Here is a 40,863-nt window from a genome sequence, read left to right as displayed (position 1 = left end):
ATGGTGTGTCAGTCAACCCAATGTGGCTGACACTCCATCGCGAGCAGGCTCGCTCCTACAGGGATTCGGGTGATTTCCGGTTCGCGGAAGGCTCAGCGACTCAAGCGATCGGGATCAGCGGATCTGCTGCGGCCCATGCGGTTGCACGATCAGCTGCCGGCGGGTAGATCCACACGGTGTTGATCTGCGTCTTCAGGTTCTTGCCTTCCTGTTTCACCAGTTTGACCTGACGGTCCCAGCCCTCGGTGTACACCGCACCCCAGGCACCCAGGTCCAGGCAGGTGACGTATTTGGGTTGGCTGTACGGCGTCGGGTCCACGCCCAGGATCTGCGCGGCAACGTTATTGCCGGCGTGACGCCCCAATACGATGGCGTGTTGGCAGGTCATCAAGGCGTAGTTGCCGATGTCGTCGGACGCGGCATAAGCCACATCGCCGGTGGCAAAGATATCGTCCTGACCGATGACTTTCAGGTGGCTGTCCACGTGCAGGCGGCCCAGGTGATCGCGTTCGGCAGGGATCTGCTCGGTCAGCGAACTGGCGCGCACGCCGGTGGTCCAGACCACGGTTTTGGCCTCGATACGCTGGCCGTCGCTCAAAGTGACACCGTTGGCATCGACGGAAAGTACCGAAGCCTTCAAGTGCCATTTCACGCCGGTTTCAATACTGGCCTCTTCGATCGACCTGGCGATTTCAGCCCCCATCGACCCGCCAATTTTCTCGCCACGATCGACAATGATCACCTCGACGTCGGCCTGATCGCCCAAAATGGCACGCAGACGTGCGGTCATTTCGGTCGCCGTTTCAATCCCGGTGAAGCCGCCGCCGGCCACCACCACGGTGTTGCGGGCTTTGCTTTCCGGCAGGCTGGCCAGGGATTTCAGATGGTTTTCCAGGCGCACGGCTTGTTCGATCTGGTCGACATCGAACGCATGTTCAGCCACGCCGGCGGTCGCCGGAATCGCCAGACGGCTGCCGGTGGCCAGAACGAGTTTGTCGTAGCTGCACACCTGTTTCGCACCTGAGGCGTCGACATAACCCACGCGTTTTTGCCCGACGTCGATGGTTTCTGCAGCGCCTTTGATGAACTTCACGCCCACCGCATCGAACAGCTCGCCAATCGGCGCGGCCAGTTGGTGCGCGTTCGGTTCATAGAAACGCGGACGCACGCGCAGCTCGGCCTGCGGGGCCAGGACGGTGACTTCTACGTCGTTGTGACCATGAATGTCGAACAGACGTGTGGCGCTCAAAGCCGTCCACATGCCACCGAAACCTGCGCCGATTACCAGAATGTGCTGTTTCATCTTTAACTCCGTGAGAAGGCCGATCAATGAATTCGTAGAGGTCGTGCGCTTGCCAGTGCCGACCGAACAACTACGACTGTATTGATCCTAGTTAATTAACGCAATCGGTTTTTTCTGATGGTTGCCATCGAAAGGTTCGATGGCTCGACCGAGAGAGCCTTTACCCACGCACAAGGGGTAATGCACAGAGAGATGCGCCGACGGGATTCGTTGCCTGCCTAACCTTCAGCTGCTAACATTTGCGACAAGATTAGTCGGAGATCCAAATGTCTCTTTACAGCGCTGGCGTTGAGTACGGCATTCATTGCCTGATTTTCCTGGTGGGCAATTGCGGCGACACCCGTGAGGCGAGCGTGCGTGACCTCGCAGAACTGCAAGGCGTGCCACTGGACTATCTGGCGAAAATTTTCACCAAACTGGCCAAGGCAAAACTGGTGGTCGCCACTGAAGGCGTGCGCGGCGGATTCAAGCTGGCCCGGCCCTCCGACGAAATCAGCGTGCTCGATATCGTCAATGCCATCGACGGCCAAAAGCTGATTTTCGATTGCCGGGAAATTCGCGGGCGTTGCGCCCTGTTCGAAGGTTCCGCCCCGGATTGGGCGGTGTCAGGCCATTGCTCGGTCCATGCGGTCATGATGACGGCGCAGAAACGCATGGAAGATGCCCTCGCCCAGCAGACCATCCTGGATCTCGCCAGGAAAGTCGGGCGAAAGGCGCCCTCGGAATTCAGTGCTCAGGTTGATAACTGGATGAGTGATCGCCGGGACAAGAAAAGCGCTGCCCCGGCCGCTGACGAGCAGACCATTGTGGTTACCAACATTTGAAATGTGTTTGGCGACTGACGCCATCGCCAGCAAGCCGGCTCCTACAGGAAATTGCGGTGTCCTTGTAGGAGCCGGCTTGCTGGCGATGGCGATCCATCAAACGCCGCTATAAACAGTCCCGAACTGCCTGACGCAGTGCGCCTGACTTGGCCCATGGCGGCCCTTGATACAGCGAAACCCGGCTGCCGTCTTTCGATTTCACGATATCCAGAATTTCGTCGGCCGTGATGATGCTCGGCGCCTTGATCCGGTAGCCATTGGAAATCGGCGTTTGAGTCGTATTGGAAATCTCTTTCTGCCACGCCGGCAATACGCAGGCGGCATACTCTTTCGGCGCCTTCTCACTGTATTTACTGAAATTCGGCTCACCCGGCACCAGCGACGCAGGCAAGGAGCACCCCGCCAGTAACGCCACCACGACTCCCGCAATCAACGTCCGCATGACGCCCCCCTATTCAAAAAAATGGAAATGTAGCGCGTCGTCTTGCAGACATCCATTCATTGGGCCTTGCTCAGCGTTTTTCGGTGTTCTGGCCGGGATGCGCAGCGGGCCGCTCGTTCAGGAAAGTCATCCATCGTTCATACGCTTCGTGCTGCCATTGAGTGACCCGCTCCCATTCCGGGCCGCTGAGTTGATGAGCGGAAATCAGCTTCATCATCTCCGTGGTCGCCGCGTCCAGATCGACCATCAGCTCATGCGCGTGAACCCTGAAGTCATCGGTCGTCGTCATTTGAAATTGCCTCGCCCCGGCGGAAATTCGCCACTTCAATACGACAGCAAATCTTTTCGCTCGCGTGCATCTTCCCGACCAAAGGCAGCATTGGCAGTTCGGACGAACAAAACGCCCTGTCCAGGGAAATGGGACTAAAATTTCGTAGCAGAGGTTTTCTGGAGATCGTCATGTGGCTCAACGAATCTGAAAACGAACTTCGACGTGACCTGCAAAGCGTTGCATCGGACCTGAGGTGGTCGGCGGTCGAGCTTCTACGCCTGGCAGATCAGTTAAAGCTGTCTGGCAATGATGTCGATGCGCAGGCGGTGCTGAGGCTGTGCGACCTGTTTCAGGGCGACGAACAGCGATTGGCAGGCTATGCCGAAGAAGTGAAAGCCAAGGCCATCAGTCGCAACAAAGCTCACTGAACAGGAGCGCGGCCATGAACAAGCCTTTATTCGCGCTGGTTGTCGTACTGGCAGCGCTGGCGGGCTGCAGCACTGAATCACGCCTCTATGGCGACCTCCCGTTGGTCGCCAAAGTCGAGACCGGAATGAGCAAGGATCAGGTCGAGCAGATCGGCGGGCCGCCTCACACCATCACCGAACGCACGGCGGTGCCTGGCACTTGCTATGACTACAAGCTGACGAAAGCCGGCCATCAACAAGCGTACAACGTCAGTTTCGATAACCGGGGCAAGGTCGACCACACGAGCTTCATCACCTGTGCGGAATGGAGCCGCCTGCAAACAAAAGCCAGGGAATCTTCCCATAGCACCGGCGGCGGTGGCGGCGGTTACTGAGCCGAAATGAAAAGCCCCGGAAAAAACCGGGGCTCGAAGCGTTTTACTTAACCGTCGTCTGGTTGCTTGCCGGCCTTTTGGCCCGGGATTTGTAACCGGGAAGTGCCGCGGCAAAGGCCAGTGCCTCTTCCCGGCTGGCAAAAGCGCCCAGTTGGTCACCTTGGGTGCACACCCGCCATGGGCCATTGCTCACGCTAAGTACGTCATAACCGTTCATGTGCATCTTATTCAGCATCGGAACGCTCATAAGTCACCTCCATTTTCGGTACTGATGTCCAGGATTGACCTGCCTACCTTACACCCGCCCTTTGCCGAGGTGCCGACCAGACGTCGCGACAGGATTCCGCCATTCGGTTGCACTTTCAGCCCCTGTGAGACCTCTAACCAGCCAAGAGGCCCGTGCAGCCTTGGGCGGCCTGAATATTGCATTTTTATTACTGATTTATGACAGCAAGCACTCAGGTAACACATGAAAGTACGCGCAACCGTCATTTGTGAGCAGGACCGGCACGTTCTCCTGGTGCGCAAGCCAAGGTGTCGCTGGACGTTGCCCGGCGGAAAGGTCGAGCCCGGAGAAACCGCGGCAGGCGCCGCCATGCGTGAACTTCAGGAAGAGACCGGGCTTGGGGTCGACGACATGCTGTACCTGATGCAACTGGAAACGGGTGGCACCCGACACCACGTTTACGAGGCGTCGGTGCTCAATTCGTCTGAAGCCCGGCCGCAAAACGAAATTTTCGATTGCCTGTGGTATCCGCTGGACGCCGTGCAGAACCTGAACACCAGCGACGCCACGCTGCGAATCGTCAGAGCCTTTCAGCGTCGCCTGTAAGGTGGATCAGGCCTTGGCCACTGCCGTTGCCGCCTTGTCGATAAACGCCGCCACTTCGACCGGCATCGAGGCAAGGGACGCGTGACTGGCGTGTAACGTCAGGATCTCTTTGGCGTTCAACCGCCCCGCCATCCACTGCTGGTTTTGCGGCGCGATCATCCGGTCGTCGGTCGACACCTGATACCACGACGGTTTGCTCTTCCACGCCACCGTAGTGATCGCATCGCCAAACGTGCCGGCCAAGGGGGCTTTTTGGGTGATGCCCATGACCAATCCTTCGGCTGCGGGCAGGTCCTGACAGAAGCTTTCGTGGTAAAGCTCCGGTCTGACCCACAAATAACCATCACTGTCGGGGGCCAGGTTCGCTGCGGCAGCGGGCGGATGCCGTTGAGTGATGGCGCCGGGACTTTCACCTGCATCCGGCGCGAACGCGGCGATGTACACCAGACCCACGACATTCGCTTGATCGCCGGCCTCAGTGATGACCGCACCGCCATAGGAATGCCCCACCAACAGCACCGGCCCCGCCTCTTGCGCGACCATTTTGCGCGTGCGCTCGGCATCATCGGCCAACGACGTGAGCGGCATCTCGACCGCGCGGATGCGGGTGTAGCCCTTTTTCAGCAGTTCGGCGATAACCTTGTTCCAGTGGGCGGCACCGCCCCAAAAACCATGGACCAGCACGATCGTGGGTTTTTCACTCATCACGTTGACTCCGTTTGATGGGGTTGTTGGCGAACGCTGTCAGCCCTGGTCGCCACCACCCACCGGCATGATCATGCCGGTGATATAGGACGCTTCGTCGCTGGCCAGAAACAGAATAGCGCCTGCCTGCTCATCCAGCGTGCCATAGCGCTTCATCAAACTGCTGTCGAGCGTCTGGTCGACGATCTGCTGGTACCACACTTTTTCTTCGGCGCTCTGTTCGGCGCTGTTGCGCGGAATCACCCGCGGCGGCGCTTCAGTGCCACCGGGCGCCGTGGCATTGACCCGCACGCCACGACCGGCGGTTTCGAACGCCAGGCATGCGGTCAGCGCATTCACCCCGCCCTTCGCCGCACCGTACGGCACACGGTTGACGCTGCGCGTGGCGATGGACGAGACGTTGACGATGGCGCCGCTGCCCTGCTCCAGCATGAACGGCAGCGCCGCATGGCAGCACCATAACGTCGGGAACAGCGAGCGGCGGACTTCGGCCTCGATCTGCTCGGCTTCGTAGTGTTCGAACGGTTTGGCCCAGATCGTCCCGCCGACATTGTTGATGAGGATGTCGAGACGACCGAAGCGCTCGACGGCGGTTTGCATCACACGGTTGCATTCGCCGTATTGCTCAAGATCGGCAGTCAGCGCGAGCACCTGGCTGTCCTTCCCCAATTGCTGCTGCACTTCGAACACCAGCTCGGAGCGGTCAACCAGAATCAAGCGCGCCCCTTCCGCCGCCATGCGTTCGGCGACACGCCGACCGATGCCTTGGGCGGCACCGGTGATCAACGCGACTTTTTCGTGAAATCTGTTCATACCTGCCTCGAATCTAAAATAGCTCTCGACCTGTAGGAGCTGGCTTGCCAGCGATGGACGCACAGGCACCGCATTAATCCTGTAAAAACGCGTTATCGTTAACGTCCATCGCTGGCAAGCCAGCTCCTACAGGGGGACGTGGTCACACAGGGTTATGCCGCGCTGGCAGCGAATTTTTCGTAGTAGAAATTCACCGGCGCAATGCCTTGCTCGCGAATGTACTGGCTGACCGCCTCGACCATCGGCGGCGGGCCGCACAGGTACACATCGACGTCGCCCTCGTTCAAGTGTTTGGGCTCGATGTGCTGTGTCACGTAGCCCTTGAGCGGGTGCTGGCTATCGGGGCTGGCCACGCAGGCGCTGAAGCTGAAATTCGGGATTCGCGCGGCGAAGGCTTCCAGCCGATCCATTTCCACCAGGTCGAAATCGTTGGTCACGCCGTAGATCAAATGCAGCGGATGTTCACTGCCCTGCTCGGCGATTTTTTCCAGCATCGCGGTGAATGGCGCAAGCCCCGTACCACCGGCCAGCAGCAACAACGGCCGACGGATGTCGCGCAGATAAAAACTGCCCAGCGGCCCGGCCAGGCTCATGCTGTCGCCGGCCTTGGCCATGCCGGTGAGGAAGCTGCTCATCAAACCGCCAGGCACATTGCGGATCAGGAAACTGACCTCGCCGTCGCGCTGCAACGAGCTGAACGAATAAGCGCGGGTCTGCTCGCTGCCGGGAACCCCGAGGTTCACGTACTGCCCTGGCAGGAACGCCAGTTTGCTCAGCGCATCGCCCTTGATCGACAGTGCGATGGTGCTGTCGGACAACTGGCGCACGGCGCTGATAGTCGCTTCAAAACTGGCCTGCTGGGTGCGGCAGACTTCCGAGGAGGCCGGCACCCGCACCACGCAATCGCTCTGGGCGCGCATCTGACAGGTCAGGACAAAACCCTGTTCGGCTTCCTCCGCCGTGAGCGCGTCCTCGATGTATTCCTCGCCCAGGTCGTAACTGCCAACCTCGGCGAAACACTTGCACGTGCCACAGGCGCCGTCGCGGCAATCCAGCGGAATGTTGATGCCTTGGCGGTACGCGGCGTCGGCCACGGTTTCGCCGGCATTGGCGTCGATGAAACGGGTGACGCCGTCTTCGAAATTAAATGCGATGGAATGAGTCATGACGGCCGCCTCACAGGTGGTAAACATCGATGACCTGGCGAACGTAGTCGTTCTTCAGGATCACTTTCTTGGCCTTGATCAGCGGGTTTTCGCCGCGCATATCGAGGGTGTAGAAACTGCTGCCGAAATAGCTGTCGACGGTCTTGTAGCGAAAACTCAAGGTGTGCCAGTTGAAGCGCACCTTGCACAGGCCGTCCGCCTGTTCCAGCAGCTCGATGTTGCTGATGTTGTGCGAGGTGCGGGTGTCCGGCACGGTGGCGCTGGAACGCTCGGTCTTGATACGGAAGATGCGGTCTTCCAGACCCGTGCGGTTGCCGTACCAGATCAGCGAGATTTCCCGTTGCGGGTCTTCGGTCAGTTCGTCGTTGTCGTCCCAGGACGGCATCCAGAACGTCGCATCCGTGGCGTACAACTCCAGCCATTCGTCCCATTGCCGATCATCGAGGTAGCGCGCTTCGCGGTAGAGGAAGTCGCGCACGGTTTCATAGGTGATGGTCATTACACGGTCTCCACGGCAATCAGCTTCGATTGCTCGGCAGCCAGGGCCTTGAGCATGGTTTGCTGCCAATACTTGTGCTGCAACACGAACAGGCCTTCGTCCTCGGTGCGCACACCGCTGAGCAACGGATGCAGGTCAATTTCCTTCGCCGCGTCATCGGCGCCTTCGACCCAGTGCTCGGCGCCACGGGACATGTCGTTCCAGGCGGTCACGCTGCCCTGGTAACCGGTCTGGCAGGAGCGAAACTCTTCCAGATCGTCCGGGGTGGCCATGCCGCTGACGTTGAAGAAGTCCTCGTACTGACGAATCCGGCTCGAACGGGCGTGATCGCTTTCGCCTTTGGGGGCGATGCAGTAAATGGTGATTTCCGTACGGTTGACCGAGATCGGCCGGGCGATGCGGATCTGCGAGCTGAACTGGTCCATCAGGTACACGTTCGGGTACAGGCACAGGTTGCGCGAGTTTTCGATCATCCAGTCGGCGCGGGCCTTGCCGAAATCCTTGGCCAGCTCATCGCGACGTTCGTACAGCGGACGGTCCTCGGGGTTGGCCCAACGGGTCCAGAGCAGCATGTGGCCTTTGTCGAACGAGTAGAAACCACCGCCCTGCTTGGCCCAGCTGCCGGCGCTCATGGTCGGGTTGGTGTCGCCGGCCTCGCGCTGTTTGCGCTGGTTCTGGGTGGCGGCGTAGTTCCAGTGCACCGAGCTGACGTGGTAACCGTCGGCGCCGTTTTCGGCGGTGAGTTTCCAGTTGCCTTCGTAGATGTAGCTGGACGAACCGCGCAGCACTTCCAGGCCGTCGGCGGACTGGTCGACGATCATGTCGATGATCTTCGCCGACTCGCCCAAATGCTCAACCAGCGGCACCACGTCAGCCTTGAGGCTGCCGAACAGGAAGCCGCGATAGGATTCGAAACGGGCGACTTTGGTCAGGTCGTGGGAGCCTTCGCAGTTGAAGCTCGCCGGGTAGCCGGCCGCTGCCGGGTCTTTGACCTTCAGCAGTTTGCCGGAGTTGTTGAAGGTCCAGCCATGGAACGGGCAGGTGTACGAGCTTTTGTTGCCGGACTTGTGTCGGCAAAGCATCGCGCCACGGTGACTGCAGGCGTTGATAAAGGCGTTCAGCTCACCGTCCTTGTTGCGCGCGATGAAGATCGACTGGCGCCCCATGGTGGTGGTGTAGAAATCGTTTTTGTTGGGGATCTGGCTTTCGTGCGCCAGGTACAGCCAGTTGCCTTCGAAGATGTGTTCCATCTCAAGATCGAACAGCCGCGGGTCGGTGAACATCTCGCGCTTGCAGCGGTAGATGCCTTGTTCTGGATCGTCCTCAAGCAAGGATTGAAGATATTCGGGTCGCAGGGTCATGGCCGCCGCCTCCATTGTTATTGTTCAGGCAAGGCTCATGCTAGGACGGGGCAATGGGGTGGACTATCCGCTGGGTGCAGACCTTTATCCGTTTAATGCAGAACGCATTTTCGGAAGCGGACTACATAACTGCTTACAACTTCTGAATAGACTGCCCTCCTGACTACAAGGAGTGGTTTGTATGGCTAATCACGGTTACATGACCATAAACGGTAAAGCTCAAGGAATGATTTCAGCGGGCTGTTCAACCCAGGCCTCTATTGGCAACAAGTACCAGGCTGCACACACAGACGAGATCATGGTGCTGTCCTACAGCCACAACATGACCAATATCGGCGATATCAATAAATCGACCCACAGCCCGATCATCGTTACCAAAGCCGTCGACAAGTCATCACCGCTGCTCGCTCAAGCGCTTTCAAACCGTGAAGAAATCAACTGCACGATCAGCTTTTATCGCGTGTCGTCCTTTGGCAAACAGGAAAAGTTTTTCACCGTGTCGATCAATGGCGGGGTCATTGCCGACCTGACGCTTGAAGTGCCTCATGCCATTTTTCAAAACGATGCAGAGCCCCAGGAACAGGTGGCCATTCGTTACCGCGACATCACGTGGACCCACCACTTGGCAAAAACCTCCGGCTACAGTTCGTGGGGCGAAGAGGAATGAATCCTCATGAGCAGTGGGACGTTAACAGCGCGGCGGGCAAACTGGCGGGACAGGCCCGCACGCTCGGCGCGCGTCATCTGGCTCAACGCCTGTTGCGTGAACAGTTCAATCGGGAAATCGCCTTTTATGCAAAGCGCGTTGCGGACGATGTCGCGCAGGGCAAAACAACGCCAAGGCAAGGCTTGCAGGCGCTTGCACAAGAACAGCAGAACTTGCTTATCCAGTCGCAAGCCATCACGCAAAAAACTCAAGGCGCGGTAACTGAACGGGTTAAAAGAATCCCGGCCTCAATGCTCACACAGCCTTCATTGAAACCTGACCCGGAACGTTTATTGCGCTTTGTACATGCGCAAAATCTCAAGTCCACGGGCACGAACACGCCCCGCCAATTGGCGGCAGCCGCTTCGCCGCATCCAGCTCCAGACCTGAAATTTTTCCCTCAAGAACAATGGCCCGCGCAAGTCGCACAAGAAGAACCCGGGTTCTACGTCGTCCCCAGAAGTACGACGGCTGACAAACTGGAAGCCCGACTATTCACGTCAGCCTCCCCCGCCGCCATCGCCAAATTCAAGGCCCTGAATCCGAATCTGGATCAGGTAAAGGCCGGGACGATGATTGTTCTCAGCGATCCGAATAATCATCTTTGTACTTTCGAAGAAGCGTTGTTGATGGAAGCGGCTGGTAATGTGAATAGAGCCTTGGAGCCTCTCAGTTCGGATGAGGCCGACTTTATGGCGCGGCACTATGACGAGATTGCGTTTCTTATTTCCAAGGGTTCACTCGGCGCCAGTGCGGGTTTGGCCATGTTCTCTAAGAACCTGGATGACGTGGATACTATTCTGCGTGACATCGAAAGTTTGCATACCCGGACTTTTCAAGCCAATGGTCACCTGAAGTCCGCCGAGTTTTACGCCGAGCGCAAACGCTTGTTAACTCAGTTGAATTCCCATCTGACCAAACTTACAAAAAAGAGCATTGGCTTTCCAGATCACCCCAATCTGAAAAGCGTGTTGGGCATATCGACTAAAAGCCTTGTTCATCGCTGGAGAAAAGCAGGGGCTATTGGGCAAATTCCTGGTTATGCCACGCATATTGATGCCGTTTCCAAAGCGGCGAAGTACGTCAAATATGGTGGTTGGGTTGGTACAGCGGTGGGTGGAGGGGCCTCGGTTGTTAAAGTTCAAGGGGTATGTGCGGCAGGAGACGTAGATGCTTGTGAGAAGGTGAAGTTTACCGAAGCCGGTGGTTTCTTGGGAGGGCTGACGGGCGGCATTGCCGCTGGCCTCTTATTAGGCGGCCCTACTGCCGGCGTCATCTGCGCAGCGCTTGGAGTGCCTACTGGTGGGGTGGGAACTTTTGCATGCGGCCTACTGGTAGTCGGCGGAAGTTCTTTGGCAGCAGGGGAAGTACTAGGAAAAGGTGGAGAAGTCATGGGCGAAAGGATTTACGAGGTCATTAAATGAGCATAAGTACCGCTGACAAAATATTTCTTTGTGTCGGTTTAATCGACTTTGGAGGCATATTCATAATAATTGGCATATCACTCCATCTCGCCTACACAAAAATGGATGTAATGCTGAATCACCTGCAAAATTGCCCCGCAGTTATGATTCGAGCACCGTTCAGAAACGGCGGGCCTTGGGGGAACATGTTTTTACTGGGAGCCATAATGGGCGTAATGACTACACCTCGTCTCTATCTACGTGATGGAGGTGCCTGCGCTGAAGACCTGAAGAACTTTCCTGCCGACCTCAGGCGAAAGCTGGTTATTTTGCAGTGGACCGGCTGGGGACTGTTACTTGTGATGTTCGGCCTCGTCGCCGCTGCCGAATTTGAGCTTGTCTGAAAATAATCCTGTCGCGAGAGACCTTTTACGAGCGACTCAATCCCGCCGCTTCAACGTATCCGACGGCAACTCCCCAAACTGCTTGCGATAGTTGTCGGAGAATCGCCCCAAATGCAAAAACCCATAATCCATCGCCACTTCCGTAACGTTACGCACATTACAGGTCGGATCGCTCAGGCAAGCATTGATACGCTCCAGACGTTTCTGGCGGATGTAGTTTTTCGGCGTGGTGCCGGCGTTGCGTTCGAACAAGCCATACAGTGAACGCAGGCTCATCCGTGCCTGACGCGCCAGTTCTTCACTGTCGATGTCCTGCTTGAGGTGGCGTGCGATGTAGTCGGCAATCACCTCGAACGTGGCCGTCTGTGAGCCGAGGTTGATGCGGCTGACGTTGGTCTGCATCAGGCTGAGCATCTTGCTGACGATGATCTGCGCGTAATGCTCCTGCACCTTGGGAATCTGCTCGGTGGCCTCGGCCTCCTGGCAAATCATCGCCAGCAGCCCGACAAACCCTTCCAGTTCATTGAGCTGGTAACGGTTCTCCAGAAACCGCACGCCCTGCCCCGGATAGCGCCAGCGCTGCTCGTCGCACACGGACTCAAGCAACGTCGTGGGAACTTTGAGGATGAATTTTTCGCAATCGTCAGAGTACGTCAGGTCCACCGGATCGTCGGGATTGATCAGCAGCAACTCGCCAGGCGCGAAGTAATGTTCCTGACCGTGCCCGCGCCACAGGCAGTTGCCACGCAGCAACACTTGCAGGTGATAGATGCTTTCCAGTGCGCCCGAGGTGACCCGCACGCTGCCGCCATAGCTGATGCGGCACAGGTCGAGGCTGGCAAACTTGCGATGATTGAGACTGGCCAGGGGTTGCCCGGCGCGCGGCATCAGGATGCAATGATTACCGACATGCTGATTGACGTAGCCCGACACCGCGTACGGGTCGGCATGGTCGAATACGGAGCTGCGCTGACTCAACAGTTGCGCTTGCATCATCGGGTCACTCTCGTTGTTTTTATGGGGTGCGTCGGGTCATTCTAAGGCAGTGCTTGCAGCGGTGTGTCAGTTGATCGACATGTGGAATGTCCGGCCCCCTTCGCGAGCAAGCCCGCTCCCACATTTTGACCATAGTCCCACTGAAGAAACACGGTCGAATGTGGGAGCGAGCCTGCTCGCGAAAGCGGTGTGTCAGTCATCGCCAAGCTGGAATCAATCCTCCAGCGCGCGAACCCGCTCGTGACGCTGCTGCTCTTGCGGCTGGGCGGACGACTGCAAGGTGAAATCGAATTCGATCTCGGCAAAACGACCGCTGACGCCATGCGCCGCTGCGCGTTGTTGATCATCGCTGAAGGTGATTTTCGCGATCAGCTCGTCACGGGTGGCGTAGGCGAAATCGTCGTGCAGGTATTGATCGCCGTCGAGATTGATCTGGGTGGTCAGGTGACGATGATCCGCCGCCGAGATGAAGAAGTGCACGTGCGCCGGACGCTGGCCGTGACGGCCCAGTTGATCGAGCAGTTGCTGGGTCGGACCATCCGGCGGGCAGCCGTAACCCGACGGCACAATGCTGCGGAAACGGTAGCGACCTTCGGCGTCGGTGACGATGCGTCGACGCAGGTTGAATTCGGATTGCGTGGTATCGAAGTACGAATAAGTGCCGCCGGTATTGGCGTGCCAGACATCCACAATCGCACCGGCCAACGGTTCGCCGGCGGTATTGAACACACGGCCCTGCATGAACAGCGTCACACCCGGATCGACGCCATCATCGAGACGCGCTTCACCTTGGGACAACGGCGCACCGGCCACGTACAGCGGGCCTTCGATGGTGCGCGGCGTGCCGCCAGCCTTGCCGGCCTGTTCGTCTTCGGCGTCCATCAGCAGGTCGAGGTAGTGTTCCAGGCCCAACCCGGCCACCACCAGCCCAGCCTCCTGGCGCGCACCCAGCACGTTGAGGTAGTTGACGGCTTTCCAGAACTCTTCCGGGGTCACAGCGAGGTCTTCGATGATGTTCACCGAATCACGCAGGATGCGGTAGATCAGCGCTTTGGTGCGCGGATTGCCGGCATCGTTGTGCAGGCCGCTGGCCTCTTCGAGAAACTTCTGGGCTTTGGCAGTGTGGGAAATTTTTACGTTCATTTTATGGGTTCCTCATCTTGTAATTATTAGCGTGGCGAACTGAACAGGCCAGGTTCAGCGGTCATCCTCGCGGATGGAAGAAGGATGCCGGCACATCGCGGTGACTTCGATCGCCATGTACGGGTACAGCGGCAATTGCATGAGCAAGTCGTGCAGCTCTTGAACGCTGTCGACATCGAACACGCTGTAATTGGCATAGAGCCCGGCAATGCGCCACAGGTGACGCCACTTGCCTTGATCCTGCAGACGCTGGGCCAGGGCTTTTTCGTCAGCCTTGAGCTGCGCGGCGCGTTCGGGGTTCATATCGACCGGCAAATTCACGGTCATCTTTACGTGGAACAGCATAATGCTCTCCTCAGGCTTGATGAATGGCAGTGGATGTCTTGTCGCGACGGAAAAACGCCAGGCGTTCTTCATCGAGGTTCAGGCCCAGCCCAGGGGTTTTCGGCACGTGCAGCTCGAAATCGCGATAGACCAGCGGCTCGCTGAGAATGTCTTCGGTCAACAGCAGCGGGCCGAACAGCTCGGTGTCCCACGCCAGTTTGTTCAACGTGACGAAGGCATGGGCCGACGCCATGGTGCCCAGACCACCTTCAAGCATGGTGCCGCCGTACAGGCCGATGCCCGCCGCTTCGGCGATCGCGGCGGTCCGCAGCACGGCGCGTGGGCCGCCGTTCTTGGCGATCTTCAGGGCGAACACCGAAGCCGCACCTTCACGGGCCAGGTTGAACGCATCTTCCACGCACTCGATGGATTCATCGGCCATGATCGGTGCCGGGCTGATGGCGTTCAGGCGCACCATGCCCGAGCGGTTATTGCGCGAGATCGGCTGCTCGATCAGGTCGATGCCGTTGCTGCCAAGAATCCGACAGGCGCGCAACGCGACAGCTTCATCCCAGGCCTGATTGACATCGACCCGCACGCTGGCGCGATCGCCGAGGGCTTTCTTGATCGCGATGACGTGGGCCAGATCGCGATTGACTTCGCCGGCACCGATTTTCAGTTTGAAGATGCGATGGCGGCGCAGGTCGAGCATTTCTTCCGCTTCGGCGATGTCCTTGTCGGTGTCGCCGCTGGCCAGGGTCCAGGCCACTGGCAGCGCATCCCGAACGCGGCCGCCCAGCAGTTCGCTGACCGGCAGGCCAAGGCGTTTGCCCTGGGCATCAAGCAACGCGGTTTCGATACCTGACTTGGCGAAGGTGTTGCCACGGATGCTGCGCTCCAGGCGCAACATCGCAGCGTTGACGTTGGCGCTGTCCTGACCCAGCAGCAGCGGCGCGAAGTGCCGGTCGATGTTGGTCTTGATGCTGTCCGGGCTTTCATTGCCATACGCCAGGCCACCGATGGTGGTGGATTCGCCAATGCCTTCAATGCCATCGGCGCAGCGCACGCGAATGATCACCAGCGTCTGGTTCTGCATGGTGTGCATCGCCAGCTTGTGCGGGCGGATGGTCGGCAGATCGACAATGATCGTCTCGATCGATTCAATGGCAGTTGCAAGCATGTCGATACCCGTCAGGTTCTTAAAGTTCTGGAACCGATTCTGGTACGGCTTTTTTCGGGAAGCCAATATAGAATTGGTCTGACTTGATACCTTTAAGGTATGCAAACTGCTTTGTGGAGGCCTCATGGAACTGCGTCACCTGCGGTATTTTCAGGTGTTGGCTCAAACCCTCAACTTCACCCGCGCCGCCGAACTGCTGCACATTGCCCAACCGCCACTGAGCCGACAGATTCAGCAACTGGAGGATGAACTTGGGGTGCTTTTGCTGGATCGCGGACGGCCGCTGAAGCTGACCGACGCCGGGCGGTTTTTCCATGAGCACAGCACTGCCCTGCTGGAGCAACTGGGCAAGGTCTGCGACAACACGCGACGCATTGGCCTGGGGGAAAAAACCTGGCTGGGGATTGGTTTTGCGCCGTCGACACTCTATGGCGTGCTGCCGGAACTGATTCGCCGCTTGCGCAGCGGCGAGCCTCTGGAGCTGGAACTGGGGCTCTCGGAAATGACCACGCTGCAACAGGTGCAGGCGCTCAAGGCCGGGCGGATCGATATCGGTTTCGGCCGCATCCGCATCGACGACCCGGCCATCATCCAGACGGTGTTGACCGAAGACCGGCTGGTCGCCGCCCTGCCCGCCGGTCATCCGCTACTGGCCGGGCCGATCAGCCTGCGCGAACTGGCGAAGGAACCTTTCGTGCTGTACCCCGGCAATCCGCGCCCCAGCTACGCCGACCATGTGATCGGGTTGTTCGAGTCCTATGGCGTCAGCATTCACGTGGCGCAGTGGACCAACGAACTGCAAACCGCCATCGGCCTGGTGGGCGCAGGAATCGGCGTCACCCTGGTGCCGGCCTCGGTGCAATTGCTGCACCGCGACGACATCGGCTTCACGCCGCTGCTGGAAGACAACGCGACCTCGCCGATCATCCTCAGCCGACGCGTGGGCGACATGTCGCCGGGGTTGAATCATTGCTTGCGGATGATTGATGAATTATTGCCGCAACCGTTGAACGCTTTGTAGGAGCCCGGCTTGCTGGCCCCTACAGGTTTTGCGGTTATTCCTCAGCCGGCAAACGCGCGGCAACCGGCGCGCATTTCGGTGTGCAATTCGCCAATCAGGTTTGAAATAGCACAAGCGCTGGTCAGTTGCGCGGGTGACACGCGGGTGATCAGCAGATCGATCCTGCCGGTGGAGCGCTCGAAAACTGAGGATAGCTGCGCTTTTGCGGTTCTGCGCCAGCGAACTCTGGGGAAGTATTTCTGTGTCCAATTCAGAGATCATGCACGGATACATTTTGTCATAACTTCACGCTAAACCTGCTTTGTTGGCTGCCGGGAAAAGCTCATTATGGCCCGCGCAGGGAACCGGCAACCCTGTTACATCGTTCCACCGCCCGAATGGAATTCGGCAGTTACGGTTTTGCACGGTAACGTTCAAGGAGTAAGGATGCTTTGCCTATCGACATTCAAGTCGTCCATTCGCCTGTATGGTCTGGTCAAAAATGTAAGCGGCGCTCAGGCCGGACTTGCGCTGACGACAAAAGGCCCTAATGGCCACCCTGCCGTTCAGACATTCGTTTCCAGACTGGACGCCGAACTCATGCTATGCACGTGCGGTGATGAAGATCTGCAGGTGCGCCTTCTCTCGCAATTCTTTGACCCAAACCCTTTTCTCGCAGCCAACCGTGGCTGGCTGACCCTGCATATCGGTAGTGGGTTTGCCGCTAACACCGACAGGCTGATCGAAACTGATGAACGATTGCACCCCATGGGCTGGATCGTTCATGCCGATATCGGGATCTGGACTCCTGAACACTATTTGTATTGGGGTGAGCAACTTTCCCGGCAGCTTCAAGCGACTTACGATGCTGCCGGGCTGCATCACTACAATACCCAGCTCAACGAACTGGATGAGGCATCGGCGCAAGACATTAGGTGGAATGCCGCAGAAGCCCTCAACGCTTTGCCGGACGGTACCTGCACCACCGGAAATCCCACGCAGGTCGCACTGTTTGACGCAATAGATTGTCGATGGTGTTTCGCAAAAACGCATGCCCAAGGGAACTGCTTGCACGATACACGCGTGCTTCAAGGAGGATTGTCATGAGTGGAAAACCTGCGGCACGGGTCACCGACCCCACGGCGTGCCCACTTCCGGGTCACGGTACGAACCCTATCACCAGCGGTTCTCCTGATGTCTTTTTCGACGGATTGGCCGCCGCCCGGCAAACGGACACGACTGCCTGCGGGAGTGCTTTGAGCAGCAACGTAGTGCCCAATGTGCTGATCAATGGTCTGCCGGCAGTGACAATCGGGTCTGTGGGAAATCACGGAAACGTCGTGGCAGGAGGGTCCGGCACCATCATCATAGGAATGAGTGGTGGAGGGGTCGCTGTATCAGCCGTCGCTCCACTACTGCTCAAACTCCCGACCCTTTGTCTTCCCTGCCTGCTGGCAGCGGCAAAGAGAAACGCGACCTTTGTTCCGCTGGAAAATCTCGGAGCCTCCCAATGACCCTGGATGACCAGACACCTCCTATCGATCTGCAAACACGACATTCGCTGCGTGCCATACAACGTACTCGCAGAACGAATCCCGATCTTCGTCACTATGCATTGGTTGATGGCGCGGGCTATCTGACCCTGACCAAACGCTTCAATGAGCCAGGCGACCGGGTTCACTGGCAATGGTTGCTGGAAGGCACCGAACTGGACGAAATCAAACACGCAGGGCCGGCTCTCCTGACCTTTACAGATGAAGACGCACGCAGCGATCAATTACTGCAATGGCTGATTGGGCGGGATCAACAATCGCCGCTGGTGTCTTGGCTGTGGAGTGAACAAAGGTTCGAAACCGTTGCCGCACACCTGAAAAGTCAGTTGTTTACCCAGCTTCCGGACGGTCGCCGCGCCTTGTTCCGCTATTACAACCCTACGGTGCGCCAGGCCCTCGAAGCGGTATTGACCGAGAAGCAACAGGCAGAACTCATGACAGGCATCCTATATTGGCAAACCTGGCGGCCTTTGCAGCAAGACTACCTGACCTTCACTGCACCGAAAAAACCGGAGGTTTGCAGTGCTTGAACTCAGCGCAGAACAACTCGAACAACTGGATCACATTCGCCAGGATGAAGTCATCGATAAGCTCCTGCTTGAAGTACGACAGCAAGATCCCGCATGGTTCGCAAAAGTAGGTGAACCCAAAGCCAGTGCGTACCTCAGACAGCTACGTGATGAAGCCAAGGCACTCGGTATCGAGGGCCCTGAAGAGACCGAACTGTTCATGCGCTACGGGTTGTACAAACCCGGCTTCCAGCAATCACCCGAGTTTGTGGAATGGATGCAACGCCCCGTCGCCGATACGCCAGAACAGCGTTTTCGAGACTACGACAGCGTTATGCAATACGTTGATGCATTAAAGGAATGGCCACGCGCCAGGTAAACCAGGGACGAAAATGAGCAATCTTTTGAAAGCACCTGGAGCTACGGGCTCCGGAGAACAATTGGCGCGGGGACCGTTTCCCGTGCCTCGCGGTGGCCTGCGAGGTCCTCTCGAAGGCATAAGAGTTCCGCCTCCGACCCGTTTGCCCTCGCCACCGCCCCGCCCTGCCCCCATGCCTGCACCTCAACCGGCACCCAAGCCAATGCCGCAGCCACAGGTTCAACCGAAACTTCAAACCGATCAGAAAACCGATGCACCTCCGGTGACCCGCGAACAGACACGCCAAAAGGAAGAACAGTGCAAGAGCGATAAAAAGGAGTGTGTTGAATGCCCTCCTGAAAAGGGACTGATGGCGATTGCCAACAACGGCAAAGGTCACAGCATGTCGGACCTGTCGTCTCGGTATCAGCAATGGGTGACGAACTTCCCTTACCCCAATGAATGGCGATGGAGCAACACGTGGTGGGATGGTTTTGACAAAAGCCGCTGCGTACTGCTGGAGGCCAAGGCACGTTATGCCTTCATGTTCATCCCGGTCCTGAATACACCTCGTCCTTGGGCAAATGTCAGGGAAGAACTGATTACGCCTGCCAGAGCCCACTCACAGAAAGCCAGGCCAACACCTCCTGTTTCGGTCGAATGGCACTTCATGCAACGGATAGTCTACGAATACTGTTCAGAACAATACAGCGACCTTGGCCTGACCAACCTTAGAGCGTTCTGGAATCCGCTGCCCGGCAGCAAGGATCAAGAGGAATACGATGAACTACGCAGGGAAGAAGAGCAGCAGATGGAGGAGTACTACAGAGACAATCCTGGATTGATCGCCTAGTCCGACCAGCACGCATTCAAGGTGTCAGCATGACAAATTTCAAAAGCTTCATTTTTACCTTCAGGTTCAACAAGCAGGCCATTACCTCACTTACGCTTGAAACGCAGGTCGAAAAAGCTGCCGAGCTTTTGCGTCAGGTGGGTGCAATCAGTCCGCTTCTGGCCAACTGGTATTTGCAAGGGAAAAGCCTGAAAGACTCGCTTTCAACTAACGTCAGTAACAACACTCAAGCGCTGATCGACAAAGTTAAGCGCGCTCATGATCCTGACCTTCCCGACCTGACCGAATTTTCGGTCTGGAATGCCATCCAGGATCCGCTTGAGGGCGGAGTCGCCTTTCATTACAGCGCGCACAACCTCGATTCAGTGTCAGCCATGTCCTTCGAGGACGCTGGTGCTTTGTTGATGAAGCTTGCGCACCCGGAAGAGACATTCACAAAAATTATCAATCTGGCCGTGAATATCTGGCCAGAAATTGACTGGGTCACCGTGGTACCGGCCAACTATTTCAGAAAAGGTCGTGTTTTCAAGGACCGACAGACAATTGGATGGATTGGCTTTTGCCCGCAACCGTTGAAACAGGAAGACTTCCCTCAGGCACACAAACTGGTTCCCGTGCCCGACAGGGGGACCATTATCGTCAGCTGTCCTGAAGTCATGAATGAGCAAAACCTCGACCACTTCGGACAGGTTGGGGATATTGATACCAAACTGGTAGAGCTTGGTTATTTGCCGTTGTTTATGAACTGAATCGTGCACATGTGAACGACAGCAATCATCTGCAGGAGCCGGCTTGCCGGCGAAGGGCCCGTGAGTCTTGCGTTTTGATCACTGCGCATCCGCTCCCCAGATCCAGTTCCAGACCCCCGGCAATTTCACCGGTTGCGCACTGTCGCGAACGGTGCGCGCCATGGCCGCCCGTTGCAGTTCGGCCTGATCATCGTAAAACGGCTTCTGCGCCGTTTTCACGCCGGTCGCCTGCGCGCTGTCGAGAAGGATTTGCAGGTATTCGCGGGCATGTCGGGCCGTGTAGCGGTTGAGGTCGTGGAAGGTCACCACCACCGGGATCACCCCATCCACCGTCGGCAACTCACCCAATGCGATGCGCTCGCGCACCTCCGACATCTGCCGCAGCATGTTGGCCCGACGCCGGGGGCTGGCGTTGAAACCCCAGATCTTGCCGTCGTTGGCGCTCAGGTCGGTCAGCAACACGTGCATGCCGTGCTTTTGATAAGCGGCGAAAACCCGTTTGTCGTAATTCCAGAACGGCGGCCGTACCAGAGTCGGCGGCGCACCGGTGATGGCGGCGATGTCGGCACTGCCTTTGGTCAATGACTGTTTCAGTTCTTCCGGGCTCAGAGAACGGTGATTGGTATGCCAGTGGGTGGCCGTGTGGAAACCGAGAATCTGCCCGTCCGCATGTTCGCGGCGCATGACCTCGCGGCCGATGTCGCTGTCGCCCGCCCGTGGCGCGCCGGTCTGCACGAAGAACACCGCTTTGAGGTTCGGCTGCACCGGGTTGGTGGCGAGACTGTCGAGGATGGTCATCGTCGGGTTCCAGAAACTCGACGCGCTGGGGCCGTCGTCGAACGTCAGCAGAAACCGGATCGGTGCTTGCGCGTGCAGACGCTGTTCGGTTTGCGGTGTCATTTCGATGGGAGCAGCGATGCAACCCACCAGCCCGACGGCAATGGCGAGTGCGCTGAGAATCTTGAACAGCTGTTTCATGTTGTGCCTTGAGCCGGACCGTTAAGCCCGCACAGTTGTGCGGGCGCGGTTTGGATCAGGGTACACAGTGTTTGGTTCCGGTGCTGCCCGGCATTGTCGATTACTGGGTAAACGCCTGCTCGAACGAGTTGTCGATAATCGGCGCGGTCGCCAGCGCTGTCGGCAATGCTTTGACCTTGAACAGAAAATCCGCCGTGCTTTGCAAGTCCTTAGCAGCCTGTGCATCCACCGGGCCTACGGTCATGTGAGCCTGGCGTAACCAGTGACGCGAGACGTTCTGGTCAAGATTGGCCTTCTTCGCCCACAGATCGGCATATTCGTCGGTGTGATTGTCGACCCAGGCCCGTGCCTTTTTCAGGCGAACCAGGAAGTCGGCGATGGCTTCCCGCTTGCTGTCGATTGACGGCGTCGAAGCGGCGATGGCGCTGAGGCCTGGCATGAGGTTCTTGGCGGTAAGAATCGGTCGCGCGCCGGAGAACAGAATCTGTTGGGAAATGTAGGGTTCCCAGACCGGGAAGGCATCAATGCTGCCCTGGGGCAGCGCGGCGGCGGCATCGATCGGCATCAGCTTGATGAAGTCGACGTAGTCCTCCGGCAGGTCAGCTTGTTGCAAGGCGCGCAAGGTTAATTGCTGGCTCCAGGCGCCGGGCCAGTAGGCGACTTTCTTGCCCTTGAGGTCGGCGATGCTTTTGACCGGCGAATCCTTGGGCACCAGCAAGGCGATGGTGTCCGGGTTCTGCCGCGAGACGCCGATCAGCTTCACCGGCGCCTGCTTTGCAGCGAGGAACAGGAAGCCTGAATCGCCCAGAAAACCCACGTCCAGCGCCCCGGTGTTCAACGCTTCGGCCAGCGGTGCAGCGGCCTGAAAATGCTTCCAGTCAACGGTGTAAGGCGCCCCTTCCAGCACCCCCGAAGCCTCCACCGAAGCGCGCACGTTGTAGTAATTCTGATCACCGACATGCAGGACAACGGGCTCAGCGGCGTAGGCCATTGGCGCAGCAAACAACGCACTGGTCAGCAAACTGCGAACGAATCTGGACAGGTTCATCGGGGGCTCCTTGAGAGTGAATGGCATAGACCATAACGCTCTTACAGGATGCTTTTTAAATTCGATTTACGCATAAGCTCATGACTGTCAGCCAACACTGTTCACCCGGCAACAGCGAGCCGACAGACTGTTTTCCCTGCAACACCCTTCTGCTTCATTCCTCGCATCAACGCCTTGATAACGCCTGATATCCAAGACATGGCACAGAGCCTGCAATATTCCTTTTACGCAGGAAGCATTTATAAAAAATGAATTTTTCGACATAAGAAACCCAACGCCTTGTCCGGAGCCGATCCCATGAAGTCCACCTTCCGCTTTCCCAAAGTCAGGTATCTGCTCAGCGCCTGCGCCCTGGCCTTGAGCCTGCAACCCGTCGCGCAGGCCGCTGAAACACCGCCGGCCGAAGTGCATCTGGATTACGCCTACTACTCGCCAGTGAGCCTGGTGCTTAAACACTTTGGATTTCTGGAAAAAGCCCTGCCGCAGACCAAAGTCAGTTGGGTGCTGAGTCAGGGCAGCAATCGCTCGCTGGAGTACCTCAACAGCGGCGGCGTTGATTTCGCCTCCTCCGCCAGCCTCGCCGCCGTGCTTAGCCGCGCCAATGGCAGCCCGATCAAATCGGTTTACGTCTACAGCCGCGCCGAATGGACCGCATTGGTGGTGCGCAAGGATTCGCCCTACCAGACCGTCGGCGACCTGAAAGGCAAGAAAATCGCCGCCACCAAAGGCACCGACCCGTACCTGTTCACCCTGCGCAGCCTGCAACAGGCCGGCCTGAGCAAAGACGATGTGGAACTGGTGCACTTGCAGCACCCGGATGGCCGCACGGCCCTGGAAAAAGGCGACGTCGACGCCTGGGCCGGCCTCGATCCGCACATGGCCGCCAGCCAGGTCCAGGCCGGTTCGCGCCTGTTGTATCGCAACACCAACTTCAACAGTTATGGCGTAGTCAGCGTTACTGACACTTATGCGAAAGAGCACCCGCAGACCATCGAAACCGTACTGAAGGCGTACGAAAAGGCCCGCGACTGGGCGGTAAAAAACCCTGACGAACTGGCGAAACTGCTCGCTACCGAATCCGGTCTGCCGCTGGAAGTGGCCAAGCTGCAACTGTCCCGCACTGACCTGAGCAGCCCGCAACTGACCGCCAGGGATGTGATCGCCTCCAAGGCCGCCGCGCCGATTCTGGTGTCCGAAGAACTGGTGCGTCGTGGGGTGAATGTCGATCAGGTCATCGATCAGTTGATCGACACCGGCTTCAAGGAAACCGTGGCCCGTCAGTAAATAACCGCCAACGGGGCACAACGAATCCGCGCCAGTCGCGGATTCGTCGTGACCGGAGAATCTCATGACCAGCAAAAGCAAAGACCTGCCCCTCGAACTGCCGACGCCACGTCGTGCCGCTCTTTCCTTGAACAATGCCTGGCGTTTGCGTCTCAAGGGTCTGGCGTTGCCGGTACTGATCCTCCTGGTGCTGGAATTTGTCGTACGCATCGGCTGGTTGCCGTCCTACCAAATGCCGGCGCCCAGCGAAATCGCCCTGACCTTGAGAGACCTCGCCGAAGGCGCGCTGTGGAAACATATCAGCACCAGCCTGTTGCGCGTGTTGCTCGGTTTCGCCATCGGCGCCGGCCTGGCACTGGTGTTTGCCGCCTGGGTCGGCTTGAGCCGCGAAGCCGAAGCCTGGCTTGAGCCGACCTTCGCCGGCCTGCGTTCGATTCCGAGCCTGGCCTGGGTGCCCCTGTTGTTGCTGTGGCTGGGCATCGACGAAACCTCGAAAATCGTCCTGATTGCCATCGGCGCGTTCTTCCCGGTGTACCTCAACGGCGTCGCGGCGATTCGCGACATCGACCGCAAACTGGTGGAAGTCGGGCAGATGTATGGCTTCGGTCGCACACGGCTGGTCCGGCGGATTCTGCTACCCGCCGCCCTGCCCGGCCTGTTTACCGGGTTGCGCAGCGGCATGAGCCTGGCGTGGATGTTTCTGGTGGCCGCCGAACTGATCGCCGCGACCAAAGGGTTGGGTTATCTGCTCAGTGACGGTCGCGAGACCTCCCGCCCGGACATCGTGCTCGCGGCAATCATTGTGCTGGCGCTGCTGGGCAAACTCAGCGATGGAATCCTCGCTGGTCTGGAGAAACGCTTCCTGGCGTGGCGCGACACGTTCAACGGCCAAAGCACAGAGGATTGAGCCATGACCGATTACCTGCTGGACATTCGCGTCGAGCGCAAAACCTTCGCCACCACCACGGTGCTCAGGGATATCCACCTGCAATTGCAGCCCCGGGAAACCGTCAGCCTGCTGGGCCCCAGCGGGTGCGGTAAAAGCACGTTGTTGCGGATCGTTGCCGGTCTGGAAAAGGACTTCCAAGGTGAACTGAATCGCAGCGCCGGTGAGGTTGCGTTCGTGTTTCAGGAACCTCGATTGATGCCCTGGCTGACGGTCGAGCAAAACATCGGTTTCAGTGCCGACAACCGATATGACAAGGCCTGGGTCGCACAACTGATCGATGAAGTGGGCCTCAGCGGGTTCGCTCAAGCGTTACCCAAGGCGCTTTCCGGCGGCATGGCGCAGCGGGTCGCCATTGCTCGCGGCCTCTACTCACGGCCCGATGTGCTGTTGCTCGACGAACCGTTCAGCGCGGTGGATGCCTTCACCCGGATGAAACTGCAAGATTTGTTGCTGCAACTGGCCGAGCGTCACGCCATCGCTCTGCTGCTGGTGACCCACGATGTCGATGAAGCGCTGTACCTCAGCGACCGCGTCCTGGTCATGGACAATCGCCCCAGCAGCATTCGCCAGGAACTGGCGGTGCAACTGCCCCATCCGCGTGATCGGCGCGATCCGCTGCTGGCGCAATTGAAGGCCCTGTCGTTGACCGAACTGCAACGGGCGCACGTCATTTGAATCGCCCAGCGTTCTCCGATCCGTAGGAGCCAGGCTTGCCGGCGATGACGTCTGTAAGATCGCCATCGCCGGCAAGCCGGCTCCTACAGGGTTCGTGTGAATCCCCGATCCCGAACATCCTGACGATCCGTAGGAGCCAGGCTTGCCGGCGAAGGCGTCCGTAAGATCGCCATCGCCAGCAAGCCGGCTCCTACAGGGTTCGCGTGAATCCCCAATCCCGAACATCCCCCAATCCGTAGGAGCCAGGCTTGCCGGCGAAGGCGTCCGTAAGATCGCCATCGCCAGCAAGCCGGCTCCTACAGGGTTCGCGTGAATCCCCAATCCCGAACACGCTGGTGATCCGTAGGAGCCAGGCTTGCTGGCGAAGGCGTCCGTAAGATCGCCATCGCCGGCAAGCCGGCTCCTACAGGGTTCGCGTGAATTCCCAATCCCGGACATCTCCCAATCCGTAGGAGCCAGGCTTGCCGGCGAAGGCGCCCGTGAAATCGCCATCGCCAGCAAGCCGGCTCCTACAGGGTTCGCGTGAATCCCCGATCCCGAACATCCTGACGATCCGTAGGAGCCAGGCTTGCCGGCGAAAGCGTCCGTAAGATCGCCATCGCCAGCAAGCCGGCTCCTACAGGGTTCGTGTGAATCCCCGATCCCGAACATCCCCCGATCCGTAGGAGCCCGGCTTGCTGGCGAAGGCGTCCGCAAGATCGCCATCGCCGGCAAGCCGGGCTCCTGCAGGTGAAGCGTCTAAGCTGAAGGTTCCAGTAAGAGGTTTCTTTCGATGTGCGGAAGACTCTCGCAATACCGGGGCATTCATGACTTCGTGGCGGTGCTGAGCATTCCCGACGCCCTGATCAACCATGTCGGCGATGAACCGCTGGCCAGATACAACGCCGCGCCGACGAATCAACTCGCGTTGTTTCATCGGGAAAGCAATGGGCTCCAGGCCGACAAGGTGCGCTGGGGATGGCGGCCGCATTGGGCGAAGGATCGTGCGGCACCGATCAATGCACGGGTGGAGAAAGTCGCCCACGGTCCGTTCTTCCGCGCAATCTGGCCGCACCGCGCGATTGTGCCGATCGATAACTGGTTCGAATGGGTCGATACGCCGGACTCAACGAGACAGCCATGGCTCATCCGGCGGCAGGACCGCGACCCGATTTTCTGTGCCGCGATTGGCCGGTTTCCCACAGATGGCGAGGAACCGAGAGACGACAACGGTTTCGTGATCATTACCGCGGACAGCGCCGGTGGCATGCTCGACATTCACGACCGGCGGCCGGTGGTGTTGTCGCCGGAACTGGCACAGGAATGGCTCGACCCCGCCACGCCCCCGGAACGCGCCGAACAGATGGCCTTGTTTCAAGGCGAAGGCAGCGAAGTTTTCGAGTGGTACAAGGTTGGCAAGGCTGTAGGCAACGTGAGGAATCAAGACGCGTCGCTGATTGACAAGAGTGCATGAATTTATCAATACCAACAGCCTGACGGCAGCCAATAACTGTTAGTTATGCAGACCAATAACTTAAACGTTACACAGACTGTTTCACCCAAGTAACACTTACTGATAGAGGGCGTTTGGCTGTATCAACCGCTTGTCCGACAATTTGATCGTCATACATACATTTAGAATAACTACGGATAGCATGCGCGCCGCATTTCCATTGGCATCGCCCAGTTGACCAAAGAGTCAACAACTAAGGAAATCCCAACTACAACAAGCCTTGCAGAGAATTAAATGCGCGACGATTTTGCAATCAATCAAGTCGTTGGTCTGGAGTGCGTTTATCTTTCGACGACAGAGCACTATCGGCTGGACTGTTTCATAGAGCAATACATAAAGACCCGTAACCTGCGATCGGTTCCGGGGATTGACGGCACCTTGCGTTCAACGCTCATACACTATCCCGGCAAGCCGCCGGTCATGGTCAACGAAGTGAACGCATGGATCGACAAGACCCTGGGCTATCGGGCCTCACATCCCGACGAATTGCAGCTCGACGACGCTTGAAACGACACGCAGGCCTACGTTTGGCAAAAGAACTGAACGAACCCGTCGTCGCCGCACTCTGAACGGTAGAGGCTCACTGAGCCTCCTCCTTTTTCAGCAGTCCTATTTCTGCATCACACTTTCACCGCAGATCTCTCTGAATTTTTATTCGACGACTAAGCCACTGACCTGGCTGGCTCCACGAGAGATAGATGAGTGAACTCATTCCCTATGCCGTGCATTACTTATTCGACGGTGTGCGACAGCACTTTTTCAAGATGGCCGTGCATTTTTCCGATGTCGACGCGATTCATTCGGCGTCTGCGCATGCTTACCCTGAATCCGGCCGCAAGATCGCCAAACACGCCACCCTCGAAGCGGCACGCATCAAAGCACAGCAATTGGGCATTACCCAGATTCGCTGGAACGTGTCGATCTGATTGACCGGCAAAAAAAAGCCCCGCGCATTGGCGGGGCTTTGTTGTATGCGCAGATCGGTCAGAGCTCCAACTAAAACTTTCTATCAGGTTCTGACAGTTCCTTCCCGTCGTCGGGATGCTTCCAGTCAGGCGTCGAACGTTTCTGCTGCTCGATCTCTTCTTCCGTCGGTTCATCCATGTCTTCATCTTCCGGATCAGGACGCTTTTGTTCAGTTGCCATGCTCACCTCTCTCCCTAAGGGATCAGTCATCAACTTTAAGCGTAGAACAGTTTCGCGCTCCCGGCTCAGAGCCACCAGCGCAGCAAAAAGAAGAACCCCATGCTCAACAACATGCTGAGCAAGGTGTTGCGGGTGTACAGCACCAGCCCCACCGCCACCAGCGAACTGATCAGGTACGGGTTGTCCCATTGCAGGTTCAGCTGTTTATCCGGCATGAACACAATCGGGCCGCAGATGGCGGTCAACATGCCCGGTACCGCAAAGCCGAGGAATTGCCGGGCGTTGCTGCTCAGGCGCAGCGGCAGCCGTGGCTCGAGAAATACATAACGGTTGAGGAACACCAGAATCCCCATACCGACAATCACCGCCCAGACCATCATGTGCGTCCACCGTAGAATTTGTTGCAGATGAAGCCCGCCGTCATGCCCGCCAACCCCGACAACACCAGCGCCGAGCCCCATTGCCAGTAACTGAACAACACCGAGCAAAACAGCGAAACTGCCACGCAGACCACGGTCGGTACGTTGCGCACCACCGGGGTGATCAGGGCAATGAAGGTCGCGGCGATGGAGAAATCCAGGCCCAGATGTTCCAGGCCGGGAATGCTGCTGCCCAGCACGATGCCGGCCAGCGTGAAGAGGTTCCAGGCGATGTAAAACGTCAGGCCGACGCCCAGGGCATACCAGCGGTTGAATTGCTGTTTGTCATGCTGGCTGGTCAAGGCGAACAGCTCGTCGGTGAGCAAAAAACCCAGCCCGGCACGCCAGCGACCGGGCAGCGGCGAAATCACCGAGCGCATGCTCATGCCGTAGAGCAAATGCTGCGACGTCAGCAATAACGTGGTCAGCAGAATCGAAAAGATTCCGGCACCACCCTTGAGCATGCCAATGGCCACCAATTGCGCCGCCCCGGCAAACACGATGCTCGACAACCCCTGGCCTTGCAGCGGCGTGAGGTTGGCTTCGATGGCCATGGAGCCGGCCAGCAATCCCCACGGCGCGGTCGCCAGGGACAATGGCATGATCGCCGCAGCGCCGCGAAGAAAGGCGCTGCGCGGCATGAGTGAGTGAGTCATAACGCTCTACAAACAGGAAAAGACGCCTGACTGTGCCAGCAGTCGCGCCCGATGGCTTGAACAATCTTGCGCACTTGTGCCGATTTTGGTGATTGACAAAATTCCCGCCGACTCTTAAAACTGAGCGCCTCATTCAGGGTGTAAGCAAACATGTCCGCAACCTTCAACCTCAACATTGACGCCATTGGCTTGATTGCCAAGGCGCAAGGTTGCGTTGCGCACGCCCTCAAATCGAAGAAACAGTCGCTCATGTGACCGGGGCGCGCTGTCCCGTCAGATGAGCTGACAGGACATTGAGCGCGACGGGCACCCTCCCCCTGCTTACTTCCTTCTACGCTTCTGACGGTGACGAAATCGGTCAACTTTCAGGAGTAAGTGCATGTCATCGTTTCAAGGTATCTGGGTTCCGCTCGTTACGCCGTTTCAACACGGTGCGATCGATTTCGTCGGGTTGCGCCGGCTCGTCAGCCATTTGCTGGACAAAGGCGTCGATGGCCTGGTGGTCTGCGGCACTACCGCTGAAGCGGCGGCACTGAGCAAACATGAACAACTGGCGGTGCTGGATGCCGTGCTTGAATGGGTGACTGCGGATCAGGTGGTCATGGGGCTGGCCGGCAACAACCTGACCGAACTGCTGCAATTGCAGAACGAAATCCTCAAGCGGCCGCTGGCCGGGTTGCTGGTGCCGCCGCCGTACTACATTCGCCCGTCCCAGGCGGGCCTTGAAGCGTTTTTCAAAACGGTTGCCGATGCGTCCACTGTGCCGATCATTCTGTACGACATCCCGTATCGCACCGGCATCGCCTTCGAACAGGCAACGTTGCTCAACATTGTCGCCCACGAGCGAATCGTCGCAATCAAGGATTGCGGCGGCAATCAGGGCAACACCCTGGCGCTGCTGACCAGCGGCAAGGTCGACGTGTTGTGCGGCGAAGACAACCAGATCTTCAGCGCCCTGTGCCTCGGCGCCAAAGGGGCGATTGCCGCCTCGGCGCATGTGCATCCGGAGTTGTTCGTGACGCTGTATCAACAGATCCGCGACCAGCGGCTGGCGGAAGGACGGGCGACGTTTTTCCGGTTGCTGCCGCTGATTCAAAGCCTGTTCATTGAACCCAATCCTGCCCCGGTGAAAACCGCACTGGCCCTTGAAGGCTTGATCGACGACGAACTGCGCGCGCCGATGCAACGCAGCAGCGAGAGCATGGTGCTGCGTCTGAAGGCCGTGCTCGCTGGGTTGGGCAGCAAACAATAGATAGAGCGCCGACGCCCCGCCCGAGTACCATGGAGTGATTCGCATCACGCGTCAGGGAGTCGCCATGCTTTACCGGATCGCCGCCGATGGGCTGGTGCTGTTTCACCTGTTGTTCATTCTGTTCGTGCTGTTCGGCGGGCTGCTGGTGCTCAAATGGCGCCACCTGGCCTGGTGGCACCTGCCGGCCGCAACATGGGGGGTTGCGGTCGAAGTGTTCCACCTGACCTGCCCGCTGACACAGTGGGAAAACCTCATGCGTAGCGCGGCCGGGCAGACCGGCTATGGCGGTGGTTTCATCGAACATTATGTGTGGCCGGTGATTTACCCGGCCGGGTTGACCCCGAGTATTCAGCTGGGACTCGGCGGCGTGGTGCTGGTGATCAACGTGTTGGTCTACGTTCGGGTGTTCAGGCAGCGCAAGTCACGCCGAACGTCCACCCTTTCAAATACCACACGATCCCTGTAGGAGCCGGCTTGCTGGCGATGGCGGCCTCAAATCCAACGCAGCGTTCGAGGGCCTCTTCGCGGGCAAGCCTCGCTCCTACAGGGGGTGGGTTGGCCGATAAATTTCAAACAGCCCGCGATTTTGTAGGAGCCGGCTTGCTGGCGATGGCGGCCTCAAATTCAACGCAGCGTTCGAGGGCCTCTTCGCGGGCAAGCCTCGCTCCTACAGGGGTTGTGGTTGGCCTATACATTTCAGGTGGCCTCGATTTTGTTCTCGTTGCTCCAGACATTCATTTCCAGGCCGTTCGTTCGAGGATTCAGAACATGTTGTCGATTGAGGACCTGGCGTTGCTGGAGGCCATTCGGGAAACCGGTAGCCTGTCGCGCGCGGCGGTGCACCTGGGCAAGGCGCCATCGACCGTGTCGTATGCGGCGCGGCAACTGGAAGAGCGTTTCGACGCCTTGCTCTTCGATCGTCGCCGCTACCGCTTGCAGCTCACCCCGGCCGGGGAATTGCTGGTGAACGAGGCGGCGCGGCTGATGCAGGACGTCTCGCGCCTGACCCAACGGGTGCAGCAAGTGGCCAATGGCTGGGAGAGTCGGCTGTGGATCGTCACCGACGAACTGCTGGAGTTCGAAACCCTGATCCCGGTGATTCACGAGTTCGATGCGCTGGAATCCGGCGTACCGTTGCGCATCACCCAGGAAGTGCTCAAAGGTGTCTGGGAAGCCCTGCGCGAAGGCCGGGCGGACCTGATCATCGGCGCCACCAACGAACCGCCGGCCATCCCTTCCTTGCGCTGGATGCCGTTGGGGGAAATGGAATGGGTGTTTGCGGTCTCACCGAAGCACCCGCTGGCCAAGGCCAAGGAACCGATCTCACGGGCAACGGTGACGCAACACCGGGCGATTGTCGTAGCCGACTCGTCCAAAGTCACCGAAGGCAGCACTTATGGTGTCTCCGGCGGACAACCCGTGCTCGCCGTGCCGACCATGCGCGCCAAAATCCTCGCCCAGTGCGACGGCCTGGGCGTGGGGTGGCTGCCCAAACATCGGGTCGGCTCGTTACTGAAAAACGGAACGCTGGTCGAAAAACAGATGGCCGACCCGCGCGAGCCGAACATTCTGTATGCCGGCTGGCGTGGCGACCATGACGGTCGCGCCCTGGGTTGGTGGCTGGAAAAACTCAAGCAATCGTACCTGGCGACCCAACTGGTTCAGGGCAGCGGTGGGTTTGTTTGAAGTCAGTTGGCAATGACGCTCATGTTCCTGCCGCTGGCCTTGGCCACGTAAAGCGCCTTGTCCGCAGCGCCCACCAGGTCGTTCGGCTGGGCCTGTGATGCCGGATCATAAGCGGCGACGCCGATACTGACTGTCACCATGCCTTCTGCGCCTTCACGGTGGGGAATACCGGCCTGCAACACCGCACGACGAATTTTTTCCGCCACCAGAAACGCCCCCACATAGTCAGTCCCCGGCAGCACCGCCGCAAACTCTTCACCGCCGTAGCGCGCCGCCAGATCCCCGGGCCGCTTGATGTTGTCGGTGATGATCGCGCTGATGTTGCGCAAACATTCGTCGCCGGCCACATGACCGTAGTGGTCGTTGAACAGTTTGAAGTGATCGACATCGATCATCAGCAGCGCGAGGCCGCTCAGGCTTCGCCGGGCGCGACCCATTTCCGAGTGGATGAACAGATCGAACTGACGCCGGTTGGACAGCCCCGTCAGCGCGTCTTCCAGAGCCAGCAATTCCAGGCCGCGATTGACCTCGAGCAGTTTGTCCTGAGCGTCCAGCAGTTGGTTCTGAATGCGGTTCTGCTGCTTCATCAGATTGATCAGGCGAAAACCCAGTACACCGACAAAACCCAGCAAAAGCGTAACGATGCCAGCACTGAGCATGGATTCCTCACGCCAGCCGGCCAGGACTTCCTCCTTGTCGAGCGCGGCGAAAACAACCAGCGGATACCCCTCGACCCGGCGAAACCCCACCACCCGCACAACGCCATCTACCATGGATTTGAATGTTGCCGTCCCTGAACTCCCCGAGGGCAACAACTGCTTGAACAGTGGGCTGTTGACGAGGCTGGTGCCGATATCCGCTTCGTTGAACGGCCGGCGAACGATGATGGTGGCGTCGTCGGCGATCAGGTTGATTACGCCGTTGCGGCCCATGTCGATGCTGTCGTACAGGAACAGGAAATGATTGAGATAAATCGTCGCCAGCGCCACACCGGCAAAACTCCCATCGGCATGATTGATCCGGCGCGACACCGTCATGATCCATTCGCCGCTGGAGCGGCTTTTGATCGACGGGCCGATATGAGGCCCACGGTCGGGATGATTGCGATGGAAGATGAAATATTCACGGTCGGCATTGTTGGCATCGGTCAGGGCGGCGCCGTTGGAATTGGCAATCCAGCGCCCCGTTTCGTCATAGACGAACAGGCCATGCAACTGACTCAACTCACTGCGCTGGGCGCTGAGCAAGCGCTCCAGATGTGGCAGCCCGGCCGGGTCGAAGCCGTCGCTTTCGAGGCGTTCCACCAGCGTAAACAGCAGCGTATCGGCCTGCTTGATCGTCGCCTGCGCTTGCGAGGCCAGGGTCTGCGCAAGGTTGGACATCGCCACTTCCTTGTCATGCAGATGGTACTGGCGCGAACTCCACGCTTCCCAGATCACGATGACAATCATGGACAGGCACACTGCAACAAGCAGTACCACCGCGGAGCGTACCTTGATCCTGGCACCGGCCTGTTCGGTGACCAAAGGCACGCTGTGGCGCAATTGTTCAATTCGGTCTTTGACAGACGGGTTACCCATGACGCTCCCTGAATCCTTATGAATGGCGACTGATCCCGTTCGCCTTTTTATTATCTATGTGCCTTGATCCTGTACCGGTTAGCGTGGCGTCTGTTTCACGGCCTCAAGCCACGCCGGGTTCAATTGCGTCTGTTCGGTCTCGATGCCCAGCGCTTCCATTCGTGCCTTGTGCAGGTCCATTTCACGTATCAATTGGCTGTGATCACTGGAGTTAGCGTCCAGTTGGTGCATCTGGCTCAGCCCCAGGTGATAAAAACGCAGCAGCTTCATGGCACTCGGATCACCCGCGTCCACCGCCGCCGTCACCTGGTGCATGACGTTGGTGATGCTCATCAGGCTGCGTTTGAGCTGCCAGCCGTAGACCGCCGGCGCCATCCACTCCTGGGTCCAGAATTTGCCGCGCATCAGCGCCGCCATCAACAGCACCGCGACAAACACGCCGCCCACGTTGAAGCGTAGATTGTCGCCCCCCGGTTCGCCGAACATCGCCACCGCCGCAGTGGACAAAACCATCGCCAGGGCGAGGAAAACCAGGGCGATGATGATCGTGCTGCGGCGCGTCTGGCTTCGATAGATTTCTGGGTTCTGCGGCTGGATTTCAAACATCGCGACGGGATTCCTCAGGCGGCGTGAGCAAAAAGACTGCGGGGCATTATCGCCTCTGCGAGGGATTTAGCTATGCTGGGGCTCCTTTTCATCTTTTCATCGTCAAAGGGGAACATGGCGATACTGCGCAGTTCGTGCCATCTTCTTTCGTGGATACATACTATTCGGATGTCATGCGTCCTCGGCGGGTGACATCGTTTTAAGGATCATTGAATGTCCCAACGACAAGTAATCAACGCTTCGGTCAGCCCCAAAGGTAGCCTGGAAACCCTCTCTCAACGTGAAGTACAGCAACTGAGCGAAGCCGGATCCGGCAGCACCTATACCCTCTTCCGCCAGTGCGCCCTGGCCATTCTGAATACCGGCGCCCATGTCGATAACGCCAAGACCATCCTCGAAGCCTACAAGGACTTCGAAATCCGCATTCACCAACAAGACCGCGGTGTACGCCTTGAACTGCTGAACGCCCCGGCCGACGCATTCGTCGATGGCGAAATGATCGCCAGCACCCGGGAAATGTTGTTCAGCGCCCTGCGCGACATCGTCTACACCGAAAACGAACTCGACAGCCAGCGCATCGACCTGAGCAATTCCCAGGGCATCAGCGACTATGTGTTCCACCTGCTGCGCAACGCCCGCACCCTGCGCCCCGGCGTCGAGCCGAAGATCGTAGTGTGCTGGGGTGGCCATTCGATCAACACCGAAGAATACAAATACACCAAGAAAGTCGGCCACGAACTGGGCCTGCGCAGCCTCGACATCTGCACCGGTTGCGGCCCCGGCGTGATGAAAGGCCCGATGAAAGGCGCGACCATCGCCCATGCCAAACAACGCATTCACGGTGGCCGTTACCTCGGTTTGACCGAACCCGGCATCATCGCTGCCGAAGCGCCGAACCCGATCGTCAATGAGCTGGTGATCCTGCCGGACATCGAGAAACGCCTGGAAGCGTTCGTGCGTGTCGGCCATGGCATCATCATTTTCCCTGGCGGCGCGGGCACGGCTGAAGAGTTCCTGTACCTGCTCGGCATCCTGATGCACCCGGACAACAAGGGCCTGCCCTTCCCGGTCATCCTCACCGGGCCGAAACACGCGGCGCCGTATCTGGAACAACTGGACGCGTTCGTCGGCGCCACCCTGGGTGACGCGGCGAAGCAGCATTACGAGATCATCATTGACGACCCGGCTGAAGTCGCGCGGCAGATGACTGCTGGCCTCAAAGCGGTGAAACAGTTCCGCCGCGAGCGCAACGACGCGTTCCATTTCAACTGGCTGCTGAAGATCGACGAGGGCTTCCAGCGCCCGTTCGACCCGACCCACGAAAACATGGCCAACCTGAAACTCAGCCGCAGCCTGCCGGCCCATGAACTGGCCGCCAACCTGCGTCGCGCGTTCTCCGGCATCGTCGCCGGCAACGTCAAGGACAAGGGCATCCGCCTGATCGAAGAACACGGGCCGTACCAGATCCGTGGCGATGCGGCGGTGATGCAGCCGCTGGATCAGTTGCTCAAGGCGTTCGTGGCCCAGCACCGGATGAAACTGCCGGGCGGCGCGGCGTATGTGCCGTGTTATCGGGTGGTTGCGTAACCAAACCCTGCAGGAGCCGGCTTGCTGGCGATGAGGCCTTGGTCGAGGGCCTCTTCGCGGGCAAGCCTCGCTCCTACAGAGTTGGGGTTGACCCATACCGCGACTTTGTAGGAGCCGGCTTGCTGGCGATGGGGCCCTAAAGCCTTGCGCAGCGCATCAAGCCGGTTCCGTTTTACAGGTTGTCCGCGTCGATCACAGCCTTGGCAAAGGCTTGCGGATCTTCCTGCGGCAAGTTGTGGCCGATGCCGCCGCTGATGAGGCGGTATTCGTATTTGCCGGTAAAACGCTTGGCGTAATCCTCGGCGGCCGGATGCGGCGCGCCGTTGGCATCGCCTTCCATGGTGATGGTCGGCACCGTAATCACCGGGGCCTTGGCCAGTTGCCGCTCCAGCGCTTCATACTGGGGTTCGCCCTGCACCATGCCCAACCGCCAGCGATAGTTGAAAATCGTGATAGCGACGTGATCCGGGTTGTCCAGGGCCGCCGCGCTGCGGTCGAATGTTGCGTCGTCGAAGCGCCATTTTGGCGATGCCAGCTCCCAGATCAACTTGGCGAAGTCGTGACGATTCTTTTCGTAGCCAGCCTGGCCGCGCTCGGTTGCGAAATAGAACTGGTACCACCATTGCAACTCGGCCTTGGGCGGCAGCGGGTTCTTGCCCGCAGCCTGATTGCCGATCAGATAGCCGCTGACGGCGACCAGCGCCTCGACCCGCTCCGGCCAAAGTGCGGCAACGATGTCCGCCGAGCGCGCGCCCCAGTCGTAGCCACCCAGCACCGCTTTCTTGATCTTCAGTGCATCCATGAAGTCGATGACATCACTGGCCAACGCCGCAGGCTGGCCGTTGCGAACAGTCTTGTCGGACAGGAAATGCGTGTCACCGTAGCCCCGTGCGTACGGGATCAACACCCGGTAACCCTTGGCCGCCAACAACGGCGCCACTTCGCTGTAGCTGTGAATGTCGTACGGCCAGCCGTGCAGAAGAATCACCACCGGCCCATCGGCGGGGCCGACTTCGGCGTACGCCACACTCAGCAACCCGGCATTGACATGCTTGAGCGGGCCGAACGTGTCCGCCTTGAGGGTCGCAGCACTCGCCACCACGGGCTCGACAGTCGCGGCTTGCGCATTGGCAGCCCCGAGAGCACCGAGCTGCATCAGCGCGAACGCGAGGACCGAAGGGCCAAGGAGACGGCGACGACGCGAGGCGGAGGTACTGCTCAACACATTGATCTTCATGGTGATATCCCTGCAAGTCATTGATCGGGTGTTTGGACGACATGAATCAGCCATCGCGGGGCGCTGAGCAGACGGTGCGTTGCTCGACATCGACAGCGATGAGCGTAGTGGAAAGATCAGCCGCCCTGATTCGCGCAGTCTGCGAATTTGCTGTACCCGGCGACTTTCTGCGCGCCATTGGAATCGAGGTAGGTCAAGCGGGCATCGACAATGCCGCAGGTGCCGCCGCCGTTGTCGACGATGGAAACAACCTTCTTGATATCCAGGTGCGTGCCGTACGCCGTGGTCTGCGCCGGGGCTTGAACATCGGCATGGGCCGAAAATGCGGCAACGTTCAGGACGGCGAAGAAGCTGGCGGCAATCAGTTTGTTCCAGTTCATGGTGAATTCCTCAGGGTTGCAATGGGCAATGGTTGCGAGGCAAATCGTGTTGTCTCGATGGAGCCCATTTAATCGACCCGAGGTATCTGCCATGTGTCTTAGAACCCGCGGTATTAAGGCGTAAGGTGTCAAACAGGGCAGCGGATACACTGTGATACAAAGCCTGTGGGCAGGTGCACCGTGGCTGCCTAGAATGCGCAACGTGCGAATAACAAGAGGGTTGAGCAATGGAACATGTAAACCACATCCTGATCGTCGACGACGACCGGGAGATTCGCGAGCTGGTCGGCAATTACCTGAAGAAGAACGGCCTGCGTACCACGGTGGTTGCCGACGGCCGGCAGATGCGCAGTTTTCTGGAAGCCAATCAGGTGGACCTGATCGTGCTGGACATCATGATGCCCGGCGATGACGGCCTGGTGCTGTGCCGCGAGTTGCGCTCGGGCAAACATAAAGCGACGCCGATCCTGATGCTCACCGCCCGCAACGACGAAACCGATCGCATCCTCGGCCTGGAAATGGGCGCCGACGACTACCTGACCAAACCCTTCGCCGCCCGCGAGTTGCTGGCGCGGATCAACGCCGTATTGCGCCGTACGCGAATGCTGCCGCCCAACCTGCTGATCACCGAAAGTGGCCGACTGTTGGGTTTCGGCCGCTGGCGCCTCGACACGACTGCTCGCCATCTACTCGATGAAGACGACACGATGGTCGCCCTCAGTGGTGCCGAGTACCGCTTGTTGCGCGTATTCCTCGATCACCCGCAACGGGTACTCAGCCGCGACCAGTTGCTCAACCTGACCCAGGGACGCGATGCCGACCTGTTCGATCGCTCAATCGATTTGCTGGTGAGCCGTTTGCGCCAACGTTTGATGGATGACTCGCGCGAGTCGACCTACATCAAGACCGTGCGCAGCGAAGGCTATGTGTTCTCCTACCCGGTGGAAATGCTCGGCGCAGAATCATGAAGGGTGCCTGGCGCTGAACACGACCGCCCTTCACATCCGAAGGGTTTTGTATCCGTCTGTATAAGAACCCGCGACAGATACGCAGACAGCGATTTCGCCGGGTTCGAGCACACATCACCGATACACCCGGGCGTTTAACTGTGATCACCGGATAGCAGCAGCTACCGACCCACTCAAACTAAACGCACGGAGAATCACCATGATCAATTTCTCGAAAGTTTCTTCCCTGGCACTCGGTCTGGCACTGGTCGGTGGTCTCGGCCTGTCGAATCTGGCCTCGGCCAGCACCGTGAGCGCGGTGTCCCACAGCCAGATCCAGCAACTGCTGGTGGAAGGTGGCTCGGATCGGCTGCAACAGAACCGCGTAGCTGAAGGCGGTGCCGATCGCCTGCAAGAGCTGCGCGAACGTGTCGCCGAAGGTGGCGCCGATCGTTTGCAAGAGCTGCGTGAACGTGTTGCTGAAGGGGGTGCCGATCGCCTGCAAGAGCTGCGTGAACGTGTCGCCCTGATCAACCCGGACAACGCCGTACGCGGTGGCGTGATCGTGGCGGAGAACCGTGCAGAGTTCGGTTCGAAATATCAGCGGTATTGATCGCGATCCACGTCGCAACAAAGATCCCCTGTGGGAGCGAGTGATACTTATAAATCCTCAGGTCTGACGCAAAAGCCCGCTCAATTGCGCGGGACAGTGACTGCACGCTCGTACTAAGCTTTGCGCCACATTCGATCAAGGACGATTCATGAAGCGTATCGCCGTTTGCCTGCTGTCTCTTTTGACGTTCACTGCGGTCGCGGCAGACCTGAACATGCTGACTGACAACCACCCGCCCCTGCATTTCCAGCAGGGTAATCAGCTGGTGGGGTTTGGCGTGGACGTGGTGCAGGCACTGGCCGACATGGCTGGCGACCAGGTGCACTTTCAGCAAGTCCCGCTACTGCGCGCCTTGCATGTGGCCAGCACCGAGCCCACCACAGGGGTGTTCACCGTGTTGCGCACTGCCGAGCGTGATGGCCAGTATCAGTGGGTCGGTCCGCTGATGGAGGTGGAAACCGCTCTGTATTCCACTGAAAGCACCCGGCAGCCGGTGCGCAGTCTGCTGGAGGCCGGTCATCAGGGCCGCATTGCCGTTCCGCGAAAATGGCTGGTCTACAGCTACTTGCAGAAGCAGGATGTGAACAATCTGTACGGCGTGGAAACCCCCGAACAAATGATGCGCCTGGCCCGCCTGGGTCGAGCGGAGTTCGTGGTGGCCGACACCCTTTCCGTCGCTACCATGGCCCGTGAAGAAGGAGTGCCACCCGAGCAGTTGCACTACCAGATACCGCTGATGAAGGAAGCCACCTATATCGCTTTTTCGCCGTTGAGCGACCCGCGTCAGATTGCGCGCTGGCAACAGGCGCTGGACACGATGCGCCAGGACGGGCGCCTGGAACAGCTCAAGCAGCGCTGGCTGGCAGACCGCACACCACGCTGACGGCGTGGATCAACGTTCTCGATAAAGACTATGCGTGAGGGTGTTTTTTCATCGTGATGTTCCAGGACTACTGTGGGCCCATCTTCTTCCCACAGTTCTGGAGCAACATCATGAAAAGCATTATTGGTCTTGGTTTCGTCCTTTCGGTTCTTGGTGCTACATCGGCCATCGCGGCGCCTCACGCTTCTTTGCCGGTGGTGGCGGCGGCGAAGGTCAGTCAGCCGGCTACGTTGAATGTGAATACGGTTGGTGTTGATCGTAAAGACAGTCAGACGAGTACGTTGTATGTCGCTGAAAACCGTCCTGAGTTTGGGTCCAAGTATCAGCGTTATTGATTGGCTGGTTTGTGCGGCTTTGAATAGGAAACCCCGGGAGGATTTGGTCTTTTCGGGGTTTCTTTGTTTGGGGGCATATCCGTTTTTTTTGTGATGGCTGATATTGGTTTCGCCCTTACGGCGAGTCACTTGGAAGAGCCCCAAGTAACCAAGGGCTCTTGCCCCTTTCGTTCGGTGCCTCGCTGTGGCTCGGCATGCCCTCGCTCCGGTCCTGCTCCGTGGGCCCGCCGCCATCGGCCATCCCTGGCCGGGGGCGGCTAACCCGGCATCCATGCCGGGTTGCCCACTACGCAGAACCTGCGCTCGGCCTCTCGAGGGGGCGCTCAAATCAAAAGCGGAAGGCGAGCTAACGCTCGGCCTGATGAGTGGTGGAAATCAAAAGCGTACGCAGATCCCTGTAGGAGCCGGCTTGCCGGCGAAAATCGTGTGGGCGACGCGTTCATTCAGATTGCCCGCGTTATCGTTGGCGTCCATCGCCAGCAAGCTGGCTCCTACAGGGGAATGCGTACGATCAAAGAGACAGGTCGGTTGGCAAGCCGCCTCGCTTTGGCTTTGGCTTTGGCTTTGGCATTTGATCTTGTGGTGGCCCACTAATTTCGGACACTTACGCATTCCCCTGTAGGAGCCGGCTTGCTGGCGATGGCGTCCGTCCAGCCAATACATACGTTGACTGACACACCGCTATCGCCAGCAAGCCGGCTCCTACAGGGAATCGCGTTTGCTTTTGATTTTCACCACTCATCAGGTCGAGCGTTAGCTCGCCTTCAGCTTTTGATCTTGAGGTACACGCCCCCTCGAGAGGCCGAGTGGAGGTTCTGCGTAGTGGGCAACCCGGCATGGATGCCGGGTTAGCCGCCCCCGGCCAGGGATGGCCGATGGCGGCGGGCCCACGGAGCAGGACCGGAGCGAGGGCA

General features: G+C 58.6%; 50 protein-coding genes. 28 read left to right on the top strand and 22 right to left on the bottom strand.

The window, feature by feature from the left end; genetic code table 11:
* Nucleotides 1-100 precede the first annotated feature (100 nt).
* Nucleotides 101-1,303 carry an NAD(P)/FAD-dependent oxidoreductase gene (locus KGA82_RS19085; RefSeq protein ID WP_223451838.1) on the bottom strand — a complete coding sequence of 401 codons (1,203 nt, stop codon included), beginning with the start codon at nt 1,301-1,303 and terminating at the stop codon, nt 101-103.
* Between the two features lie 266 nt (nt 1,304-1,569).
* Between KGA82_RS19085 and KGA82_RS19080 the strand changes: the two genes are divergently transcribed.
* Nucleotides 1,570-2,127: an RrF2 family transcriptional regulator gene (locus KGA82_RS19080; protein WP_192229247.1), complete on the top strand. Its 558-nt coding sequence runs from the start codon at nt 1,570-1,572 to the stop codon at nt 2,125-2,127.
* 106 nt (nt 2,128-2,233) lie between these two features.
* On the opposite strand, the gene KGA82_RS19075 is transcribed toward KGA82_RS19080, so the two are convergent.
* Together KGA82_RS19075 and KGA82_RS19070 are read right to left on the bottom strand one after the other, a co-directional pair.
* A complete protein-coding gene (locus tag KGA82_RS19075) occupies nt 2,234-2,569 on the bottom strand; it encodes a hypothetical protein (protein ID WP_223451836.1) in 336 nt (111 codons plus the stop codon).
* 70 nt (nt 2,570-2,639) lie between these two features.
* Nucleotides 2,640-2,858 carry a hypothetical protein gene (locus KGA82_RS19070; protein ID WP_192229246.1) on the bottom strand — a complete coding sequence of 73 codons (219 nt, stop codon included), beginning with the start codon at nt 2,856-2,858 and terminating at the stop codon, nt 2,640-2,642.
* A gap of 170 nt (nt 2,859-3,028) precedes the next feature.
* On the opposite strand from KGA82_RS19070, the gene KGA82_RS19065 reads away from it, so the two are divergent.
* Together KGA82_RS19065 and osmE are read left to right on the top strand one after the other, a co-directional pair.
* Complete coding sequence (locus tag KGA82_RS19065; RefSeq protein WP_008029106.1) at nt 3,029-3,268, top strand: hypothetical protein; 240 nt, start codon at nt 3,029-3,031, stop codon at nt 3,266-3,268.
* Between the two features lie 14 nt (nt 3,269-3,282).
* Nucleotides 3,283-3,642 (top strand): osmotically-inducible lipoprotein OsmE, encoded by a 360-nt coding sequence (osmE, locus tag KGA82_RS19060; protein ID WP_008044854.1) that lies wholly within the window; start codon nt 3,283-3,285, stop codon nt 3,640-3,642.
* A gap of 43 nt (nt 3,643-3,685) precedes the next feature.
* On the opposite strand, the gene KGA82_RS19055 is transcribed toward osmE, so the two are convergent.
* Nucleotides 3,686-3,889, bottom strand: coding sequence for a hypothetical protein (locus tag KGA82_RS19055; protein ID WP_008029102.1), 204 nt, complete (start codon nt 3,887-3,889; stop codon nt 3,686-3,688).
* A 222-nt stretch (nt 3,890-4,111) separates the two neighbouring features.
* Between KGA82_RS19055 and KGA82_RS19050 the strand changes: the two genes are divergently transcribed.
* Nucleotides 4,112-4,474, top strand: coding sequence for an NUDIX hydrolase (locus KGA82_RS19050; protein ID WP_008029100.1), 363 nt, complete (start codon nt 4,112-4,114; stop codon nt 4,472-4,474).
* Between the two features lie 6 nt (nt 4,475-4,480).
* Here KGA82_RS19050 and KGA82_RS19045 read toward each other — a convergent pair whose 3' ends face one another.
* From KGA82_RS19045 to benA, 5 genes are all read right to left on the bottom strand, one after another.
* Complete coding sequence (locus KGA82_RS19045) at nt 4,481-5,179, bottom strand: alpha/beta hydrolase (RefSeq protein ID WP_223451834.1); 699 nt, start codon at nt 5,177-5,179, stop codon at nt 4,481-4,483.
* A 39-nt stretch (nt 5,180-5,218) separates the two neighbouring features.
* A complete protein-coding gene (locus tag KGA82_RS19040; RefSeq protein ID WP_223451827.1) occupies nt 5,219-5,992 on the bottom strand; it encodes a 1,6-dihydroxycyclohexa-2,4-diene-1-carboxylate dehydrogenase in 774 nt (257 codons plus the stop codon).
* 152 nt (nt 5,993-6,144) lie between these two features.
* Nucleotides 6,145-7,158, bottom strand: coding sequence for a benzoate 1,2-dioxygenase electron transfer component BenC (benC, locus tag KGA82_RS19035; protein WP_192230210.1), 1,014 nt, complete (start codon nt 7,156-7,158; stop codon nt 6,145-6,147).
* 10 nt (nt 7,159-7,168) lie between these two features.
* Nucleotides 7,169-7,657, bottom strand: coding sequence for a benzoate 1,2-dioxygenase small subunit (gene benB, locus KGA82_RS19030; RefSeq protein ID WP_008029093.1), 489 nt, complete (start codon nt 7,655-7,657; stop codon nt 7,169-7,171).
* Nucleotides 7,657-9,018 (bottom strand): benzoate 1,2-dioxygenase large subunit, encoded by a 1,362-nt coding sequence (gene benA / locus KGA82_RS19025; RefSeq protein WP_223451825.1) that lies wholly within the window; start codon nt 9,016-9,018, stop codon nt 7,657-7,659. The genes benB and benA overlap by 1 nt, the downstream gene beginning before the upstream one ends.
* A gap of 181 nt (nt 9,019-9,199) precedes the next feature.
* Here benA and KGA82_RS19020 point away from each other — a divergent pair, with 181 nt between their 5' ends.
* Genes KGA82_RS19020 through KGA82_RS19010 form a run of 3 tightly spaced genes read left to right on the top strand, consistent with a single transcriptional unit; the run spans nt 9,200 to nt 11,531 of the window.
* Nucleotides 9,200-9,685, top strand: coding sequence for an Hcp family type VI secretion system effector (locus KGA82_RS19020; protein ID WP_223451823.1), 486 nt, complete (start codon nt 9,200-9,202; stop codon nt 9,683-9,685).
* Nucleotides 9,682-11,148, top strand: a complete 1,467-nt coding sequence (locus KGA82_RS19015; RefSeq protein WP_223451821.1) for a hypothetical protein — start codon at nt 9,682-9,684, stop codon at nt 11,146-11,148. The genes KGA82_RS19020 and KGA82_RS19015 overlap by 4 nt, the downstream gene beginning before the upstream one ends.
* Nucleotides 11,145-11,531 carry a hypothetical protein gene (locus KGA82_RS19010; RefSeq protein WP_223451819.1) on the top strand — a complete coding sequence of 129 codons (387 nt, stop codon included), beginning with the start codon at nt 11,145-11,147 and terminating at the stop codon, nt 11,529-11,531. Before KGA82_RS19015 ends, KGA82_RS19010 begins: the two co-directional genes overlap by 4 nt.
* Nucleotides 11,532-11,567: 36 nt before the next feature.
* Here KGA82_RS19010 and KGA82_RS19005 read toward each other — a convergent pair whose 3' ends face one another.
* The 4 genes from KGA82_RS19005 to KGA82_RS18990 form a co-directional block, all read right to left on the bottom strand.
* Nucleotides 11,568-12,527: an AraC family transcriptional regulator gene (locus KGA82_RS19005; protein WP_008029088.1), complete on the bottom strand. Its 960-nt coding sequence runs from the start codon at nt 12,525-12,527 to the stop codon at nt 11,568-11,570.
* Between the two features lie 213 nt (nt 12,528-12,740).
* Nucleotides 12,741-13,670 (bottom strand): catechol 1,2-dioxygenase, encoded by a 930-nt coding sequence (gene catA / locus KGA82_RS19000; RefSeq protein WP_192417572.1) that lies wholly within the window; start codon nt 13,668-13,670, stop codon nt 12,741-12,743.
* 54 nt (nt 13,671-13,724) lie between these two features.
* A complete protein-coding gene (gene catC, locus KGA82_RS18995) occupies nt 13,725-14,015 on the bottom strand; it encodes a muconolactone Delta-isomerase (protein ID WP_008029082.1) in 291 nt (96 codons plus the stop codon).
* A 10-nt stretch (nt 14,016-14,025) separates the two neighbouring features.
* Nucleotides 14,026-15,174 carry a muconate cycloisomerase family protein gene (locus KGA82_RS18990; RefSeq protein WP_223451817.1) on the bottom strand — a complete coding sequence of 383 codons (1,149 nt, stop codon included), beginning with the start codon at nt 15,172-15,174 and terminating at the stop codon, nt 14,026-14,028.
* Nucleotides 15,175-15,298: 124 nt separating this feature from the next.
* Here KGA82_RS18990 and KGA82_RS18985 point away from each other — a divergent pair, with 124 nt between their 5' ends.
* The 7 genes from KGA82_RS18985 (at nt 15,299) to KGA82_RS18955 (ending at nt 20,196) form a co-directional block, all read left to right on the top strand.
* Nucleotides 15,299-16,195 (top strand): LysR family transcriptional regulator, encoded by an 897-nt coding sequence (locus tag KGA82_RS18985; RefSeq protein ID WP_223451815.1) that lies wholly within the window; start codon nt 15,299-15,301, stop codon nt 16,193-16,195.
* Nucleotides 16,196-16,621: 426 nt separating this feature from the next.
* The gene (locus tag KGA82_RS18980; RefSeq protein WP_223451813.1) at nt 16,622-17,281 is read left to right on the top strand and encodes a hypothetical protein; all 660 of its coding nucleotides are present in this window, start codon (nt 16,622-16,624) and stop codon (nt 17,279-17,281) included.
* A complete protein-coding gene (locus tag KGA82_RS18975; RefSeq protein ID WP_263290740.1) occupies nt 17,278-17,688 on the top strand; it encodes a PAAR domain-containing protein in 411 nt (136 codons plus the stop codon). Before KGA82_RS18980 ends, KGA82_RS18975 begins: the two co-directional genes overlap by 4 nt.
* The gene (locus tag KGA82_RS18970) at nt 17,685-18,257 is read left to right on the top strand and encodes a DUF4123 domain-containing protein (RefSeq protein ID WP_223451809.1); all 573 of its coding nucleotides are present in this window, start codon (nt 17,685-17,687) and stop codon (nt 18,255-18,257) included. Before KGA82_RS18975 ends, KGA82_RS18970 begins: the two co-directional genes overlap by 4 nt.
* Nucleotides 18,250-18,615: a hypothetical protein gene (locus KGA82_RS18965; protein ID WP_223451807.1), complete on the top strand. Its 366-nt coding sequence runs from the start codon at nt 18,250-18,252 to the stop codon at nt 18,613-18,615. The genes KGA82_RS18970 and KGA82_RS18965 overlap by 8 nt, the downstream gene beginning before the upstream one ends.
* 202 nt (nt 18,616-18,817) lie before the next feature.
* Nucleotides 18,818-19,447, top strand: coding sequence for a Tox-REase-5 domain-containing protein (locus tag KGA82_RS18960; RefSeq protein ID WP_223451805.1), 630 nt, complete (start codon nt 18,818-18,820; stop codon nt 19,445-19,447).
* 29 nt (nt 19,448-19,476) lie between these two features.
* Nucleotides 19,477-20,196 (top strand): Imm52 family immunity protein, encoded by a 720-nt coding sequence (locus KGA82_RS18955; protein WP_223451803.1) that lies wholly within the window; start codon nt 19,477-19,479, stop codon nt 20,194-20,196.
* A 78-nt stretch (nt 20,197-20,274) separates the two neighbouring features.
* Here the strand turns inward: KGA82_RS18955 and KGA82_RS18950 are convergent, their stop codons facing one another.
* Together KGA82_RS18950 and KGA82_RS18945 are read right to left on the bottom strand one after the other, a co-directional pair.
* Nucleotides 20,275-21,174: a polysaccharide deacetylase family protein gene (locus tag KGA82_RS18950; RefSeq protein WP_223451801.1), complete on the bottom strand. Its 900-nt coding sequence runs from the start codon at nt 21,172-21,174 to the stop codon at nt 20,275-20,277.
* Nucleotides 21,175-21,274: 100 nt separating this feature from the next.
* Entirely contained in the window at nt 21,275-22,165 is an 891-nt protein-coding gene (locus KGA82_RS18945) for an ABC transporter substrate-binding protein (RefSeq protein ID WP_411737722.1), read from the bottom strand.
* Between the two features lie 354 nt (nt 22,166-22,519).
* Between KGA82_RS18945 and KGA82_RS18940 the strand changes: the two genes are divergently transcribed.
* The 6 genes from KGA82_RS18940 (at nt 22,520) to KGA82_RS18915 (ending at nt 27,548) form a co-directional block, all read left to right on the top strand.
* On the top strand, nt 22,520-23,506 hold the full coding sequence (locus KGA82_RS18940; protein ID WP_223451799.1) for an aliphatic sulfonate ABC transporter substrate-binding protein: 987 nt from the start codon (nt 22,520-22,522) through the stop codon (nt 23,504-23,506).
* Nucleotides 23,507-23,570: 64 nt separating this feature from the next.
* A complete protein-coding gene (locus tag KGA82_RS18935) occupies nt 23,571-24,413 on the top strand; it encodes an ABC transporter permease (RefSeq protein WP_008043238.1) in 843 nt (280 codons plus the stop codon).
* 3 nt (nt 24,414-24,416) lie between these two features.
* Nucleotides 24,417-25,130 carry an ABC transporter ATP-binding protein gene (locus tag KGA82_RS18930; protein WP_008043237.1) on the top strand — a complete coding sequence of 238 codons (714 nt, stop codon included), beginning with the start codon at nt 24,417-24,419 and terminating at the stop codon, nt 25,128-25,130.
* A gap of 772 nt (nt 25,131-25,902) precedes the next feature.
* Entirely contained in the window at nt 25,903-26,583 is a 681-nt protein-coding gene (locus tag KGA82_RS18925) for an SOS response-associated peptidase (RefSeq protein WP_223451796.1), read from the top strand.
* A gap of 273 nt (nt 26,584-26,856) precedes the next feature.
* The gene (locus KGA82_RS18920; protein ID WP_192229228.1) at nt 26,857-27,129 is read left to right on the top strand and encodes a hypothetical protein; all 273 of its coding nucleotides are present in this window, start codon (nt 26,857-26,859) and stop codon (nt 27,127-27,129) included.
* A 191-nt stretch (nt 27,130-27,320) separates the two neighbouring features.
* A complete protein-coding gene (locus KGA82_RS18915) occupies nt 27,321-27,548 on the top strand; it encodes a DUF6555 family protein (protein ID WP_223451794.1) in 228 nt (75 codons plus the stop codon).
* Between the two features lie 70 nt (nt 27,549-27,618).
* Here the strand turns inward: KGA82_RS18915 and KGA82_RS18910 are convergent, their stop codons facing one another.
* The 3 genes from KGA82_RS18910 to KGA82_RS18900 all read right to left on the bottom strand — a co-directional run bounded on the left by KGA82_RS18910 (nt 27,619) and on the right by KGA82_RS18900 (nt 28,843).
* Nucleotides 27,619-27,768 carry a hypothetical protein gene (locus KGA82_RS18910; RefSeq protein WP_223451792.1) on the bottom strand — a complete coding sequence of 50 codons (150 nt, stop codon included), beginning with the start codon at nt 27,766-27,768 and terminating at the stop codon, nt 27,619-27,621.
* A gap of 65 nt (nt 27,769-27,833) precedes the next feature.
* Nucleotides 27,834-28,145: an AzlD domain-containing protein gene (locus KGA82_RS18905; RefSeq protein WP_167362959.1), complete on the bottom strand. Its 312-nt coding sequence runs from the start codon at nt 28,143-28,145 to the stop codon at nt 27,834-27,836.
* Complete coding sequence (locus tag KGA82_RS18900) at nt 28,145-28,843, bottom strand: AzlC family ABC transporter permease (protein ID WP_032828797.1); 699 nt, start codon at nt 28,841-28,843, stop codon at nt 28,145-28,147. The genes KGA82_RS18905 and KGA82_RS18900 overlap by 1 nt, the downstream gene beginning before the upstream one ends.
* Before the next feature lie 379 nt (nt 28,844-29,222).
* On the opposite strand from KGA82_RS18900, the gene dapA reads away from it, so the two are divergent.
* The 3 genes from dapA to KGA82_RS18885 all read left to right on the top strand — a co-directional run bounded on the left by dapA (nt 29,223) and on the right by KGA82_RS18885 (nt 31,781).
* Nucleotides 29,223-30,095: a 4-hydroxy-tetrahydrodipicolinate synthase gene (gene dapA / locus KGA82_RS18895; protein ID WP_223451790.1), complete on the top strand. Its 873-nt coding sequence runs from the start codon at nt 29,223-29,225 to the stop codon at nt 30,093-30,095.
* A 64-nt stretch (nt 30,096-30,159) separates the two neighbouring features.
* Nucleotides 30,160-30,561: a DUF2784 domain-containing protein gene (locus KGA82_RS18890; protein WP_223451788.1), complete on the top strand. Its 402-nt coding sequence runs from the start codon at nt 30,160-30,162 to the stop codon at nt 30,559-30,561.
* 302 nt (nt 30,562-30,863) lie between these two features.
* On the top strand, nt 30,864-31,781 hold the full coding sequence (locus KGA82_RS18885; protein WP_223451784.1) for a LysR family transcriptional regulator: 918 nt from the start codon (nt 30,864-30,866) through the stop codon (nt 31,779-31,781).
* A gap of 2 nt (nt 31,782-31,783) precedes the next feature.
* On the opposite strand, the gene KGA82_RS18880 is transcribed toward KGA82_RS18885, so the two are convergent.
* Nucleotides 31,784-33,361 carry a sensor domain-containing diguanylate cyclase gene (locus tag KGA82_RS18880; RefSeq protein WP_223451783.1) on the bottom strand — a complete coding sequence of 526 codons (1,578 nt, stop codon included), beginning with the start codon at nt 33,359-33,361 and terminating at the stop codon, nt 31,784-31,786.
* 78 nt (nt 33,362-33,439) lie between these two features.
* Nucleotides 33,440-33,967 (bottom strand): DUF3087 domain-containing protein, encoded by a 528-nt coding sequence (locus tag KGA82_RS18875; RefSeq protein WP_223436509.1) that lies wholly within the window; start codon nt 33,965-33,967, stop codon nt 33,440-33,442.
* A 213-nt stretch (nt 33,968-34,180) separates the two neighbouring features.
* Here KGA82_RS18875 and ppnN point away from each other — a divergent pair, with 213 nt between their 5' ends.
* The gene (gene ppnN / locus KGA82_RS18870; RefSeq protein ID WP_008034560.1) at nt 34,181-35,554 is read left to right on the top strand and encodes a nucleotide 5'-monophosphate nucleosidase PpnN; all 1,374 of its coding nucleotides are present in this window, start codon (nt 34,181-34,183) and stop codon (nt 35,552-35,554) included.
* 172 nt (nt 35,555-35,726) lie between these two features.
* Here the strand turns inward: ppnN and KGA82_RS18865 are convergent, their stop codons facing one another.
* Together KGA82_RS18865 and KGA82_RS18860 are read right to left on the bottom strand one after the other, a co-directional pair.
* Nucleotides 35,727-36,791: an alpha/beta fold hydrolase gene (locus KGA82_RS18865; RefSeq protein WP_223451782.1), complete on the bottom strand. Its 1,065-nt coding sequence runs from the start codon at nt 36,789-36,791 to the stop codon at nt 35,727-35,729.
* Between the two features lie 116 nt (nt 36,792-36,907).
* On the bottom strand, nt 36,908-37,171 hold the full coding sequence (locus KGA82_RS18860; protein ID WP_223436512.1) for a DUF2790 domain-containing protein: 264 nt from the start codon (nt 37,169-37,171) through the stop codon (nt 36,908-36,910).
* 227 nt (nt 37,172-37,398) lie between these two features.
* Between KGA82_RS18860 and KGA82_RS18855 the strand changes: the two genes are divergently transcribed.
* The 4 genes from KGA82_RS18855 (at nt 37,399) to KGA82_RS18840 (ending at nt 39,949) form a co-directional block, all read left to right on the top strand.
* Entirely contained in the window at nt 37,399-38,139 is a 741-nt protein-coding gene (locus KGA82_RS18855) for a response regulator (protein ID WP_192417550.1), read from the top strand.
* A gap of 199 nt (nt 38,140-38,338) precedes the next feature.
* Nucleotides 38,339-38,731, top strand: a complete 393-nt coding sequence (locus KGA82_RS18850; RefSeq protein WP_223451780.1) for a hypothetical protein — start codon at nt 38,339-38,341, stop codon at nt 38,729-38,731.
* 148 nt (nt 38,732-38,879) lie between these two features.
* The gene (locus tag KGA82_RS18845) at nt 38,880-39,614 is read left to right on the top strand and encodes a substrate-binding periplasmic protein (protein ID WP_223451778.1); all 735 of its coding nucleotides are present in this window, start codon (nt 38,880-38,882) and stop codon (nt 39,612-39,614) included.
* 110 nt (nt 39,615-39,724) lie between these two features.
* Nucleotides 39,725-39,949, top strand: a complete 225-nt coding sequence (locus KGA82_RS18840; protein ID WP_223451776.1) for a hypothetical protein — start codon at nt 39,725-39,727, stop codon at nt 39,947-39,949.
* The last annotated feature ends 914 nt before the right edge of the window (nt 39,950-40,863 follow it).

It is taken from the genome of Pseudomonas sp. BF-RE-22 (assembly GCF_019956155.1).
Lineage (GTDB): Bacteria > Pseudomonadota > Gammaproteobacteria > Pseudomonadales > Pseudomonadaceae > Aquipseudomonas > Aquipseudomonas migulae.
This window is presented reverse-complemented; position numbering and strand designations above follow the sequence as displayed.

Coding starts and splice junctions, on each gene's coding strand:
- KGA82_RS18975 (WP_263290740.1), top strand. CDS start 17,278: ATGAGTGGAAAACCTGCGGCACGGGTCACCGACCCCACGGCGTGCCCA.
- KGA82_RS18885 (WP_223451784.1), top strand. CDS start 30,864: ATGTTGTCGATTGAGGACCTGGCGTTGCTGGAGGCCATTCGGGAAACC.
- ppnN (WP_008034560.1), top strand. CDS start 34,181: ATGTCCCAACGACAAGTAATCAACGCTTCGGTCAGCCCCAAAGGTAGC.
- KGA82_RS19055 (WP_008029102.1), bottom strand. CDS start 3,889: ATGAGCGTTCCGATGCTGAATAAGATGCACATGAACGGTTATGACGTA.
- KGA82_RS18920 (WP_192229228.1), top strand. CDS start 26,857: ATGCGCGACGATTTTGCAATCAATCAAGTCGTTGGTCTGGAGTGCGTT.
- KGA82_RS19040 (WP_223451827.1), bottom strand. CDS start 5,992: ATGAACAGATTTCACGAAAAAGTCGCGTTGATCACCGGTGCCGCCCAA.
- KGA82_RS19010 (WP_223451819.1), top strand. CDS start 11,145: ATGAGCATAAGTACCGCTGACAAAATATTTCTTTGTGTCGGTTTAATC.
- KGA82_RS18855 (WP_192417550.1), top strand. CDS start 37,399: ATGGAACATGTAAACCACATCCTGATCGTCGACGACGACCGGGAGATT.
- KGA82_RS18980 (WP_223451813.1), top strand. CDS start 16,622: ATGCTTTGCCTATCGACATTCAAGTCGTCCATTCGCCTGTATGGTCTG.
- KGA82_RS18985 (WP_223451815.1), top strand. CDS start 15,299: ATGGAACTGCGTCACCTGCGGTATTTTCAGGTGTTGGCTCAAACCCTC.
- KGA82_RS18840 (WP_223451776.1), top strand. CDS start 39,725: ATGAAAAGCATTATTGGTCTTGGTTTCGTCCTTTCGGTTCTTGGTGCT.
- KGA82_RS18960 (WP_223451805.1), top strand. CDS start 18,818: ATGCCGCAGCCACAGGTTCAACCGAAACTTCAAACCGATCAGAAAACC.
- KGA82_RS18950 (WP_223451801.1), bottom strand. CDS start 21,174: ATGAAACAGCTGTTCAAGATTCTCAGCGCACTCGCCATTGCCGTCGGG.
- KGA82_RS19065 (WP_008029106.1), top strand. CDS start 3,029: ATGTGGCTCAACGAATCTGAAAACGAACTTCGACGTGACCTGCAAAGC.
- KGA82_RS19075 (WP_223451836.1), bottom strand. CDS start 2,569: ATGCGGACGTTGATTGCGGGAGTCGTGGTGGCGTTACTGGCGGGGTGC.
- KGA82_RS19080 (WP_192229247.1), top strand. CDS start 1,570: ATGTCTCTTTACAGCGCTGGCGTTGAGTACGGCATTCATTGCCTGATT.
- benA (WP_223451825.1), bottom strand. CDS start 9,018: ATGACCCTGCGACCCGAATATCTTCAATCCTTGCTTGAGGACGATCCA.
- catA (WP_192417572.1), bottom strand. CDS start 13,670: ATGAACGTAAAAATTTCCCACACTGCCAAAGCCCAGAAGTTTCTCGAA.
- osmE (WP_008044854.1), top strand. CDS start 3,283: ATGAACAAGCCTTTATTCGCGCTGGTTGTCGTACTGGCAGCGCTGGCG.
- catC (WP_008029082.1), bottom strand. CDS start 14,015: ATGCTGTTCCACGTAAAGATGACCGTGAATTTGCCGGTCGATATGAAC.
- KGA82_RS18845 (WP_223451778.1), top strand. CDS start 38,880: ATGAAGCGTATCGCCGTTTGCCTGCTGTCTCTTTTGACGTTCACTGCG.
- KGA82_RS18970 (WP_223451809.1), top strand. CDS start 17,685: ATGACCCTGGATGACCAGACACCTCCTATCGATCTGCAAACACGACAT.
- KGA82_RS18890 (WP_223451788.1), top strand. CDS start 30,160: ATGCTTTACCGGATCGCCGCCGATGGGCTGGTGCTGTTTCACCTGTTG.
- KGA82_RS18915 (WP_223451794.1), top strand. CDS start 27,321: ATGAGTGAACTCATTCCCTATGCCGTGCATTACTTATTCGACGGTGTG.
- KGA82_RS19045 (WP_223451834.1), bottom strand. CDS start 5,179: ATGAGTGAAAAACCCACGATCGTGCTGGTCCATGGTTTTTGGGGCGGT.
- KGA82_RS18935 (WP_008043238.1), top strand. CDS start 23,571: ATGACCAGCAAAAGCAAAGACCTGCCCCTCGAACTGCCGACGCCACGT.
- KGA82_RS18945 (WP_411737722.1), bottom strand. CDS start 22,165: ATGGCCTACGCCGCTGAGCCCGTTGTCCTGCATGTCGGTGATCAGAAT.
- KGA82_RS19050 (WP_008029100.1), top strand. CDS start 4,112: ATGAAAGTACGCGCAACCGTCATTTGTGAGCAGGACCGGCACGTTCTC.
- KGA82_RS18940 (WP_223451799.1), top strand. CDS start 22,520: ATGAAGTCCACCTTCCGCTTTCCCAAAGTCAGGTATCTGCTCAGCGCC.
- KGA82_RS18925 (WP_223451796.1), top strand. CDS start 25,903: ATGTGCGGAAGACTCTCGCAATACCGGGGCATTCATGACTTCGTGGCG.
- KGA82_RS18850 (WP_223451780.1), top strand. CDS start 38,339: ATGATCAATTTCTCGAAAGTTTCTTCCCTGGCACTCGGTCTGGCACTG.
- KGA82_RS18900 (WP_032828797.1), bottom strand. CDS start 28,843: ATGACTCACTCACTCATGCCGCGCAGCGCCTTTCTTCGCGGCGCTGCG.
- KGA82_RS18955 (WP_223451803.1), top strand. CDS start 19,477: ATGACAAATTTCAAAAGCTTCATTTTTACCTTCAGGTTCAACAAGCAG.
- KGA82_RS18905 (WP_167362959.1), bottom strand. CDS start 28,145: ATGGTCTGGGCGGTGATTGTCGGTATGGGGATTCTGGTGTTCCTCAAC.
- KGA82_RS19005 (WP_008029088.1), bottom strand. CDS start 12,527: ATGATGCAAGCGCAACTGTTGAGTCAGCGCAGCTCCGTATTCGACCAT.
- KGA82_RS18865 (WP_223451782.1), bottom strand. CDS start 36,791: ATGAAGATCAATGTGTTGAGCAGTACCTCCGCCTCGCGTCGTCGCCGT.
- KGA82_RS18910 (WP_223451792.1), bottom strand. CDS start 27,768: ATGGCAACTGAACAAAAGCGTCCTGATCCGGAAGATGAAGACATGGAT.
- KGA82_RS18880 (WP_223451783.1), bottom strand. CDS start 33,361: ATGGGTAACCCGTCTGTCAAAGACCGAATTGAACAATTGCGCCACAGC.
- KGA82_RS19070 (WP_192229246.1), bottom strand. CDS start 2,858: ATGACGACGACCGATGACTTCAGGGTTCACGCGCATGAGCTGATGGTC.
- benC (WP_192230210.1), bottom strand. CDS start 7,158: ATGACTCATTCCATCGCATTTAATTTCGAAGACGGCGTCACCCGTTTC.
- KGA82_RS18860 (WP_223436512.1), bottom strand. CDS start 37,171: ATGAACTGGAACAAACTGATTGCCGCCAGCTTCTTCGCCGTCCTGAAC.
- KGA82_RS18930 (WP_008043237.1), top strand. CDS start 24,417: ATGACCGATTACCTGCTGGACATTCGCGTCGAGCGCAAAACCTTCGCC.
- dapA (WP_223451790.1), top strand. CDS start 29,223: ATGTCATCGTTTCAAGGTATCTGGGTTCCGCTCGTTACGCCGTTTCAA.
- KGA82_RS19085 (WP_223451838.1), bottom strand. CDS start 1,303: ATGAAACAGCACATTCTGGTAATCGGCGCAGGTTTCGGTGGCATGTGG.
- KGA82_RS19020 (WP_223451823.1), top strand. CDS start 9,200: ATGGCTAATCACGGTTACATGACCATAAACGGTAAAGCTCAAGGAATG.
- KGA82_RS18990 (WP_223451817.1), bottom strand. CDS start 15,174: ATGCTTGCAACTGCCATTGAATCGATCGAGACGATCATTGTCGATCTG.
- benB (WP_008029093.1), bottom strand. CDS start 7,657: ATGACCATCACCTATGAAACCGTGCGCGACTTCCTCTACCGCGAAGCG.
- KGA82_RS19015 (WP_223451821.1), top strand. CDS start 9,682: ATGAATCCTCATGAGCAGTGGGACGTTAACAGCGCGGCGGGCAAACTG.
- KGA82_RS18875 (WP_223436509.1), bottom strand. CDS start 33,967: ATGTTTGAAATCCAGCCGCAGAACCCAGAAATCTATCGAAGCCAGACG.